The 55608-nt window shown below is 71.3% G+C and carries 57 protein-coding genes (1 of these 57 only partly in view); 35 read left to right on the forward strand and 22 right to left on the reverse strand.

What is annotated here, in order from left to right:
- Nucleotides 1-1778 (forward strand): excinuclease ABC subunit UvrA (uvrA, locus tag ASF38_RS19435; protein WP_235497765.1); only part of this gene is annotated, 1778 nt, incomplete at its 5' end.
- A gap of 100 nt (nucleotides 1779-1878) precedes the next feature.
- On the opposite strand, the gene ASF38_RS17695 is transcribed toward uvrA, so the two are convergent.
- Nucleotides 1879-2388, reverse strand: a complete 510-nt coding sequence (locus tag ASF38_RS17695; protein WP_156366957.1) for a hypothetical protein — start codon at nucleotides 2386-2388, stop codon at nucleotides 1879-1881.
- A gap of 705 nt (nucleotides 2389-3093) precedes the next feature.
- Between ASF38_RS17695 and uvrC the strand changes: the two genes are divergently transcribed.
- From uvrC to ASF38_RS15655, 10 genes are all read left to right on the forward strand, one after another.
- Entirely contained in the window at nucleotides 3094-5034 is a 1941-nt protein-coding gene (gene uvrC / locus ASF38_RS15610; RefSeq protein WP_055967986.1) for an excinuclease ABC subunit UvrC, read from the forward strand.
- Nucleotides 5031-5891, forward strand: coding sequence for an RNase adapter RapZ (gene rapZ / locus ASF38_RS15615; RefSeq protein WP_055967989.1), 861 nt, complete (start codon nucleotides 5031-5033; stop codon nucleotides 5889-5891). The genes uvrC and rapZ overlap by 4 nt, the downstream gene beginning before the upstream one ends.
- Nucleotides 5892-5935: 44 nt before the next feature.
- Nucleotides 5936-6871, forward strand: a complete 936-nt coding sequence (yvcK, locus tag ASF38_RS15620) for a uridine diphosphate-N-acetylglucosamine-binding protein YvcK (protein ID WP_055968590.1) — start codon at nucleotides 5936-5938, stop codon at nucleotides 6869-6871.
- Nucleotides 6872-6908: 37 nt separating this feature from the next.
- Nucleotides 6909-7892, forward strand: a complete 984-nt coding sequence (gene whiA, locus ASF38_RS15625; protein ID WP_055967991.1) for a DNA-binding protein WhiA — start codon at nucleotides 6909-6911, stop codon at nucleotides 7890-7892.
- A 40-nt stretch (nucleotides 7893-7932) separates the two neighbouring features.
- Entirely contained in the window at nucleotides 7933-8673 is a 741-nt protein-coding gene (locus ASF38_RS15630; protein WP_235497769.1) for a putative protein N(5)-glutamine methyltransferase, read from the forward strand.
- A gap of 63 nt (nucleotides 8674-8736) precedes the next feature.
- Nucleotides 8737-9741 carry a type I glyceraldehyde-3-phosphate dehydrogenase gene (gene gap, locus ASF38_RS15635; protein ID WP_056554530.1) on the forward strand — a complete coding sequence of 335 codons (1005 nt, stop codon included), beginning with the start codon at nucleotides 8737-8739 and terminating at the stop codon, nucleotides 9739-9741.
- A 25-nt stretch (nucleotides 9742-9766) separates the two neighbouring features.
- Nucleotides 9767-10960, forward strand: coding sequence for a phosphoglycerate kinase (pgk, locus tag ASF38_RS15640; protein ID WP_156366960.1), 1194 nt, complete (start codon nucleotides 9767-9769; stop codon nucleotides 10958-10960).
- Nucleotides 10960-11754, forward strand: a complete 795-nt coding sequence (gene tpiA / locus ASF38_RS15645) for a triose-phosphate isomerase (protein ID WP_055967999.1) — start codon at nucleotides 10960-10962, stop codon at nucleotides 11752-11754. Before pgk ends, tpiA begins: the two co-directional genes overlap by 1 nt.
- 15 nt (nucleotides 11755-11769) lie before the next feature.
- On the forward strand, nucleotides 11770-12006 hold the full coding sequence (gene secG, locus ASF38_RS15650) for a preprotein translocase subunit SecG (protein WP_055968002.1): 237 nt from the start codon (nucleotides 11770-11772) through the stop codon (nucleotides 12004-12006).
- A gap of 1 nt (nucleotide 12007) precedes the next feature.
- The gene (locus ASF38_RS15655) at nucleotides 12008-12361 is read left to right on the forward strand and encodes an RNA polymerase-binding protein RbpA (protein ID WP_056578594.1); all 354 of its coding nucleotides are present in this window, start codon (nucleotides 12008-12010) and stop codon (nucleotides 12359-12361) included.
- A gap of 74 nt (nucleotides 12362-12435) precedes the next feature.
- On the opposite strand, the gene pgl is transcribed toward ASF38_RS15655, so the two are convergent.
- From pgl to tkt, 6 genes are read right to left on the reverse strand one after another with little or no spacing between them, the layout of a single operon-like run.
- On the reverse strand, nucleotides 12436-13158 hold the full coding sequence (pgl, locus tag ASF38_RS15660) for a 6-phosphogluconolactonase (protein WP_056554536.1): 723 nt from the start codon (nucleotides 13156-13158) through the stop codon (nucleotides 12436-12438).
- Nucleotides 13158-14057, reverse strand: coding sequence for a glucose-6-phosphate dehydrogenase assembly protein OpcA (locus tag ASF38_RS15665; RefSeq protein WP_055968012.1), 900 nt, complete (start codon nucleotides 14055-14057; stop codon nucleotides 13158-13160). The genes pgl and ASF38_RS15665 overlap by 1 nt, the downstream gene beginning before the upstream one ends.
- On the reverse strand, nucleotides 14057-15589 hold the full coding sequence (gene zwf, locus ASF38_RS15670; RefSeq protein ID WP_055968015.1) for a glucose-6-phosphate dehydrogenase: 1533 nt from the start codon (nucleotides 15587-15589) through the stop codon (nucleotides 14057-14059). The genes ASF38_RS15665 and zwf overlap by 1 nt, the downstream gene beginning before the upstream one ends.
- Nucleotides 15586-17190 (reverse strand): glucose-6-phosphate isomerase, encoded by a 1605-nt coding sequence (locus tag ASF38_RS15675; RefSeq protein WP_056577288.1) that lies wholly within the window; start codon nucleotides 17188-17190, stop codon nucleotides 15586-15588. The genes zwf and ASF38_RS15675 overlap by 4 nt, the downstream gene beginning before the upstream one ends.
- A gap of 3 nt (nucleotides 17191-17193) precedes the next feature.
- On the reverse strand, nucleotides 17194-18282 hold the full coding sequence (tal, locus tag ASF38_RS15680) for a transaldolase (protein ID WP_056577291.1): 1089 nt from the start codon (nucleotides 18280-18282) through the stop codon (nucleotides 17194-17196).
- A 38-nt stretch (nucleotides 18283-18320) separates the two neighbouring features.
- Complete coding sequence (tkt, locus tag ASF38_RS15685) at nucleotides 18321-20513, reverse strand: transketolase (RefSeq protein ID WP_056577294.1); 2193 nt, start codon at nucleotides 20511-20513, stop codon at nucleotides 18321-18323.
- 211 nt (nucleotides 20514-20724) lie between these two features.
- Between tkt and ASF38_RS15690 the strand changes: the two genes are divergently transcribed.
- From ASF38_RS15690 to ASF38_RS18150, 3 genes are read left to right on the forward strand one after another with little or no spacing between them, the layout of a single operon-like run.
- Entirely contained in the window at nucleotides 20725-21639 is a 915-nt protein-coding gene (locus tag ASF38_RS15690) for a heme o synthase (RefSeq protein ID WP_055968594.1), read from the forward strand.
- Nucleotides 21636-21992 (forward strand): hypothetical protein, encoded by a 357-nt coding sequence (locus ASF38_RS18145; protein ID WP_056577298.1) that lies wholly within the window; start codon nucleotides 21636-21638, stop codon nucleotides 21990-21992. The genes ASF38_RS15690 and ASF38_RS18145 overlap by 4 nt, the downstream gene beginning before the upstream one ends.
- On the forward strand, nucleotides 21989-22453 hold the full coding sequence (locus ASF38_RS18150) for a GNAT family N-acetyltransferase (protein ID WP_056577301.1): 465 nt from the start codon (nucleotides 21989-21991) through the stop codon (nucleotides 22451-22453). The genes ASF38_RS18145 and ASF38_RS18150 overlap by 4 nt, the downstream gene beginning before the upstream one ends.
- A 25-nt stretch (nucleotides 22454-22478) precedes the next feature.
- Here the strand turns inward: ASF38_RS18150 and ASF38_RS15705 are convergent, their stop codons facing one another.
- The 4 genes from ASF38_RS15705 to ASF38_RS15720 are packed head-to-tail and all read right to left on the reverse strand — an operon-like array spanning nucleotide 22479 to nucleotide 25883.
- Complete coding sequence (locus ASF38_RS15705) at nucleotides 22479-23180, reverse strand: hypothetical protein (protein WP_056577304.1); 702 nt, start codon at nucleotides 23178-23180, stop codon at nucleotides 22479-22481.
- Nucleotides 23181-23239: 59 nt separating this feature from the next.
- Complete coding sequence (locus tag ASF38_RS15710; RefSeq protein ID WP_235497766.1) at nucleotides 23240-24202, reverse strand: heme A synthase; 963 nt, start codon at nucleotides 24200-24202, stop codon at nucleotides 23240-23242.
- On the reverse strand, nucleotides 24193-24966 hold the full coding sequence (locus tag ASF38_RS15715) for an ABC transporter permease (RefSeq protein WP_056577307.1): 774 nt from the start codon (nucleotides 24964-24966) through the stop codon (nucleotides 24193-24195). Before ASF38_RS15715 ends, ASF38_RS15710 begins: the two co-directional genes overlap by 10 nt.
- Entirely contained in the window at nucleotides 24963-25883 is a 921-nt protein-coding gene (locus ASF38_RS15720) for an ABC transporter ATP-binding protein (RefSeq protein WP_200914565.1), read from the reverse strand. Before ASF38_RS15720 ends, ASF38_RS15715 begins: the two co-directional genes overlap by 4 nt.
- 60 nt (nucleotides 25884-25943) lie before the next feature.
- Between ASF38_RS15720 and ASF38_RS15725 the strand changes: the two genes are divergently transcribed.
- Nucleotides 25944-27032, forward strand: a complete 1089-nt coding sequence (locus ASF38_RS15725) for an ATP-dependent DNA ligase (RefSeq protein ID WP_056554559.1) — start codon at nucleotides 25944-25946, stop codon at nucleotides 27030-27032.
- Between the two features lie 42 nt (nucleotides 27033-27074).
- Here ASF38_RS15725 and ASF38_RS15730 read toward each other — a convergent pair whose 3' ends face one another.
- Complete coding sequence (locus ASF38_RS15730) at nucleotides 27075-27857, reverse strand: GTP pyrophosphokinase family protein (RefSeq protein WP_235492961.1); 783 nt, start codon at nucleotides 27855-27857, stop codon at nucleotides 27075-27077.
- Nucleotides 27858-27919: 62 nt separating this feature from the next.
- On the opposite strand from ASF38_RS15730, the gene ASF38_RS15735 reads away from it, so the two are divergent.
- A complete protein-coding gene (locus ASF38_RS15735; RefSeq protein ID WP_235497770.1) occupies nucleotides 27920-28495 on the forward strand; it encodes a YdeI family protein in 576 nt (191 codons plus the stop codon).
- 249 nt (nucleotides 28496-28744) lie between these two features.
- On the opposite strand, the gene ASF38_RS15740 is transcribed toward ASF38_RS15735, so the two are convergent.
- Complete coding sequence (locus tag ASF38_RS15740) at nucleotides 28745-29833, reverse strand: DNA polymerase domain-containing protein (protein WP_056577414.1); 1089 nt, start codon at nucleotides 29831-29833, stop codon at nucleotides 28745-28747.
- Between the two features lie 199 nt (nucleotides 29834-30032).
- Between ASF38_RS15740 and ASF38_RS15745 the strand changes: the two genes are divergently transcribed.
- The 9 genes from ASF38_RS15745 to ASF38_RS15785 all read left to right on the forward strand — a co-directional run bounded on the left by ASF38_RS15745 (nucleotide 30033) and on the right by ASF38_RS15785 (nucleotide 38454).
- Nucleotides 30033-30731: a metalloregulator ArsR/SmtB family transcription factor gene (locus ASF38_RS15745; RefSeq protein ID WP_055968055.1), complete on the forward strand. Its 699-nt coding sequence runs from the start codon at nucleotides 30033-30035 to the stop codon at nucleotides 30729-30731.
- Nucleotides 30728-32152 carry a Fe-S cluster assembly protein SufB gene (gene sufB, locus ASF38_RS15750; protein WP_055968058.1) on the forward strand — a complete coding sequence of 475 codons (1425 nt, stop codon included), beginning with the start codon at nucleotides 30728-30730 and terminating at the stop codon, nucleotides 32150-32152. Before ASF38_RS15745 ends, sufB begins: the two co-directional genes overlap by 4 nt.
- Nucleotides 32149-33369 (forward strand): Fe-S cluster assembly protein SufD, encoded by a 1221-nt coding sequence (gene sufD, locus ASF38_RS15755; RefSeq protein ID WP_056577316.1) that lies wholly within the window; start codon nucleotides 32149-32151, stop codon nucleotides 33367-33369. Before sufB ends, sufD begins: the two co-directional genes overlap by 4 nt.
- 4 nt (nucleotides 33370-33373) lie before the next feature.
- Nucleotides 33374-33727, forward strand: a complete 354-nt coding sequence (locus ASF38_RS15760) for a non-heme iron oxygenase ferredoxin subunit (RefSeq protein ID WP_055968598.1) — start codon at nucleotides 33374-33376, stop codon at nucleotides 33725-33727.
- 5 nt (nucleotides 33728-33732) lie between these two features.
- A complete protein-coding gene (sufC, locus tag ASF38_RS15765; protein WP_055968063.1) occupies nucleotides 33733-34494 on the forward strand; it encodes a Fe-S cluster assembly ATPase SufC in 762 nt (253 codons plus the stop codon).
- A gap of 8 nt (nucleotides 34495-34502) precedes the next feature.
- The gene (locus tag ASF38_RS15770) at nucleotides 34503-35789 is read left to right on the forward strand and encodes a cysteine desulfurase (protein ID WP_304438664.1); all 1287 of its coding nucleotides are present in this window, start codon (nucleotides 34503-34505) and stop codon (nucleotides 35787-35789) included.
- 3 nt (nucleotides 35790-35792) lie between these two features.
- Nucleotides 35793-36254, forward strand: a complete 462-nt coding sequence (gene sufU / locus ASF38_RS15775; RefSeq protein WP_055968068.1) for a Fe-S cluster assembly sulfur transfer protein SufU — start codon at nucleotides 35793-35795, stop codon at nucleotides 36252-36254.
- Nucleotides 36251-36625, forward strand: coding sequence for a metal-sulfur cluster assembly factor (locus ASF38_RS15780; RefSeq protein ID WP_055968071.1), 375 nt, complete (start codon nucleotides 36251-36253; stop codon nucleotides 36623-36625). Before sufU ends, ASF38_RS15780 begins: the two co-directional genes overlap by 4 nt.
- 230 nt (nucleotides 36626-36855) lie before the next feature.
- The gene (locus ASF38_RS15785; protein ID WP_055968076.1) at nucleotides 36856-38454 is read left to right on the forward strand and encodes an ABC-F family ATP-binding cassette domain-containing protein; all 1599 of its coding nucleotides are present in this window, start codon (nucleotides 36856-36858) and stop codon (nucleotides 38452-38454) included.
- Here the strand turns inward: ASF38_RS15785 and ASF38_RS15790 are convergent.
- On the reverse strand, nucleotides 38427-39197 hold the full coding sequence (locus ASF38_RS15790; RefSeq protein WP_056554577.1) for an SURF1 family protein: 771 nt from the start codon (nucleotides 39195-39197) through the stop codon (nucleotides 38427-38429). The two genes, ASF38_RS15785 and ASF38_RS15790, sit on opposite strands and share 28 nt — an antisense overlap.
- A gap of 69 nt (nucleotides 39198-39266) precedes the next feature.
- Between ASF38_RS15790 and moaA the strand changes: the two genes are divergently transcribed.
- Nucleotides 39267-40253 carry a GTP 3',8-cyclase MoaA gene (gene moaA, locus ASF38_RS15795; RefSeq protein WP_055968082.1) on the forward strand — a complete coding sequence of 329 codons (987 nt, stop codon included), beginning with the start codon at nucleotides 39267-39269 and terminating at the stop codon, nucleotides 40251-40253.
- A 30-nt stretch (nucleotides 40254-40283) separates the two neighbouring features.
- Here moaA and ASF38_RS15800 read toward each other — a convergent pair whose 3' ends face one another.
- Genes ASF38_RS15800 through ASF38_RS15810 form a run of 3 tightly spaced genes read right to left on the reverse strand, consistent with a single transcriptional unit; the run spans nucleotide 40284 to nucleotide 41500 of the window.
- Nucleotides 40284-40883, reverse strand: a complete 600-nt coding sequence (locus ASF38_RS15800; protein ID WP_056577319.1) for a hypothetical protein — start codon at nucleotides 40881-40883, stop codon at nucleotides 40284-40286.
- 28 nt (nucleotides 40884-40911) lie between these two features.
- Entirely contained in the window at nucleotides 40912-41121 is a 210-nt protein-coding gene (locus ASF38_RS15805) for a hypothetical protein (RefSeq protein ID WP_055968088.1), read from the reverse strand.
- Nucleotides 41114-41500: a DUF3099 domain-containing protein gene (locus ASF38_RS15810; RefSeq protein WP_055968090.1), complete on the reverse strand. Its 387-nt coding sequence runs from the start codon at nucleotides 41498-41500 to the stop codon at nucleotides 41114-41116. The genes ASF38_RS15805 and ASF38_RS15810 overlap by 8 nt, the downstream gene beginning before the upstream one ends.
- Before the next feature lie 53 nt (nucleotides 41501-41553).
- On the opposite strand from ASF38_RS15810, the gene ASF38_RS15815 reads away from it, so the two are divergent.
- Nucleotides 41554-41769 (forward strand): dodecin, encoded by a 216-nt coding sequence (locus tag ASF38_RS15815; protein ID WP_055968093.1) that lies wholly within the window; start codon nucleotides 41554-41556, stop codon nucleotides 41767-41769.
- A gap of 13 nt (nucleotides 41770-41782) precedes the next feature.
- Here ASF38_RS15815 and serB read toward each other — a convergent pair whose 3' ends face one another.
- Nucleotides 41783-43036 carry a phosphoserine phosphatase SerB gene (gene serB, locus ASF38_RS15820; RefSeq protein WP_055968095.1) on the reverse strand — a complete coding sequence of 418 codons (1254 nt, stop codon included), beginning with the start codon at nucleotides 43034-43036 and terminating at the stop codon, nucleotides 41783-41785.
- A 126-nt stretch (nucleotides 43037-43162) separates the two neighbouring features.
- Here serB and ASF38_RS15825 point away from each other — a divergent pair, with 126 nt between their 5' ends.
- From ASF38_RS15825 to ASF38_RS15835, 3 genes are all read left to right on the forward strand, one after another.
- Entirely contained in the window at nucleotides 43163-43969 is an 807-nt protein-coding gene (locus ASF38_RS15825; RefSeq protein WP_056577322.1) for an ABC transporter ATP-binding protein, read from the forward strand.
- 89 nt (nucleotides 43970-44058) lie between these two features.
- A complete protein-coding gene (locus ASF38_RS15830; RefSeq protein WP_235492963.1) occupies nucleotides 44059-44514 on the forward strand; it encodes an NfeD family protein in 456 nt (151 codons plus the stop codon).
- A complete protein-coding gene (locus tag ASF38_RS15835) occupies nucleotides 44511-45623 on the forward strand; it encodes an SPFH domain-containing protein (RefSeq protein ID WP_055968102.1) in 1113 nt (370 codons plus the stop codon). Before ASF38_RS15830 ends, ASF38_RS15835 begins: the two co-directional genes overlap by 4 nt.
- 60 nt (nucleotides 45624-45683) lie before the next feature.
- On the opposite strand, the gene ASF38_RS15840 is transcribed toward ASF38_RS15835, so the two are convergent.
- Nucleotides 45684-46211 carry a YbhB/YbcL family Raf kinase inhibitor-like protein gene (locus tag ASF38_RS15840; RefSeq protein WP_056554583.1) on the reverse strand — a complete coding sequence of 176 codons (528 nt, stop codon included), beginning with the start codon at nucleotides 46209-46211 and terminating at the stop codon, nucleotides 45684-45686.
- 85 nt (nucleotides 46212-46296) lie between these two features.
- Here ASF38_RS15840 and ASF38_RS15845 point away from each other — a divergent pair, with 85 nt between their 5' ends.
- Nucleotides 46297-47100, forward strand: a complete 804-nt coding sequence (locus tag ASF38_RS15845) for an RNA methyltransferase (RefSeq protein ID WP_055968106.1) — start codon at nucleotides 46297-46299, stop codon at nucleotides 47098-47100.
- A gap of 19 nt (nucleotides 47101-47119) precedes the next feature.
- Here ASF38_RS15845 and def read toward each other — a convergent pair whose 3' ends face one another.
- Nucleotides 47120-47719: a peptide deformylase gene (def, locus tag ASF38_RS15850; RefSeq protein WP_056577325.1), complete on the reverse strand. Its 600-nt coding sequence runs from the start codon at nucleotides 47717-47719 to the stop codon at nucleotides 47120-47122.
- 211 nt (nucleotides 47720-47930) lie between these two features.
- Between def and ASF38_RS15855 the strand changes: the two genes are divergently transcribed.
- The 4 genes from ASF38_RS15855 to ASF38_RS15870 all read left to right on the forward strand — a co-directional run bounded on the left by ASF38_RS15855 (nucleotide 47931) and on the right by ASF38_RS15870 (nucleotide 51455).
- Nucleotides 47931-49238, forward strand: a complete 1308-nt coding sequence (locus ASF38_RS15855) for an acyl-CoA dehydrogenase family protein (RefSeq protein WP_235492964.1) — start codon at nucleotides 47931-47933, stop codon at nucleotides 49236-49238.
- A 14-nt stretch (nucleotides 49239-49252) separates the two neighbouring features.
- Complete coding sequence (locus ASF38_RS15860) at nucleotides 49253-50479, forward strand: acyl-CoA dehydrogenase family protein (RefSeq protein WP_055968117.1); 1227 nt, start codon at nucleotides 49253-49255, stop codon at nucleotides 50477-50479.
- Between the two features lie 98 nt (nucleotides 50480-50577).
- Complete coding sequence (locus tag ASF38_RS15865) at nucleotides 50578-51039, forward strand: MarR family winged helix-turn-helix transcriptional regulator (RefSeq protein WP_055968120.1); 462 nt, start codon at nucleotides 50578-50580, stop codon at nucleotides 51037-51039.
- 53 nt (nucleotides 51040-51092) lie between these two features.
- The gene (locus tag ASF38_RS15870) at nucleotides 51093-51455 is read left to right on the forward strand and encodes an FKBP-type peptidyl-prolyl cis-trans isomerase (RefSeq protein ID WP_055968123.1); all 363 of its coding nucleotides are present in this window, start codon (nucleotides 51093-51095) and stop codon (nucleotides 51453-51455) included.
- A gap of 63 nt (nucleotides 51456-51518) precedes the next feature.
- Here the strand turns inward: ASF38_RS15870 and hrpA are convergent, their stop codons facing one another.
- Both hrpA and ASF38_RS15880 read right to left on the reverse strand, forming a co-directional pair.
- Nucleotides 51519-55124 (reverse strand): ATP-dependent RNA helicase HrpA, encoded by a 3606-nt coding sequence (hrpA, locus tag ASF38_RS15875; protein ID WP_056577328.1) that lies wholly within the window; start codon nucleotides 55122-55124, stop codon nucleotides 51519-51521.
- Between the two features lie 11 nt (nucleotides 55125-55135).
- Nucleotides 55136-55608: the 3' portion of a CPBP family intramembrane glutamic endopeptidase gene (locus ASF38_RS15880; RefSeq protein ID WP_055968129.1), read on the reverse strand. Its footprint extends 286 nt past the window's final position; 473 of the gene's 759 nt are visible here — the last part of the coding sequence; its start codon lies off the right edge, out of view; the stop codon is at nucleotides 55136-55138.

A 55608-nucleotide genomic window follows, 5' to 3' on the forward strand; every position in this document is an offset into this window, starting at 1 on the left:
ACAAGGTGCACGTCACCTACAAGAACCGCTATGGACGTCAGCGGTCCTACTACACGGCCTTCGAGGGCGCGATCGCGTTCATCGAGCGTCGCTACGCCGAGACCGAGTCCGAGACCAACCGCGAGCGGCTCGAGGGCTTCATGCGCGAGGTGGCGTGCGGCGAGTGCGGCGGCAGCCGGCTCAAGCCCGTCATCCGGGCCGTGCTGGTCAACCACCCCGAGCTCGGGCCCAAGAACATCGCCGAGGTCAGCAACCTGTCCATCGCCGAGGCCGCCGAGTACCTCTCCGGCCTCGAGATGAGCGACCGCGAGCGCCAGATCGGCGAACGGGTGCTCAAGGAGATCCACGAGCGCCTTCGCTTCCTGCTCGACGTCGGCCTCGACTACCTCAGCCTCGACCGCGCCGCCGGATCGCTGTCCGGCGGCGAGGCCCAGCGCATCCGCCTCGCCACGCAGATCGGTGCGGGCCTGGTCGGCGTCCTGTACGTCCTCGACGAGCCGTCCATCGGCCTGCACCAGCGCGACAACCACCGGCTCATCGAGACGCTCGTGCGCCTGCGCGACATGGGCAACACGCTCATCGTCGTCGAGCACGACGAGGACACCATCCGGGCCGCCGACTGGGCCGTCGACATCGGACCGGGCGCGGGCGAGCACGGCGGTCAGGTCATCGTGTCCGGGCCCGTCAAGGACCTCTACAAGAGCAAGGACTCGATCACCGGCAAGTACCTCTCCGGACGGGAGAAGATCCCGCTCCCCGAGGTCCGTCGGCCGCGTCAGAAGGATCGCGAGATCACGATCCACGGTGCTCGCGAGCACAACCTCAAGGACATCGACGTCACGTTCCCGCTCGGCCAGCTCGTCGCGGTCACGGGCGTCTCGGGCTCGGGCAAGTCGACGCTCGTCAACGACATCCTCTACACCTCGCTGGCTCGCCAGATCTACGGCGCGCGCACCATCCCGGGCCGTCACCGCTCCATCAGCGGCGCCGAGCAGATCGACAAGATCATCCACGTCGACCAGTCGCCCATCGGTCGCACACCGCGATCGAACCCCGCCACGTACACCGGCGTGTTCGACCACGTGCGCAAGCTGTTCGCGCAGACGCCCGAGGCCAAGATGCGCGGCTACCAGCAGGGTCGCTTCTCGTTCAACATCAAGGGTGGTCGCTGCGAGGCGTGCTCCGGCGACGGCACGATCAAGATCGAGATGAACTTCCTGCCCGACGTCTACGTCCCGTGCGAGGTCTGCCACGGAGCGCGGTACAACCGCGAGACGCTCGAGGTCCGCTACAAGGGCAGCACCATCGCCGAGGTCCTCGACATGCCGATCGAGGTGGCCGTCGAGTTCTTCGAGGCCATCCCTGCGATCGCCCGCCACCTGCGGACGCTCGTCGACGTCGGACTGGGCTACGTGCGACTCGGTCAGAGCGCCCCGACCCTGTCGGGCGGCGAGGCCCAGCGCGTCAAGCTGGCCTCGGAGCTGCAGAAGCGGTCCACCGGCCGCACCATGTACGTCCTCGACGAGCCCACCACCGGCCTGCACTTCGAGGACATCCGCAAGCTGCTCCTGGTCCTCGGCCGCCTCGTCGACGCCGGCAACTCCGTCGTCGTCATCGAGCACAACCTCGACGTCATCAAGACGGCCGACTGGCTCGTCGACATGGGTCCCGAGGGCGGCTCCGGCGGCGGCACCCTCATCGCCGAGGGCACCCCCGAGCACGTCGCCACGGTGAAGGCCAGCCACACCGGCCAGTTCCTCGCCCCCCTCCTGCAGTAACACAGATTCCCAGGTCGACCTGGGATTCTTCCGGTTTGCACGAGAACCGTGCAGGAGCACGGGTTGCTTCCCGTGCTCCTGCAGGGAAATCGGGCATTGCTCACACCAGGTGCCGCCGTGCCCGCTCATGGAGCTGACGCGACCGAGCGAGCTCGTACGACCACCGGAGACCGGTGTCGTGCGACTGGCCTGGTCGCACCTCGTGGGCTGTCGCCCTGGACACTCCGAAGCTCAGTCCGCGGATCCGGTCCTCGCGGTGCTTCTCACGCACCACGACGTCGCTGGCGTCCTCACCCGGTCGCAGGTCGCGCCAGTACTTCCTCTGACCGTCCACTTCTCCGATGTGCCGATGCTCGGGCCAGGCCACGTCGGTCCACGCGAACACCTCGCCGTCCTCGACGATCGGGAACTGCGTGACCGGGACCGGCATGGATGCCTCGAAGCACGTCTGGCGCAGCAACGACTCTGCCGCAGTCTGTGCGCCGGGGTCGGCACGACGCAGCACGAACCGCGCCTGCCGCGACCCGGTCCAACCTCTGAACCTGCCTGAGATGTCCGCCAGCTCCTCGCGCACGGCGAGCTCCCGGTTCAGCGCCGAGTCCAGCACCACGAGGGCGCCTCGGACATCACCGGCACACGCCACCTGGAACGTCGCGTGAGCCGGTTCGACCGCCAACAGGCCTGAGGGCGTCTCGACGAAACCGAGCCCGGCGATGTTCCGGTGGTGGTGAACAGCCGACTCTGCGCGCCCCGACCCTGGATCGAGACGAACGACGTGCACCGTCGTCAGATCGACCGCCCAGGTCGCAAGTCCGTGGGCGATCGCTGCGCTGTGGTGCGACAGAGCGACGCTTCCTTCGGGGAACTTGGCCAGGACCGACCTTGCGAGCAGGAGGTGCCTGTCCTCGGGACTCGACGAGGCCAGGACGGCCGGGGTCGTGTAGGTGCCCACGCGGAGTCGGACGAGCATCTTCGCCCGACGAGCCTGACCGATGGCGCGATCCGTCCACCCCAGGCCCAGCAGGTCGCTTCTGAACACGAAGCCGCCGCGGGCCGCGATTGCCAGCTCCAGATCGTCCATCCCTCCACGGTGATGCGCTCGAGACAGGGGCGGGAGGGGTGCGACACATTCTGTGGACGACGCGACGCGGCCTCCGGAGGCATGTGGACGACGCCGACAGATGCACGGCTTCCCTACGTCTGCACGGGTTGCAACCCGTGCAGACGCAGGGAAACCGTGCAGTCCGGCAGATTCCCCGGTCGACCTGGGAATCTCCGGGACGGGTGTGTCGGTGGGGGCTCGTAGGGTGGGGGCGTGGCGGATCCAGCGACCTACCGGCCGGCGCCGGGGGAGATACCGGTCGAGCCGGGGGTCTACCGCTTCCGCGACGCGCAGGGTCGGGTCATCTACGTCGGCAAGGCCAAGTCGTTGCGGGCGCGGCTCAACAGCTACTTCCAGGACGTCGCGGGGCTGCACGAGCGCACGGCGCGCATGGTCACCACGGCCGCGTCGGTCGACTGGACGGTGGTCACCACCGAGGTCGAGGCGCTCCAGCTCGAGTACACGTGGATCAAGGAGTTCGACCCACGCTTCAACGTCAAGTACCGGGACGACAAGAGCTACCCCTGGCTCGCGGTCACGGTCGGCGAGGAGGTGCCGCGAGTCCAGGTGATGCGCGGTGCACAGCGCAAGGGCGTGCGCTACTTCGGTCCCTACGGCCACGCGTGGGCCATCCGCGACACGGTCGACACGCTGCTGCGGGTCTTCCCCATGCGCTCGTGCTCGGCCGGCGTCTACCGTCGCGCCCAGGGCATCGGTCGGCCGTGCCTGCTCGGCGACATCGGCAAGTGCGCGGCACCGTGCGTCGGGCGGGTCACGCCCGAGGAGCACCGCGGCATCGTCGACGACTTCATGGCGTTCATGGGCGGACAGACCGCTGGGTTCACCCGCTCCATCGAGCAGCGCATGAAGGAGGCTGCGGCCAACCAGGAGTACGAGCTCGCCGCGAAGTTCCGCGACGACCTCGGTGCCCTGAGCCGCGCGCTCGAGAAGCAGACGGTCGTGCTCGGCGACGGCACAGACGCCGACGTCCTCGGCTTCGTCGACGACCCGCTCGAGGTCGCCGTGCAGATCTTCTCGGTCCGCGGCGGGCGCATCCGCGGCCAGCGCGGCTGGGTGGCCGACAAGGCCGACGAGGCGGGCTTCCCCGAGCTCGTCCAGCGTGCCGTCATGACCCTGTACGAGAACACCGCCGCCGAGGCGATCCCGCGCCAGGTGCTCGTGCCGCGGCTGCCGGCCGACGTCGAGGCGGTCACCGAGCTGCTCACCGAGCTGCGTGGGGGACCGGTCCGCATCCGCGTGCCGCAGCGGGGCGACAAGAAGCGGCTGCTCGAGACGGTGGAGCAGAACGCCCAGCAGGTCATGGCGCGCCACAAGCTCAAGCGTGCCGGCGACCTCACGGCCCGGAGCAAGGCGCTCGAGGAGATCCAGGAGTACCTCGAGCTGCCCACGGCTCCGCTGCGCATCGAGTGCTACGACATCTCCAACCTCCAGGGCACCGAGATCGTCGCCTCGATGGTCGTGTTCGAGGACGGCCTTCCCCGCAAGGCCGAGTACCGCCGCTTCACCATCCGCCACGAGGGCCAGAGCGACGTCGCCGCCATGCACGAGGTCATCACCCGACGCTTCCAGCGGCTGCTCAAGGCCCGCAAGGAGGGCGACGAGATCCCGGGCATCGATCCCGAGACCGGTCTGCCGCGCAAGTTCGCGTACGCACCGGGCCTGGTGGTCGTCGACGGCGGTCCGCCGCAGGTGGCGGCCGCCCAGGCCGCGCTCGACGAGCTCGGCATCACCGACGTGGCACTCTGCGGACTCGCCAAGCGGCTCGAGGAGATCTGGGTGCCGCACGACGTCGACCCGGTCATCTTCCCGCGCACGAGCGAGGCGCTGTACCTGCTGCAGCGCGTGCGCGACGAGGCCCACCGCTTCGCCATCGCCCACCACCGACAGCGTCGGGCCAAGGCCATGACGGGCAGCGCCCTCGACGACGTCCCGGGCCTCGGCCCCACGCGGCGCAAGGCGCTGATGGCCGCGTTCGGCTCCGTCCGGAAGATCCGGGCCGCCACGGTCGACGAGGTGGCCGCGGTGCCCGGGTTCGGCCGGGCTACGGCAGAATCCGTCGTGGCGGCGCTCGCCGCCGACGCCCCAGGGCCCGCCGTCGACATGGCGACGGGCGAGATCGTGGAGGACCGATGACGCCGTTGACCACGTTCGTGCTCGTGACCGGCATGACCGGCGCCGGGCGCGGCACGGCCGCCAAGGCGCTCGAGAAGCTCGGCTACTACGTCATCGACAACCTCCCGGCCAGGATGATCGAGGGCGCCGTCGACGCCGCGGAGGGCGCCGACGTCGCCCGGCTGGCCGTGGTCGTGGATTCCCGCTCCGGGGCGTTCTACTCCGGGCTGGTCGACGCGCTCGAGTCGCTGCGCGAGCGTGGCATCCGCGCCCGGGTGCTCTACCTCGAGGCGGCCGACGAGGTCCTCGTCCGACGCCAGGAGGCTGCGCGCCGGCCGCACCCGCTCAGCATGGAGGGCCGCCTGCTCGACGGCTTCGACCGCGAGCGCGAGCTGCTGCGTGCCGTCCGTGGCCGGGCCGACATCGTCGTCGACACCTCGAACCTCAACGTCCACCAGCTCGCCCGCCGGGTGCAGGCCGCCTTCGAGGAGCCGGGGGCCACGGGTCTGCGTGCGTCCGTCATGTCGTTCGGCTTCAAGTACGGCATCCCCATCGACGCCGACATGGTCGCCGACATGCGCTTCCTGCCGAACCCCTACTGGGTCGACGAGCTGCGACCGCTGAGCGGCCTCGACGCGCCGGTGAGCGACTACGTGCTCAGCCAGCCGAAGGCCCCGGAGTTCCTCGCCGCCTACGAGAACCTCGTGGACATGCTGACGGACGGCTTCCTCCACGAGGACAAGCGGTTCCTCACGATCGCGATCGGCTGCACCGGCGGGCGGCACCGCAGCGTGGCCATGTCGGAGGCGTTCGCGGAGCGCTTGAGGTCCCACGGGGTCCGGACCCTCGTGGTGCACCGCGACCTGGGGCGCGAGTGAGCGGGTCGGCCGCACCGACGTCACCGACCGCCCCGAACGGCGGCGTGCGGGTCGTCGCCCTCGGGGGCGGTCACGGGCTGGCGGCCAGCCTGTCGGCCCTCCGGCTGCTGCACACCCGGCTGACCGGCATCGTCACCGTGGCCGACAACGGCGGTTCGTCCGGTCGGCTCCGCGAGGAGCTCGGCGTGCTTCCTCCCGGTGACCTGCGCATGGCCCTGGCGGCCCTCTGCGCCGACGACCAGTGGGGGCGTCAGTGGGCCACGGTGCTGCAGCACCGGTTCCAGAGCGGCGGCGCCCTGAACGAGCACGCCGTCGGCAACCTGCTGATCGCCGCCATCTGGGACATCCTCGACGACCACGTGGCCGGCCTCGACCTGGTCGGAGACCTGCTCGGGGCACGGGGTCGGGTGCTGCCCATGGCGGCCGTCCCCCTCGACATCGAGGCCGACGTGCGCCTGCACGCCTCCCCGGACCACGTCACGGTCGTGCGGGGCCAGACGCAGGTCGCCTCGGTCGACGGGCAGGTCCTGGCAGTGCGGCTCGATCCGCAGGACCCGCCGGCGTGCCCGGAGGCGGTGCGCGCCGTCGAGGACGCCGACTGGGTCGTGGTGGGCCCTGGCTCCTGGTTCACCAGCGTGATGCCGAACCTGCTCGTCCCGCAGCTCCGCGACGCCCTCGAACGCACCTCGGCACGCCGTGCGCTGGTGCTCAACCTGCAGGAGCAGGAGGGCGAGACCGAGGGGCTGTCGCCCACCGACCACCTCGACGTCCTCGCCGCCCACGCGCCCGACCTGCGCATCGACGTGGTGCTCGCCGACCACTCGCTGGTCGACGACGACGGTGTGCTGGAGCGTGCGGCGCGCGCCCTCGGGGCCCGCGTGGTGGCCGCGGAGGTGGCCGCCCGACCCGGCGCCGACCAGCACGACCCGGGCCGGCTGGCGGAGGCCTTCGAAGGGTTCTTGCACCCGGGCATACAGTGAGGGCTGACTGCCCGCGACGACGTTGGAGGACGCCCGGATGGCGATGACGGCCCAGGTGAAGTCGGAGCTCGCGAGCACGACGATCTCGAAGGCGTGCTGCCGCAAGGCCGAGGTGGCCTCGATGCTGCGGTTCGCCGGCGGCCTTCACATCGTCGCAGGACGGATCGTCGTCGAGGCCGAGCTCGACACCGGGGCGGTGGCACGTCGGCTGCGTCGTGACATCCAGGAGGTCTACGGACACGACAGCGAGGTGCTGGTCGTCCAGGGGACCAACCTGCGCAAGGGCACCCACTACGTGGTGCGGGTGGCCAAGGACGGCGAGGCGCTGGCGCGTCAGACCGGTCTGGTCGACGCCAGCGGGCGCCCCGTCCGGGGTCTGCCGCCGCAGGTCGTCTCCGGTGCGTCGTGCGACTCCGTGGCGGCCTGGCGCGGCACGTTCCTCGCCCACGGGTCCCTCACCGAGCCTGGTCGGTCGTCCGCCCTCGAGGTGAGCTGCCCCGGACCCGAGGCCGCCCTCGCCCTGGTGGGTGCAGCCCGACGTCTCGGCATCAGCGCCAAGGCGCGTGAGGTGCGTGGCGGCGACCGGGTCGTCATCCGCGACGGTGAGGCGATCGGCGCCCTGCTCACCCGCCTCGGTGCCCACGAGACGCTGCTCGCGTGGGAGGAGCGCCGCATGCGGCGCGAGGTGCGCGCCACGGCCAACCGGCTCGCCAACTTCGACGACGCCAACCTGCGCCGCTCCGCACGTGCCGCGGTCGCCGCCGGCGCACGCGCCCAGCGCGCGCTCGAGATCCTGGCCGAGGACGTGCCCGACCACCTCAAGATGGCCGGCGACCTGCGCGTGGAGCACCGTCAGGCCAGCCTCGAGGAGCTCGGCCAGCTGCACGTGCCGCCGCTCACGAAGGACGCGATCGCCGGTCGGATCCGCCGCCTCCTCGCCATGGCCGACAAGCGTGCGTCCGACCTCGGCATCCCCGACACCGAGGCCAGCGTCAACGAGGACTCCCTCCCTGAGGCCTGAGTCCGGGACCGGACCCACGGTCGAGGCTCTCGCCGCACGGCTGCGAGCCGCGGGCTGCGTCTTCGCCGAGGACGAGGCACACCTGATCCTGCAGGCCACCGACGACGAGGCCCTGCGCGACGAGATGGTGAGGCGACGCGCTGAGGGCGCCCCGCTCGAGGTGCTGCTGGGCTGGGCCGAGCTCGCCGGGGTGCGCGTGAGCCTCCGGCCGGGCGTGTTCGTGCCACGTCGGCGGTCGTCGCTGCTCGTCGCGCAGGGGCTGGGCGCGCTGGGCCGCGACGGCGCCGTCGTGGTCGACCTCTGCTGCGGGTCCGGAGCCCTGGGACTGGCCCTGGCGCGCGCCCGACCCGACGTCGAGCTCCACGCGGCCGACCTGGACGAGGTGGCGTGCGGGTGTGCGGCCGAGAACCTGCGCGGCATCGGCGAGGTGCATCGCGGCGACCTGTTCGACGCCCTGCCGGTCGGCCTGCGCGGGAAGGTGGACCTCCTGCTCGTGAACGCTCCCTACGTGCCGAGCGCCGAGGTGGCGCACCTGCCGCGTGAGGCGCGCGACCACGAGCCGCGCGCCGCGCTCGACGGAGGAGCCGACGGCGTCGACCTGCACCGCCGCGTGGCCGACCGGGCAGGGGAGTGGGTGGCGCGCGGTGGGACGGTCCTCGTCGAGACCTCCGAGCGCCAGGCCCCGAGCACCGCCGGGGCCTTCGACCCGGACCGGTGGACCGTCGAGGTCGTGACCGACGACGAGATCGGGGCCACCGCCGTGCGGGCGACTCGCCGGTAGCCACGGCGACTCGATAGGCTGCAGACGATCATCACCTCGACCCCAGTAGGAGCAGGTTTCATCGTGACCGTTCGCGTGGGCATCAACGGCTTCGGCCGCATCGGCCGCAACTTCTTCCGGGCGGCTCGTGCCGCCGGCGCCGACATCGAGATCGTCGCCGTCAACGACCTGACCGACAACAGGACGCTCGCGACGCTCCTCAAGTACGACTCGATCCTGGGCCGCCTCGACGCCGACGTGTCCTTCGACGACACCTCGATCACCGTCGGCGACCAGAAGATCGCCGCCTTCGCCGAGCGCGACCCCGCGAAGCTGGACTGGGCCTCCGTGGGCGTCGACGTCGTCGTGGAGTCCACCGGCTTCTTCACCGACGCCACCAAGGCCAAGGCCCACGTCGACGGCGGTGCGAAGAAGGTCATCATCTCGGCGCCCGCGAAGAACGAGGACGCCACGATCGTCATGGGCGTCAACCACGAGACCTACGACGCCGACGCGCACACGGTCATCTCCAACGCCTCCTGCACCACCAACTGCCTCGCGCCCATGGCCAAGGCCCTGAACGACGCGCTCGGCATCGAGCGTGGCCTGATGACCACGATCCACGCGTACACGCAGGACCAGAACCTCCAGGACGCACCGCACAGCGACCTGCGCCGCGCGCGCGCCGCCGCGCTGAACATCGTCCCCACGTCGACGGGTGCCGCCAAGGCAGTGAGCCTCGTGCTCCCCGAGCTCAAGGGCAAGCTCGACGGCTACGCGCTGCGCGTCCCCGTGCCGACCGGCTCGGCCACCGACCTCACGTTCACCGCCTCGCGCGAGACGTCGGTCGAGGAGGTCAACCAGATCCTCAAGGACGCCGCCGAGGGGCCCCTCAAGGGCTTCCTGACGTACACCGAGGACCCGATCGTCTCCACCGACATCGTCACCGACCCCTCGTCGTGCATCTTCGACTCGGGCCTGACGAAGGTCATCGGCGACCAGGTCAAGGTCGTCGGCTGGTACGACAACGAGTGGGGCTACTCCAACCGTCTCGTCGACCTCGTCAAGCACGTCGGCGCCTCTCTCTGACGTGGCGGCCCAGACGATCGACGGCCTGCTCGACGAGCGCGGCGGGGACCTCTCCGGCACGCGGGTGCTGGTGCGCAGCGACCTGAACGTCCCGCTCGACGGCAGCACCATCACCGACGACGGCCGGGTGCGCGCCAGCGTGCCCACCATCCGCCGTCTGGCCGAGGCCGGCGCGCGCGTGCTCGTGATGGCCCACCTGGGTCGTCCCAAGGGTGCGCCGGACCCGGCGTACTCCCTGGCCCCGGTGGCCGAGCGGCTGGCCGAGCTGCTCGGCAGCCCAGTGCTGTTCGCCAACGACACCGTCGACGTCGAGGCGCAGCGGATCTCCGCGGCGCTGCAGGACGGTCAGGTCGCCGTGCTCGAGAACGTCCGGTTCAACGAGGGCGAGACGAGCAAGGACGACGCGGTTCGTGGCGCCTTCGCGGACCAGCTCGCGGCGCTGGCCGACGTGTTCGTCTCCGACGGCTTCGGTGTCGTGCACCGCAAGCAGGCCAGCGTCTACGACGTCGCCACGCGGCTCCCCGCCGTGGTGGGCGGGCTGGTGCAGGCCGAGGTCGAAGTCCTGCAGCGGCTGACCGAGACCCCCGAGCGGCCCTACGTGGTCGTGCTCGGCGGGTCCAAGGTGTCCGACAAGCTGGGTGTGATCGACAACCTCATCGACAAGGCCGACAGCCTGCTCATCGGTGGTGGCATGGTCTTCACGTTCCTCAAGGCCGCCGGCCACGACGTCGGCTCCTCGCTGCTCGAGGCCGACCAGCTCGACGTCGCCCGTGAGTACGTGGAGCGCGCCGAGGCGAAGGGTGTCGAGCTCGTGCTGCCGACCGACGTGGTCGTGGCGCCGGAGTTCTCCGCCGACGCGCCGGCCACCGTCGTCGCCGCCGACGCGATCCCCTCCGACCAGATGGGTCTCGACATCGGTCCCGACAGCGCGGCCCGCTTCGCCGAGGTCGTGCGGGGTGCGCACACGGTGTTCTGGAACGGCCCGATGGGAGTGTTCGAGTTCGACGCGTTCGCCGCCGGCACGAAGGCCGTCGCGCAGGCCCTCACCGAGGTGGACGGCCTGTCGGTCGTCGGCGGTGGCGACTCCGCCGCCGCCGTGCGCCGCCTCGGCTTCTCCGACGACCAGTTCGGTCACATCTCCACCGGGGGTGGAGCGAGCCTGGAGTACCTGGAGGGCAAGACGCTCCCCGGCCTGCAGATCCTGGAAGGCGACAGCTGATGGCACGCACACCGCTCATGGCGGGCAACTGGAAGTCCAACCTCAACCACCAGGAGGCCGTCGTCCTGGTGCAGAAGCTGGCGTGGACCCTGCAGGACAAGAAGCACGACGGCACGCGCTCCGAGGTCGTGGTGATCCCGCCGTTCACCGACATCCGCAGCGTCCAGACACTCGTCGACGGGGACCGGCTGTCCCTGCGCTACGGGGCGCAGGACGTCTCCGAGCACGACGGCGGTGCGTACACCGGTGAGATCACGGCGGCCATGCTGGCGAAGCTCGGCTGCTCCTACGTGGTCGTCGGGCACTCCGAGCGTCGCGAGTACCACCACGAGACCGACGCCGTCGTGAACGCCAAGGCCAAGCGCGCGCTCGCCGCCGACATCACCCCGATCGTCTGCGTCGGCGAGGGACTCGAGGTCCGGCAGGCCGGTGAGCACGTCGCCCACACGCTCGCGCAGGTCGACGGCTCGCTGGCGGGCCTCACCCCGGAGCAGGTCGCCGGGCTGGTCGTCGCGTACGAGCCCGTGTGGGCCATCGGCACCGGCGAGGTCGCCACGCCCGAGGACGCCCAGGAGGTGTGCGCGGCCATCCGTGCCCGCGTGGCGGAGACCTGCTCGTCGGAGGCTGCTGACGCAGTGCGTATCCTGTACGGCGGATCGGTCAAGGCGGCCAACATCGCCGCGATCATGGCGAAGTCCGACGTGGACGGCGCCCTGGTCGGCGGTGCAAGCCTCCAGGCGGAGGAGTTCGCCGCCGTCGCCCGGTTCTACGACATGCCGGCCCTGCCCTCCTGACGGAAGACCCACACTGTGATCATCCTGTTCTCGTCCGTGCTGACGATCGCGAGCCTGCTCATGATCGTGCTGATCCTCATGCACAAGGGGCGCGGCGGCGGCTTGTCCGACATGTTCGGCGGCGGCATCTCGAGCTCGCTCGGAGGCTCCTCGGTCGCCGAGCGCAACCTCGACCGCATCACCGTCGGCATCGCCGTCATCTGGGCGATCTCGATCATCGCCCTCGGGCTGCTGCTGAAGGTGAGCAACTGACATGGCGGCAGGAGCCATCCGCGGCAGCCGCATCGGTTCGGGGCCCATGGGGGAGGCGGAGCGTGGTGAGGCCGCGCCTCGCAAGGCCGTCACGTACTTCTGCATCAACGACCACCAGACGCTGCTGCACTTCGCCCTCGAGGCCGAGCCGCCGGAGTCCTGGGACTGCCCGCGGTGCGGCATGCCGGCGAGCGCCGACTCCGACAACCGTCCGACGGCGCCCAAGACGGAGCCCTACAAGACGCACCTGGCCTACGTGAAGGAACGTCGCAGCGAGGACGAGGCCCAGGTGATCCTCACCGAGGCCCTCGACTCCCTGCGCGCACGCCGCAAGTCCGGCGACGTCATCTTCTGACCTGCCTCCCGCACGGTCCGGCCTCGACGCCCTCGTCCCACCGGACGGGGGCGTCGTCGCGTTCCGGGCTCGAGCTATCGCAGAGCGCTCGCCGCAGCCTCGTCGAGGAACCAGAGCGTCTCGTCCTGCCCGTGGGCCCCGCGTGCGGGAGTCTCGTCGATCGATCCCTCGCCGGCCCGGGCGCGGGCCACGGCATCGGCCTTGCCCTCGCCGGAGACGAGGAACCACGTGGCCCGGGTGTGGTTGAGAGCGCCGAAGGTGAGGCTGATGCGCTCCGGGGGCGGCTTCGGTGACCCGAACACCTCGACGCACCGGCGCTCCCGCTCGTGCAGCTGCGTGAACCCCGGGAACAGCGAGGCCACGTGCCCGTCCGGTCCGAGACCGAGGAGCACGACGTCGAACGGCTCGTCGGGCAGCGTGGCGCCGTAGGCGTCGGCCGCCTCGGCCATGGACGTGGAGCAGCCGTGCGCCGGCATCGACCGCACGTTCTCGGCCGGGACGCCGCACCGGTCGAGGAAGCTGTCGCGCGCCTGCCGGTCGTTGCGGTCCTCGTGCCCCTGCGGGACGAACCGCTCGTCACCGAACCAGTAGACGACGTCGGCCCAGCGTGCGGCATCGACGTCGAGCCGCTCGTAGATCTCGATGGCGATGGTGCCCCCGGTGAGCACCACGTGCGGGACCCGTCCCTCCGCCTGGGCCGCGGCCACCCGCTCGGCCAGCCGGGTCGCCACCGCCTCGGCGAGGGTCGCGGCGTCGGGGTGGACGTGGGTGACGGGCTCGGGTGCCGTGGGGCTCATCAGGACTCCAGCAGGTGGGTGATCGTCTCGTGGTACACGTCGTCGGCGTCGAGCCGCCGCAGGTCCTCGGCGAGGAGCTCGGCGAGCGAGCGGGCACCGAGAGGCACGTGACGGGGTGCCGATCCCGGGATGGAGAACAGGCAGGACTCTGCGTCGATCCGCTCGATGGTCACGTCGCCCGTGGCCGTCTCGAGCACGACCCGCGCGATCTGCTCGGTGTCGCTGCGTCGCTGCGTGATCGGGACGCCGAGCCTGCTCTGCAGCCAGGCGGTGAGCAGCGTGGCGGCAGGATTGCCGGACCCGGCCTCGACGACACCACGCTCCACGGTGCCGGTGGCCTGGTCGAGGGCGGCGGCCAGCAGGGCGCGCCAGGGCGTGAGTCGCGTCCAGCTCAGGTCGGTGTCGCCCGGGGCGTAGTTCCGGGCGGTGCTCTTGAGCGTGCGCACCGGGGAGTCGGTTGCCTCGGCATCGGTCAGTCGGCGCTGGGCCAGCTGACCGATCGGGTCCTGCGACGGGCAGGCCGGCGGCTTGCCCGGCCACCACACCACGACGGGGGAGTCGGGGAGCAGCAGCGGCAGCACCACGGACTCGGCGTGCCGGGTGAGCGGCCCCGACAGGCGCAGCAGGATCGACTCGCCGGCGGCGTTCTCGCCCACCCGGACGGTGGCGTCGACCCGCGGGTGTCCGCGCCCGTCGCCCAGGACGATGCCGATGACGCGTGACGGGTGCTCGCGCGAGAGCACCGCGGCCGTGCGCAGCGCGTCGCCCACGGTCTCGTCGTCGGTCACGACCAGGGCCGTGAGCACCATGTCCATGGCCGGGCTGCCGGAGTCGACTCGCGCGCGCACCATGGCACGCGCGATCTCCGGTGAGGTCGTGTCGTCGAGGTTGATCTGCATCAGGGTCGCCTCCAGACGCGGCCGTCACGTTCCATCATGGCGTCGGCGGTCGGTGGTCCCCACGTCCCCGACGTGTAGGTGTCGATGGAGCGCTGCCGCGTCCAGTGCTCGATGACGGGGTCGAGGATCTTCCAGGACAGCTCGACCTCCTCCTGCTGCGGGAACAGCGGCGGATCACCGAGCAGCACGTCGAGGATGAGGCGCTCGTAGGCCTCCGGGCTGCTCTCGACGAACGCGCCGCCGTAGGCGAAGTCCATGAGCACGTCACGGATCTCCATCGTGGTGCCGGGCACCTTCGCACCGAAGCGCAGCGTGACGCCCTCGTCGGGCTGAATGCGCATGACGAGGGCGTTCTTGCCGAGCTCCTCGATGTCGTTCTTGCTGAACGGCTGGTGCGGTGCCGCCTTGAACACCACGGCCACCTCGGTGACCCGACGACCGAGCCGCTTGCCCGTGCGCAGGTAGAACGGGACTCCGGCCCAGCGGCGGGTGGCCACGTCGACGCGCACGGCCGCGTAGGTCTCCGTGCGGGACTCCTGCGGGATGCCCTGCTCCTCGAGGTAGCCGACGACGTGCTCGCCGCCGGCCCAGCCGGCGGTGTACTGGGCCTGGGCCGTGTGGTCGGCCATCGGCGTGGCCGGGCGGGCGTTGGCCAGGATCTTCTGCTTCTCGATCCGCAGGCTCTCGGCGTTGAAGGAGACGGGCTCCTCCATCGCGATGAGGGCCATGAGCTGGAGCAGGTGGTTCTGGATCACGTCACGCGCGGCGCCGATGCCGTCGTAGTAGCCCGCGCGCGTGCCGATGCCGATGTCCTCGGCCATCGTGATCTGCACGTGGTCGACGTAGTGGCTGTTCCACAGCGGCTCGAACATCCCGTTCGCGAAGCGCAGCGCCAGGATGTTCTGCACCGTCTCCTTGCCGAGGTAGTGGTCGATGCGGAACACGCTCTCGCGGGGGAACACCTCGGAGACGAGGGAGTTGAGCGTCCGCGCCGACTCGAGGTCGTGGCCGAACGGCTTCTCGATGACGACCCGACGCCACCCACCCGACTGGTCGGCCAGACCGTGCTGCTTGATCTTGCCGACGACCACCGGGAAGAGGCCCGGGGGGATCGAGAGGTAGAAGGCGTGGTTCCCGCCGGTGCCCTGCTGCTCGTCGAGCTCGGCCATGGTGGCGGCCAGCTGGAGCCAGGCGGCGTCGTCGTCGAACTCACCGGGCACGAAGCGGATGCCCGCCTCCAGCTGCGCCCAGACCGTGTCGCGCCAGGGCGTGCGGGCGCCCGCCTTCGCCGAGTCCTTGAGCATGTCGGCGAACTGCTGGGTGCCGAAGTCGTGGCGGGCGAAGCCGACGAGCGCGAACCCCGGCGGCAGGAGACCGCGGTTCGCGAGGTCGTAGATCGCCGGGATCAGCTTCTTGCGGGCGAGGTCGCCCGTGACGCCGAACATGACGACGCTGCAGGGCCCGGCGATCCTCGGGAGCCGACGGTCGCGCGGGTCCCGCAGCGGGTTGGAACCGGTGCTCGTGTCGGTCATGCGAGCAGGTCGCGCACGGTGGCGGCGGCAGCCTCGGGGTCGGCCAGGTGGAGCCGGAGCACAGGTCTGCCGTGGTCCTGGAGCACCTGCGCGTCGCCGGCGGCCTGGGACGCGATGAACTCACCGAAGGTGAAGTCGCGACCGGGCACGGCGAGGTCCTGCGCGGCGTCGCTCGTGAGCTGCAGGTAGACCCCGGTGGCCGGGCCACCCTTGTGGTACTGCCCGGTGGAGTGCAGGAACCGCGGCCCCCAGCCGAACGTGACGGGGCGTCCCGTGCGGCGGGCCAGCAGCTCGCGCAGACCTGCGTACGCGCTCAGCTCCCAGCGGTCGAGGTAGGCGTGCACGGCGACGTAGCCGTGATCGGGGTCCAGCTGGTCGAGGAGTCCCTGGACCGCGTCGGTCAGGGAGTCGGCACTCGTGCCGAAGGCGCTGACCGGTCCGTCCGTGACGTCGGCCGCGACCTCGTCGTCCGAGCCGCCGCTGAGCTTGTCGCGCGCGGCCTGCTTGGCGCTCTCGACGTCGGGCTGGTCGAAGGGGTTGATGCCGATGAGGGCACCGGCCACGCTGACCGCGACCTCCCAGAGCAGCATCTGGCCGCCGAGGCCACCGGTCACGCCGGCGGACCAGCCCGAGGTGCTCCTGGGGGGCTGGGCGGAGCCCGTGACGACCAGGAACGAGTCGGGCGTGCTGGGGTCGACGTTGACGGCGTGCGTGCTGGGCACGACGACGGGCAGGATCCCGCGACCCTGCTTGCCCGTCGACTCGGCCACCAGCTGCTCGATCCAGTCGCCCACGCCCCACGCCCCGGAGGTGCCGGCGTCGTGGTCGAGCAGGACGAGCTTGTCGACCGCGGCCCGGTTGGCGACGCCCAGTGCCGCACCGAGGCGCAGCGCGGGGTTGGCGGCGTCGTCGGCGAACAGCTCCGGTCCGGCCGACTCGGCCTCGTCGAGCAGGGCGCCGACGTCGGCGCCGGCGAGGCCGCTGGGCACCAGCCCGAACGCAGTGAGCGCCGAGTAGCGGCCGCCGACCTCGGGGTCGGCGTGGAAGACGCGGTACCCCGCGGCGGTGGCCTGCTCGTCGAGCGGCGAGCCCGGGTCGGTGACCACCACGAGATGGTCGGCGGGGGAGAGACCCGCGTCGTCGAAGGCCTGCTCGTAGGCACGACGCTGGCTGTCGGTCTCCACGGTCCCGCCGGACTTGCTGGAGACGACCACGACCGTGCGCTCCAGACGGTCCGCGAGCGCGGACCGCACCATGTCGGGCTGGGAGGAGTCGAGCACGGTCAGCTCCACGCCTGCGGCGGCGCAGATGACCTCGGGCGCCAGCGACGACCCACCCATGCCACAGAGCACGACGTGGTCGAGCCCGCGCGCGTGCAGCTCGGAGCGCAGGGCCTCGATCTGCCCGACAAGGGGCCGCGACGTCTGGGCCAGCGACGTCCACGACAGTCGCTTCGAGGCCTCGGACTCGGCGTCCGGGCCCCACAGGGTGGCATCGCCGGCGAGCAGGCGGGAGGCGAAGCGATCGGTGACCAGGTCGCCGAGCGCAGCCTCGAGGTCCCCCTCGTCGCCGACCGTCAGGGTGACGTCGGGTCGGGACACGGCTCAGGCCTTCTCGAGCTCGGCGGTGACGGTCTCGAGCAGCTCGGCCCAGGACGCGTCGAACTTCTCCAGACCCTCGTCCTCGAGGACCTTGACCACCTGGTCGTAGGAGACGCCCGCCTCCTCGAGCGCGGCAATGACCGCCCGCGAGTCGTCGTAGGTTCCGTGCACCGTGTCGCCGGAGACCTCGCCGTGGTCGCCGAACGCCTGGAGCGTCTTCTCCGGCATGGTGTTCACCGTGCCGTCGACGACCAGCTCGCTCACGTAGAGCGTGTCGGGCAGGGCGGGGTCCTTGACTCCGGTGGAGGCCCACAGCGGCCGCTGCGGGTTGGCGCCCTTGGCGCGCAGTGCCGCGAAGCGCTCGCCGCCGAAGACCTCCTCGTACGCCTCGAACGCCAGACGCGCGTTGGCCAGGGCGGCCTTGCCGCGCAGCTCGTGTCCCTCGCCGAGCTGCTTGTCGACCTCGGAGTCGACGCGGCTGATGAAGAACGACGCGACGGAGTGGATGGCCGACAGGTCGCGGCCCTCGGCCGCTGCCGTCTCGAGACCCTCGAGGTAGGCGTCCATGACCCCGCGGTACCGCTCGAGCGAGAAGATCAGCGTGACGTTGACGCTGATGCCCTGGCCGATGGTCTTGGCGATGGCCGGCAGGCCCTCGAGCGTGGCGGGGATCTTGATCAGCGTGTTGGGGCGGTCGACGCGGTCCCAGAGCTTGCGCGCCATGGCGGCCGTCGCGTCGCTGTCACGGGCCAGACCCGGCTCGACCTCGATCGAGACCCGTCCGTCGACGCCGCCCGTCGCGTCGTAGACGCCCGTGAAGATGTCGCACGCCTGCTGCACGTCGGCGGTGGTGATCTCGAAGACCGCCTCGTCGACGTCGGCACCGGCGGCCTTCAGCTCCTTGACCTGCTCGGCGTACTTCTCGCCCTTGGACAACGCCGACGCGAAGATCGTCGGGTTGGTGGTGACGCCGACGACGTTCTGGTCACGGATCAGCTCGGCGAGGTTGCCGCTCTCGATCCGCTCACGGGACAGGTCGTCCAGCCAGATGGACACTCCGGCGTCGCTGAGGTTCTGCAGTCGCTCGTTCATGGTCGTCTCCCGATCGGGGTTGAGGTCTCGTGACGTGCTCAGGACTGGCGGTGGCTCCCGCCACCGGCCGCGTCCTGGTTGTCGCCCGGTCCCACCGGTCCGGAGGGGCGGGCGAAGAACGGGACGCCGCCGGTGTGCTGCGACGCCTCGATGGACTCCTTGGCCGAGGCCACGACGGCCTCGGCGGTGATGCCGAACTTCTCGTACAGGGTCCCGGCGTCGGCCGAGGCACCGAAGTGCTCGATGCCGACGAACCGGCCGGCGTCGCCGAGGACGTCGCGCCAGCCGAAGGACACGCCGGCCTCGACGGCGACACGGGCACGCAGGTGCGGGGGGAGCACGCTGTCGCGGTACCCCGAGTCCTGCTGCTCGAACCACTCGCGCGACGGCATCGAGACCACGCGCGCCTGGATGCCCTCGGCGGCCAGGAGGTCGCGGGCCCGAACGGCGAGCTGGACCTCAGAGCCGGTACCGACGAGGACGACGTCGGGCTCACCGTCGGTGTCGAGCAGCACGTAGGCGCCACGGGCGGCCCCGTCGGCGGCTGCGTACCCCTCGGTGCCGCGGGGGAAGGTCGGCACGTTCTGGCGGCTGAGCGCGAGGGCGACCGGTCGGTTGGTGATGCCCATGAGCGTGCGCCACGCCACCGCGACCTCGTTGGCGTCGGCGGGTCGCACGACGTCGAGGCCGGGGATGGCGCGCAGGGCGGCCAGGTGCTCGATCGGCTGGTGGGTGGGACCGTCCTCGCCGAGGCCGATCGAGTCGTGCGTCCAGACGTAGGTGACCGGGAGCTCCTGCAGCGCCGCCAGGCGGACCGCGGGACGCATGTAGTCGCTGAACACGAGGAACGTGCCGCCGTACGGGCGGGTGAGCCCGTGCTGGACCATCCCGTTCATGATGGCGCCCATCGCGTGCTCACGGATGCCGAAGTGCAGCACGCGGCCGTACCAGCCGCCCTGGAACTTCTCGGTGGACCACTCCGGAGGCAGGAACGACGGCTCGCCCTTGGGGGTGGTGTTGTTCGAGCCGGCGAGGTCGGCCGAACCGCCCCAGAGCTCGGGGAGCTCGGGCGCGATGGCCGTGAGCACGTCGCCGGACGCCGCGCGGGTGGCCACGCCCTTCTCGCTGGCCTCGAAGGTCGGCAGGGCCGACTCCCAGCCGTCGGGCAGGACCCGGTCGGTGAGGCGCTGCAGCAGCGCGGCGCCGTCGGGGTTGGACGTGGCCCAGGCGTCGAAGGACTTCTGCCACTGCTCGCGTGCCGTGGCCCCGCGGTCGCGCGCGGACTGCGTGTGGGCGATGACGTCGTCGGCGACCGCGAAGGCCTGCTCGGGATCGAAGCCCAGCAGCTCCTTCGTGGCCTTGATCTCGTCGGCGCCGAGGGCGGACCCGTGCGAGGCGCCGGTGTTCTGCGCCGACGGGGCCGGCCACGCGATGATCGTGTGCAGCTGGATGAAGGACGGCTTGTCGGTGACCGCCTCGGCGGCCTGGTACGCGTCCCAGAGCGCCTGTAGGTCCTCCTCGTAGCCCGTGCCGCCGTTGGTCCAGTCGACCGTCTGCACGTGCCAGCCGTAGGCGGCGTAGCGCGCGGCGACGTCCTCGGTGAACGCCACGTCCGTGTCGTCCTCGATCGAGATCTTGTTCGCGTCGTAGAGCACGGTCAGGTTGCCGAGCTTCTGGTGCCCGGCGAGGGAGGAGGCCTCGGCGGAGACACCCTCCTGCACGTCGCCGTCGGACGCGATCACGTAGACCTGGTGGTCGAAGGGGCTCTCGCCGGCGGCGGTGTCGGGGTCGAGCAGCCCACGCTCGCGGCGGGCGGCCATGGCCATGCCCACGGCGTTGGCGATGCCCTGGCCCAGCGGGCCGGTCGTGACCTCGATGCCCGGGGTGTGGCGGTACTCCGGGTGGCCCGGTGTCTGGCTTCCCCACGTGCGCAGGCTCTTGAGGTCGTCGAGCGTCATCGAGTAGCCGGCGAGGTAGAGCTGGATGTACTGCGTCAGGCTCGAGTGGCCGCACGAGAGCACGAACCGGTCGCGACCGACCCACTGCGGGTCCGTGGGGTCGTGGCGCATCAGCTTCTGGTACAGCAGGTAGGCCGCCGGGGCCAGGCTCATGGCGGTGCCGGGGTGGCCGTTGCCGACCTTCTCGACGGCGTCCGCCGCGAGGAGTCGGGCGGTGTCCACCGCCTTGGCGTCGAGCTCGGTCCAGTCCAGGGTGGTGGAGGTGCTGGTCACGGTGTCTGGCGCTCCTGCGATCGGGTTCGGATCAGGCTGTCGGGGCCCTGTGGAGCCCTCGGTTCGACCCTACTCGCGTGCGACTAGACTCTGCTACGTGAGTGCCCCGAGGTTGAGACGACGCGACATGTCCTCGGCCACCCCTCCCTCTGGAGCTCCCTCCGACGACGGTCCGGCCGACGCCGGACCCGATCTCGGCCAGGGCCCCCGGATGGTGACGTCGGCCCAGGTGACCCGGTCCGGTCCGGTCGACGTGGTCAACGCGTACGTCGCGCTCATGAAGCCGCGGATCATCGAGCTGCTGCTGCTCACGACCGTCCCGGTGATGTTCCTCGCCGCACGCGACGTCCCCTCCTTCTGGCTGATCGTGGCCACCGTGGTGGGTGGCACGCTCTCGGCCGGGAGCGCCAACGCGCTCAACAACGTCTTCGACGCCGACATCGACCAGAAGATGCGCCGCACCGCGCGACGTCCGCTCCCGCGGCACGGCGTGTCGACCGCCGGGGCGCTGTGGTTCGGTCTCGCGCTCGCCGTGGTCTCCACGCTGGGCCTCGGCCTGCTGGTGAACTGGCTGTCGGCCTGGCTGGCACTGGCCGCGAACGTGTTCTACGTCGTGGGCTACACCATGATCCTCAAGCGCCGCACGCCGCAGAACATCGTGTGGGGCGGGGCGGCCGGGTGCTTCCCGGCCCTGATCGGCTGGACCGCCGTCACGAACGAGCTCGCGTGGCCCCCGGTCGTGCTGTTCCTGGTGGTCTTCTTCTGGACGCCGCCGCACTTCTGGTCGCTCGGGCTGCGCTACCGCGACGACTACGCCGCCGCAGGCGTGCCGATGCTGCCGTCGGTCGCCAGCGCCGCCGTGGTCTCCCGCCAGATCGTCGCCTACTCGTGGGTGATGGTCGCGACCTCGCTGGCCCTGTGGCCGGTCGCCGGCATGGGCTGGTTCTACCCGGGTGCGGCGATCGTGCTCGGCATCGTCTTCCTCGTCGAGGCCTATGACCTCCGCTCGCGTGCCAAGGAGTCCGAGGAGCTCTCGGTGATCAAGCCCATGCGGCTCTTCCACTTCTCCAACGCGTACCTCGCCCTGCTGTTCGTCGCCGCCGCGGCCGACCCGTTCCTGCGATGATCCCGGCGGCCTGGGAGCCGTACCACCGCCCGGACGACGGCGAGCACGTCGGCTACCTGCGTCCCGACGGCGACCTGGTGGTGCCCACCACCCTGCTCGGGACCGACCTGGCGGGACCGCTCGAGCGCGACGACGCCGAGACGGTCCTCCGGGACGTCGGGCTGTCCTACCTCGCCGAGACCTGGTTGCTGCTCGACGACGACGGCACGCAGCGACGGGTGGTGCTCGTGGAGGTCGACGCGGCCCGGGCCGTGGTGGCCGATGCCGGCTCGGCGCTCGTGGTCGGTGCGTCGGCCGACGAGCGTGGCCGCAGGGAGGTCGCGCTCCCGACCGACCGGCTGCGACTCCGGTGACCACGACCGTCGAGCGGCTCGGTCCCGACGACTGGGCACGGTTCCGGACCGTGCGGCAGGCCTCGCTGCGCGGCGACCCCTCCGCGTTCGCGGCCTCCGCGCACCGCTGGCTCGACGAGCTCGACGTCGAGCAGCACTGGCGGGCGCGCCTCGCCGACGTCGTGACGCTCGTGGCCACGCGGTCCGGGGTGGACGTCGGCACCGCAGGGCTCGACCGGTCCGGGCAGCTGATCGGCATGTGGGTGGACCCCGCCGTGCGGGGCACGGGGGTCGGGTGGTCGCTGGTGGAGGTCGTGCTGGCGATCGCGCCGCCGGACGTGCCGGTGCACCTGCGGGTGATGGCCGACAACGGTCCCGGCGTGCGGTTCTACGAGCGCTGTGGCTTCCGCCTGGTGACGGTCGACGCCGACGCCGAGGGCTGCCTGGCGATGACGTGCGCGCCGCAGCCCGGCCGCGCCTGAGCTGCGGAGCTCGGCGCGACCATGGTCAGGCCGTCAGCCGCCAGCCCGCGACGTCGATCAGGAAGTGGGCGAGCACGAGCGCCCCGAGGTAGAAGGTCGAGACCGCCAGGGCGCCCGCGACCCGGTGCGCGAGAGGGCGTCCGCGGGTGAGCAGGAAGGCCGTGGCGGTGGCCCAGCCGAGCGCCGCCTCGGCGGGCAGGACGTAGAGCGCAACGCCGAGGACGCGCGTGGTCGCACCCGTCGGTTCCCACAGGCCGACCACCGGAGCGAGAAGCTCGGCGCCGGCGAACACCGCGAGCGCCGCCAGTGCCGACCTGCCGGGCCTCAGGCCTGCCAGGACCACGGCGAGGAACAACGGGGCGATCCACATCGCCGCCATCGCGAGCGGGATGACGTCGTCGACCCGCGGGCCACCGCGATCGGGGAACGCGAGCGTCCCCACGAGGTCCGCGAGCACCCAGTCGGGCAGGACCTGGAAGACGGAGACCGGCACCAGGAAGATCGCCAGCGCCGCCCAGTCGCCCCGGCCGACCGCCCGGCAGACCAGCGGGAGAGCCACCGCGTACGCCACGCCGACGACCAGGATGCCCCACCCCTGCGCGGGGACGGGGAGCGAGAGGGCCACGCCGCCCCCGACGAGCAGGGCTGCGTGGACGAGCAGGAGGCCACGCAGGGCCGCGGCGTCCGGGGCCATGACGTCGTCGGTCGGAGCGGGGGTGGGGGACACGCGGTCAACCTAGGGTCGACGCACCGCACCGTCAACGCTCCCGTCGGGACCTGCGTCCCTCAGGCCGAGCGGCCGACGACCGCCTCGTGGTCGAGCGGCCGCGCCGAGGAGGGGGACGGGTGGACGGTCACGACGAGCCGTGTGGCCACGGCCACCAGCACCGCCGCACCGACGAGGTGCACCGCCACCAGGGCGACCGGCAGGTCGGTGAAGTACTGCACGAACCCGATCACACCCTGCCCGAGCTCGGCGACGAGCAGCCAGACGGCGGCCTGCAGCGCCGGCGTCCGGGACGTCGTGTCTCGGTCTCGACGCACGAGGACGATCGTCGCCACCGTCAGCCCGACGAGCAGGTAGACGGCCCAGGCGTGCACGTGGCTCCACAGCTGGGGGTCGAGGCCGTTGCGCGGCACGTCGAGGTCACCGGCGTGCGGGCCGCTGCCGGTGACGACGGTGCCGAGGTAGACCACCACCCAGAGCGTCGCGTAGACCGCCAGCACCAGCCGCCGGACCAGCACCGAGGAGGTGGAGGCGGCCTCGGCACGCACGCGCAGGAGCAGCCAGGTGGACCCCGCGACGAGGAACAGCGAGAGCACGAGGTGCAGCGCGACGATCCACGGGTTGAGGTCGGTGAGCACGGTGATGCCACCGATGACGCCCTGGAACGGGACACCGGCGGCCAGCACGACCGCGTGCCTGCGGAGGCGGCGACCCTCGCTCCAGCGCCAGACGGCCACGAGGGTCCCGATCGCGATCGCGATGAGCACGTACGTCAGCAGCCGGTTGCCGAACTCGATGAGACCGTGCAGGCCCAGCTCGCTGTGCGGCACGAAGGACTCCTCGGTGCACCGCGGCCAGGTCGGGCAGCCGAGCCCCGACGCGGTGAGCCGGACGAGGCCCCCCGTCAGGATGATGACCGTGTTCGCGACGAGGCTCGCCCAGGCCCACCGCTGCACGACGGCACGGTCGGGATGGCGCAGGCCCAGGGTCGGGTAGCCGGACGGCGTGGAGGTCATTCCCATCGGAAGGTCCTAGCAGTGAGGGCGGTGCCCACGGCGGCCCACGCCGCGAGCACCGCGAGGGGGAGCAGGTCGACCGTGCCGCCCTCGAAGGCCGAGCGCATGCCCTCGCCGAGGGCGCCCGAGGGAAGCAGGGCGAGCAGGCCCTGCGCGCCGTCGGGGTAGCGGGACAGGGGGACCAGCAGGCCCCCGCCGACGAGGAGGAGCACGTACACCAGGTTGGCCACGGCGAGCGTGGCCTCGGCGCGCAGCGTTCCCGCGATGAGGAGACCGAGCGAGCCGAAGGCGGCGGTGCCCAGCACCGCCAGCAGGACGAGCCAAGCCCACGGGGCGACGCCACCGGCCGGGTCCCACCCGAGCAGCAGGGCGACGCACGCGAGCACGAGCAGCTGGACGAGCTCGACGACCACGACGGCCGCCGACTTGCCGGCGAGCAGTCCCCACCGGGGCAGCGGGGAGGCGCCGAGCCGCTTGAGCACGCCGTAGCGGCGTTCGAAGCCCGTGGCGATCGCGACGGAGGTGAACGACGTCGAGAGCACCGCGAGGCCGAGGACGCCGGGGGTGACGATGTCGATGGGGCGTCCTGCGCCGAGGTCGACCACGCGCCCCGACCGGGTGCCGGCGACGAGCAGTAGCAGCGGGATGACCAGCGTGATCAGCAGCTGCTCGCCGTTGCGGGCCAGCAGGCGCAGCTCCATCCGGGTCTGCGCGGCCACCATGGCCGAGGTCGAGGCCGCGCCGGGACGCGGGGAGAGGTCGAGGCTCATCGCAGGGCCCGTCCCGTCAGGTCGAGGAACCGGTCCTCGAGCGTCTGGCGCTCGACGAGCACGGACTCCGCGAGGACGCCCTGCCCGGCGAACCAGGCGGTGAGCGTGGCGAGCAGCGCCGGGTCGACGGCGCCGACGACGACGTACTGGCCCGGAGCCTGCTCGTGCACCTTGCTCTCCGGCGGAAGGGCCGACATGAGGGCGTCGACGTCGAGCGCCGGCCGCGCGGTGAACCGCACCGTGTTCTCCGCCCCGGACCGTGACAGGTCGGCGGGGGAGCCGCTCGCGATGACCCGGCCGGCGTCGACGATGTGGACGACGTCGCTCAAGGCCTCGGCCTCGTCCATGAAGTGGGTGGTGAGCACCGTCGTGACACCTCCGGACCGCAGCTCGTCGATCAGGTCCCACGTCGCGCGCCGGGCCTGCGGGTCCAGGCCGGCGGTGGGCTCGTCGAGGAACACCAGCTCAGGGCGTCCGACCACGGCCATGGCCAGCCCGAGCCGCTGCTGCTGCCCACCCGACAACCGGCGGTAGGCGGTGCGACCGCACGAGCCCAGGCCGAGCCGCTCGCTGAGGGCGTCGACGTCGAGGGGGTGGGCGTGCAGCGACGCCATGTGGCGCAGCATCTCGTCGGCCCGCACGCCCGACCAGGCGCCACCGGCCTGGAGCATGACGCCGACGCGCGGGCGCAGGCGGACGGCGTCGCGCACCGGGTCCAGGCCGAGCACGCTGACGCGCCCCGAGGTGGGTCGTCGGAAGCCCTCGCAGGTCTCGACGGTGCTGGTCTTGCCGGCGCCGTTGGGACCGAGGATCGACGTGACCGTCCCGGCCTCGACCTCGAGCGAGAGGCCGTCGACCGCGGTGACGTCGCCGTAGCGGACCACCAGGTCGGTGACGGCGACGGCGGGCTGGTTCACCAGGACAGTCTAGTGATCGCGTGCCACGCAGGCGGCCCCGACCCGGCCTAGGGTGGGCCCGTGGACCTGCCCGTCATGCCGCCGCTGCGACCGATGCTCGCCAAGTCCGTGGCGGCCGTGCCGTCGGCGGTCGGGGACTACCTCTTCGAGCCCAAGTGGGACGGCTTCCGGGCCATCGTCTTCCGCGACGGCGACGAGGTCGAGATCGCGAGCCGTTCGACCAAGTCGCTGACGCGCTACTTCCCCGACGTCGTGGCGGCCGTCCTGGAGCAGCTTCCCGACCGGTGCGTCGTCGACGGCGAGATCGTCACGGCCGTCGGTGACCGGCTCGACTTCGACACGCTGTCGCAGCGCATCCACCCCGCGGCGTCGCGGGTCGACATGCTCGCCCGCGAGACGCCGGCCAGCCTGGTGGTCTTCGACCTGCTGGCCCTGGACGACACGTCGTTCGTCGACACGCCGCTCGGCGAGCGTCGGGCGGCCCTGGAACGCGCACTCTCCGACGTCTCCGCTCCCGTCCACCTCACCCGCACCACGGGGGAGACGGCCGAGGCCACCCGCTGGTTCCACCAGTTCGAGGGGGCGGGCCTCGACGGGGTCATGGCCAAGCGCCTCGACGGCCCGTACGTGCCCAACGGCCGATCGATGCTGAAGATCAAGCACGCCCGGACGGCCGACGTGGTCGTCGCGGGATACCGGTTGCACAAGACCTCCACGCCCGAGCAGCCGCTGCTCGGCTCGATGCTGCTGGGCCTGTTCACCGAGGACGGCCGCCTTCAGCACGTGGGTGTCTGCGCCTCCTTCTCGGCCGCCCGCCGGGCCGAGCTCGTGGACGAGCTGGACCCGTTGCGTGCGGACCTCGACCAGCACCCCTGGGGTGCCTGGCAGAGCGAGGAGGCGCACGCCGACGGACGGCTGCCCGGTGGCCAGAGCCGCTGGACGGGCACCAAGGACCTGTCGTTCGTGCCGTTGCGGCCCGAGCGGGTCGTCGAGGTCGGGTACGAGCACATGGAGGGTCGGGGCGAGCAGGGTCGCTTCCGGCACACCGCGCAGTTCAAGCGGTGGCGCCCCGACCGCGAGCCCGGCTCGTGCACCTACGAGCAGCTCGAGGAGGTCGTGGCCTACGACCTCGGTGACGTCCTGACGTAGCCGCGGTCGTCTGCTGTCGTCCCGGTGTCGAGCCCGACCGGATCAGTCCGCGGCCAGACGGCGCAGCTGCTCGAGCAGCGCCTCCGACGGGACGAGCTCGTCGCCGGTCAGCAGGTCCTCGCGCACCTGACGAGGGAGCGTCTCCACCCCGTCCTCGCCCAGGTGGCGCACCTCGTCGTGGAGTGCCTCCATGCGTGCGTCGAGCGCGTGCGCGGAGTCGGCGGCGTCGCACAGTCGCTCGGCCAGGTCGTCGGGCACGGCGCCGCGGTACTTGTAGTGGATCTTGTGCTCGAGGCTGGCCCAGAAGTCCATCGCGATGGTGCGCAGCTGCACCTCCACCGTCACCGGCACCGGGCCGTCGGACAGGTAGACCGGGACCTCCAGGAGCGTGTGCAGGCTTCGGTAGCCGTTCTTCTTCGGGGCGGCGATGTAGTCGCGGACGTCGAGCACCGTGAGGTCGTCCTGGGAGGTGAGCAGGTCGTGGACGCGGTACACGTCGGAGACGAAGCTGCAGGTGACGCGGACGCCGGCGATGTCGGTGATGGTCTCGCGGATCGAGGCGTAGGTGGGGCGGGTGCCCTTCCGCCGCATCTTCTCGGCCAGGCTGTCGGGCGACTTCAGCCGCGAGGCGATGTGCTCGATCGGGTTCGTGTCGTGCATCAGGTCGAACTCGTCGCGCAGGATCGTCAGCTTGGTGACGACCTCCTCCATGCCGAAGCGGTGGCGGAGCATGAAGCGGCTGAAGTCCTGGCGGAGGAGCTTCGGGTCGCCGACGTGCAGGACGTCGTCGTCCAGGGGCAGGGTGGCTCGGCTGCTCAGCTCCACCCGGTCAGCGTACGTCCACGACCTCGTCGGGCTCCGTGGCTAACCTGTGAGTCGTGGGAGTCATGGACGACGCCGAGCGTCTCGCACCGGGGTCGAGGTCGCGCTGGGGTGCCTGGCTGGCCGACCACCACGCCGACACGCGCGGGGTCTGGCTCGCGGTGCCGGACCGGCTCGCCGACGGTGACGACGCCCTGTCCTACGAGAACGCGGTCTGCGAGGCGCTGTGCTGGGGCTGGATCGACGGCCAGGCCCGTTCCGGCGGTGGCGTCGGCGGCTCGGTCATCTGGTTCTCGCCGCGTCGGCCGGGCAGTCCGTGGGCGGCGTCGAACCGGGCGCGCGTGGAGCGGCTCGAGGCGGAGGGCCGGATGAGACCCCCGGGGCGGGCGCTGGTCGACGGAGCACGGGGCGACGGCTCGTGGACGCTCCTCGTCGGTCCGGAGAACGGTGTGGAGCCCGACGCCCTGCGTCGGGGTCTGGACGCCGACCCCGCGGCCCGGACCTTCTGGGACGCCTTGCCCCGCAGCGCGAGGCTCTACGCCCTCACGCAGGTGGCCACCGCCAAGCGCGAGGAGACACGGCTCTCGCGCATCGAGAAGCTGGTGGCGCAGTGCGTCGCGGGGGAGCGGCCGGACCGCTGAGGCGGCGGGATCGTGGGTGGGCTTCGTGCTGCTCTCGCTTCCGTGATCCCTTGATGCCACGTGGGCTCGCTGCTGCGCTGCCTCGGCCCGCCCATCGGTGGAATCTCAACCGCAGGCCGGCTCCTGACGTTGACGATCCACCGATGCCGGCAGCGTGGCTCACTCGCGGCGCGTCCGACCCGTCGAGGCCCCACCCGGGCCGCCTCCAGCACCAGCCGGAGCAGCGCAGCGGTGGCTGCAGGGGAGTCGTCAGCCCTGCTTGTTCCGCGTGTCCTTGCTCGGCTGCACGCGCTTGGGCTCGCCCGGCATCTTGGGGTACTCCGGCGGGTAGGGCATGTCGCCGAGCCCGCGCTCGAGGTCGGCGCGCCAGAGGTCGAGCAGGGGCTCGAGGGAGTGCGGCTGGGTGTCGATGTCGGCCCAGGCGTCGCCGCCCTGGGACGCCAGCAGGTCGGGGACGGTCCGGAGCGTGAAGGCCATCGGGTCGTCCACCGCGGCGAGTCCGTCCCACGAGAGGGGGAAGGAGACGGGTGCGCCCTGCTTCGGGCGCAGGCTGTACGCCGAGGCGATCGTGCGATCGCGGGCGTTCTGGTTGACGTCGACGAAGATGCGGTCGCCGCGCTCCTCCTTCCACCAGGCGGTGGTGAGCCGATCGCTGCGGCGCTCGAGCTCGCGGCCCAGCGCGATCGCCGCGTGGCGCACGTCGGTGAAGGTCCAGCGCGGCTCGATGCGCAGGTACACGTGCACGCCGTTCTTCCCGCTGGTCTTGGGGAATCCGCGCAGGCCCAGCTCCTCCAGCAGGGCCCGCACCTGCTCGGCCTCGCGGACGGCGTCGGCGAAACCGGTGGCGCCGTGCGGGTCGAGGTCGATGCGCAGCTCGTCGGGCCGGTCGACGTCGGCACGACGCACGGGCCAGGGGTGGAACGTGACCGTGCCCATCTGTGCGGCCCAGGCGACCACCGCGACGTGGTCCGGGCACAGCTCGTCGGCGACCCGGCCGGACGGGAAGTGCACCCGGACCGAGCGGGCCCACTCGGGCATGCCGCGCATGAGGCGCTTCTGGTAGAACGCATCACCCTGCGGCCCACGACCGTGGGTGGCGTCGCGCGCGGTGAGCGTCATGCCGGGCAGCACGCCCTTGGGCCAGCGCTCGAGCGCCGTCGGACGGTCCCGCAGTGCTCGCACGATGCCGTCGGCGACCGCGACGTAGTACTCGACGACCTCGCGCTTGGTGATCTCCGGGCCGTGGTCGGAGGCGGGGAAGATCACGCGCTCCGCGCTCGAGACGCGTACCTCTCGTCCGTCCGCGTCGACCAGCACCGCGGGTGCCTTGGCAGCCATGTCGGTCAGCGTAGGCCCGTCGACGGACATGGGCGCCGTGGCCGGCCCGACCGCGGCCCCAGTCCCCTCGACGGGCTCGGCGGGCGTGGCCGGGTTCCCGTGCCCGGGTCGCGCGCTCCGCGGTGGTCCGGAGCCGGAGTGAGGCTCACCTTCGTTGAACGCCGGGAATCATTAACGGCACACTGGTGTTGTGAAATACATGCGTGCGGAGGAGATGTCGGCAGTCGTCGATGACGCCCCCACGCGCGAACGCGTGGCGACGTCGATCCTGGAGCACGGTCCGTCGACCGCTGCGGACCTCGCACGGCGCCTCGGGCTCACGCCCGCAGCCGTGCGTCGCCACCTCGACCTCCTCCTGGCCGACGGGGTCGTCGCCCAGCGCCAGCCCCGTGCCACCACGGGCCGTGGGCGGGGTCGTCCGGCCAAGGTCTTCATGATCACCGATGCCGGCCGCGACACGTTCGCGCACGCCTACGACGACCTCGCGGTCGACGCCCTCGGCTTCCTCGCCGAGACCGCCGGTGACGGCGCGGTCGTCGAGTTCGCCGCACGACGTCTGCGTGGTCTCACCGAGAAGTACCGCCCCCTCGTCGACGCCGCGCCGGTCGACGAGCGCCCCCGCGTGCTGGCCGAGGCGCTCAGCGCCGACGGCTTCGCCGCGTCGGCCGGCACCACGCCCGCCGGCGCCCAGATCTGCCAGCACCACTGCCCGGTCGCGCACGTGGCGGCGGAGTTCCCCCAGCTGTGCGAGGCCGAGACGGCGATGTTCGCCGAGCTGCTCGGCTCGCACGTGCAGCGGCTCGCCACCATCGCCCACGGCGACGGCGTGTGCACGACCCACCTGCCCCATCCCCCTTCCCAAGCCACTGGTCCCACCACAGAGAGGGTGTCGTCATGACGACCAACTCGATCGAAGAGCTCAACCCCGGGCTCAAGGACGTCGGACGCTACGAGTTCGGCTGGTCCGACGCCGACGACAAGGGCGCGAACGTCCAGCGCGGTCTGTCCGAGGAGGTCGTGCGCAACATCTCCGGCCTCAAGGACGAGCCCGAGTGGATGCTCGCGCAGCGACTCAAGGGCCTGCGCCTGTTCGGCCGCAAGCCCATGCCCGTCTGGGGCGCCGAGCTCGACGGCATCGACTTCGACAACATCAAGTACTTCGTGCGGTCCACGGAGAAGCAGGCCGCCACCTGGGACGACCTGCCCGAGGACATCAAGAACACGTACGACCGGCTCGGCATCCCCGAGGCCGAGAAGCAGCGTCTCGTCTCCGGCGTCGCCGCGCAGTACGAGTCCGAGGTCGTCTACCACTCGATCCGCGAGGACCTCGAGGAGAAGGGCGTCCTCTTCCTCGACACCGACACCGCGCTGAAGGAGCACCCCGAGCTCTTCGAGGAGTACTTCGGCACCGTCATCCCCGTCGGTGACAACAAGTTCTCGGCGCTCAACACGGCCGTGTGGTCCGGCGGCTCGTTCATCTACGTGCCCAAGGGCGTCCACGTCGACATCCCGCTGCAGGCCTACTTCCGGATCAACACCGAGAACATGGGCCAGTTCGAGCGGACGCTGATCATCGCCGACGAGGACTCCTACGTCCACTACGTCGAGGGCTGCACCGCGCCGATCTACTCCAGCGACTCGCTGCACTCGGCCGTCGTGGAGATCGTCGTCAAGAAGGGCGCCCGCGTCCGGTACACGACGATCCAGAACTGGTCGAACAACGTGTACAACCTGGTCACCAAGCGCGCGGTCTGCGAGGCCGGCGCCACGATGGAATGGGTCGACGGCAACATCGGCTCCAAGGTCACCATGAAGTACCCGGCCGTCTACCTGATGGGCGAGCACGCCCGCGGCGAGACGCTGTCCATCGCCTTCGCCGGCGAGGGTCAGCACCAGGACGCCGGCGCCAAGATGGTGCACGCCGCGCCGCACACGTCGAGCTCGATCCTGAGCAAGTCGGTGGCACGCGGTGGCGGTCGCACCTCCTACCGCGGCCTGCTGCAGGTCATGGAGGGCGCGCACGGCTCGGCCAGCACCGTCAAGTGCGACGCGCTGCTGGTCGACCAGATCAGCCGTTCCGACACCTACCCGTACGTCGACGTCCGCGAGGACGACGTGACGCTCGGGCACGAGGCCACCGTCTCGAAGGTCAGCGACGACCAGCTCTTCTACTTCATGCAGCGTGGCATGGAGGAGGACGAGGCCATGGCGATGATCGTCCGCGGCTTCGTCGAGCCCATCGCGCGCGAGCTCCCCATGGAGTACGCGCTCGAGCTGAACCGTCTCATCGAGCTGCAGATGGAGGGAGCCGTCGGATGACCCTCACCGACACCGACCGCACGGTCGAGAACATCGAGCAGGCGCTGGAGCTCGACCACGTCCAGTCTCACCTGCACCCTGTCCCGTCCTACGACGTCGCCACGCACCCGGTGCCGACGGGTCTCGAGGAGATCTGGCGCTTCACGCCGCTCAAGCGGCTGCGCGGTCTGCTCGAGGGCTCGCCGTCCGACGCGTCGCTCACGTGGGACGAGCAGCTGCCCGAGGGCGTCAGGCTCACCCGCATCAGCACGCAGGAGGCGCAGGCGCTCGCCGTGAACGCCCCGTTCGACCGTCTGGGTGCGCTGGCCGTGGCCAACGCCGGGGGAGCGGTGCTGCTCGACGTCCCCGCCGACACCGAGCTCAGCGAGCCGGTGCGTCTGCGGCTCACCGGTGACTCGGTCGAGTCCACGGTGTGGGGCCACGTCGTGGTCCGGGTCGGCGCGCACGCCAGGGCCACGGTCGTCATGGACCACGCCGGCAGCGCCACGTACGACGCGTTCACGCAGGTCGTGGTCGCCGACGGCGGGTCGCTCGACCTCGTCACGGTCAACGACTGGGCCGACGACGCCGTCCACGCCGGCCAGTACAACGTGCGGGTCGGGCGCGACGCCTCGGTGCGCGCCTTCGAGATCTCCCTCGGCGGAGACCTCGTGCGCACCAACGTCAACGTCGACTACGCCGGTCCCGGCGGCAGCGCCGAGCTGCTCGGCGTGTACTTCGCCGACGCCGGCCAGCACATCGAGCACCGCCAGTTCATCGACCACACGGCGCCCCGCACGCGCAGCAACGTCGAGTACAAGGGCGCGCTGCAGGGCCAGGACGCCCACACGGTGTGGGTCGGCAACGTGCTGATCCGCAAGGTCGCCGAGGGCATCGACACCTTCGAGCAGAACGACAACCTCGTCCTGACCGACGGCGCCAAGGCCGACTCCGTGCCGAACCTGGAGATCGAGACCGGTGACATCGCCGGTGCCGGTCACGCCAGCACCACGGGTCGCTTCGACGACAACCACCTGTTCTACCTGCAGAGCCGGGGGATCGAGGAGTCCGAGGCCCGTCGTCTCGTCGTCCACGGGTTCTTCAACGACATCATCCGTCGGATCGGTGTGCCCGAGCTGCAGGAGCGGCTCGTCGCGGCCATCGAGGACGAGCTGTCCGGTGCGGACCTGTCGAAGCTGGACCGCCGCCCGGAGGCCCCGACCGAGGCCGGTGCCTGAGCCGATGAGCGAGCAGCAGACCGACCAGCAGGTCGGCGGACCGCGGTTCGCCGCACCCCTCGACGTCCTCGTCGAGGGGACGGCGACCCCGGTGACCGTCGACGGCGTCGACATCGCCCTCGTGCGCGACGGCGACGACGTCTACGCCATCCGCGACGAGTGCTCGCACGCCGCCATCCCTCTCTCCGAGGGGGAGGTGGAGGGCTGTGAGATCGAGTGCTGGCTGCACGGGTCGCGGTTCGACGTGCGCACCGGCTCGCCCCTGAACCTGCCGGCCACCGAGGCCGTGCCCACCTACCCCACGACCATCACCGACGGACGCGTCCTCGTCGACGTCTCCGCCCCCACCAGGAGCTGAACCACATGAGCACCCTCGAGATCAAGAACCTGCACGTCACCGTCAAGACCGAGGAGGGCGACAAGGAGATCCTCCGCGGCGTCGACCTCACGATCAACAGCGGCGAGGTCCACGCGATCATGGGCCCGAACGGCTCGGGCAAGTCCACGCTGGCCTACTCGATCGCCGGTCACCCCAAGTACACCGTCACCGAGGGCGAGGTGCTGCTCGACGGCGAGAACATCCTCGAGCTCAGCGTCGACGAGCGTGCGCGGGCCGGGCTGTTCCTGGCCATGCAGTACCCCGTGGAGGTCCCGGGCGTGTCGGTCGCGAACTTCCTGCGTACCGCCAAGACCGCCATCGACGGCGAGGCTCCCAAGCTGCGCACGTGGGTCAAGGACGTCAACGCCGCCCTGGAGCGCGTCACGCTCGACCCGACGTTCGCGCAGCGCAGCGTCAACGAGGGCTTCTCCGGTGGTGAGAAGAAGCGCCACGAGATCGCCCAGCTGGAGCTGCTCAACCCGAAGTTCGCCGTGCTCGACGAGACCGACTCCGGACTCGACATCGACGCCCTGCGGGTCGTCTCCGACGGCGTCAACCGGTACACCGGCCAGGGCGACCGCGGGCTGCTGCTCATCACGCACTACACGCGCATCCTGCAGTACATCAAGCCCGACCACGTGCACGTCTTCGTCGCCGGCCGCCTGGCCGAGTCCGGCGGCCGCGAGCTGGCCGACCAGCTCGAGGCCGAGGGCTACGACAAGTACGTGAAGGCCGCGGCGGTCTGAGCATGACGGTGAGCACTGCCGTGTCCTCGGTGGCGAACGGTGCGGGCTACGACGTCGAGGCGGTCCGCAAGGACTTCCCGATCCTCGAGCGCACACTCGCCGGCGGTCTTCCGCTGGTGTACCTCGACAGCGCCAACACGTCGCAGAAGCCGCGCCAGGTCGTCGACGCCATCGAGCAGCACTACCTGCAGCACAACGCCAACGTCGCCCGCGCCATGCACCAGCTGGGTGCCGAGGCGAGCGAGGCGTTCGAGCTCGGTCGCACGAAGGTGGCCGACTTCATCGGAGCGCCCCGTCGCGAGGAGGTCGTGTTCACCAAGAACGCGTCCGAGGCCCTCAACCTGGTGGCGCGCGTGCTCGGCGACGCCGGTCCGGGGCACGAGCACGGTGTCGGGGAGGGCGACGAGGTCGTCATCACCGAGATGGAGCACCACTCCAACATCGTTCCGTGGCAGCAGCTCACCCAGCGCACCGGCGCCACGCTGCGCTGGTTCGGCGTCACCGACGAGGGTCGCCTCGACCTCGACGACCTCGAGTCGCTCGTCACCGAGCGCACCAAGGTCGTCTCGCTCACGTGGGTCTCGAACATGCTCGGCACCATCAACCCCGTCGAGCGCGTCGTCGCCCGCGCCCACGAGGTGGGTGCCCTCGTCGTGGTCGACGCCTCGCAGGCGGTGCCGCAGATGCCGGTCGACGTCGCCGCGCTCGGGGCCGACCTCGTGGTCTTCACCGGCCACAAGATGGTCGGGCCCACCGGCATCGGCGTCCTGTGGGGCCGCTACGACCTGCTCGCCTCGCTTCCCCCGTTCCTCGGCGGCGGCGAGATGATCGAGACGGTCACGATGGCCGGCTCGACGTTCGCCGCTCCGCCGCACCGCTTCGAGGCCGGCACGCCGCCGATCGCCCAGGCGGTCGGCCTCGGTGCCGCGGTCGACTACCTGTCGTCCCTCGGCATGGAGAACGTGGCTGCGCACGAGCAGGCGATCACGGCGTACGCGCTGCAGCGGCTGCAGGAGGTCGACGGCCTCACCGTCGTCGGTCCCACCGAGGCGGTGCAGCGTGGGGGAGCGATCAGCTTCACCCTCGACGACGTGCACCCCCACGACGTCGCCCAGCTGCTCGACTCCCGTGGCGTTGCGGTCCGCGCCGGGCACCACTGCGCCAAGCCGGCGCACCAGAGGTTCGGTGTCCAGTCGACGACCCGCGCGTCGTTCTACCTGTACACGACCGAGGCCGAGGTCGACGCGCTCGTCGACGCGGTCCGGCACACCCAGCGCTACTTCGGAGGGCGGTGACCCATGAGCGACGCCACACAGGTCGACTCGCTGTACCAGGAGATCATCCTCGACCACTACAAGCAGAAGCACGGCGCAGGACTTCGTGACCCGTTCGAGTCCCAGGTGCACCACGTCAACCCCACCTGCGGTGACGAGGTCACGCTGCGGGTCCACCTCGACGGCAGCACCGTCACCGACGTGTCCTACGACGCCGTCGGCTGCTCCATCAGCCAGGCCTCGGCCTCGGTGATGAACGACCTCGTGGTCGGCAAGCCCGTCGACGACGCCCTCGCCGTGCTCGACGCGTTCCAGGCCCTCATGCAGGGCAAGGGTGCCGTCGAGCCCGACGAGGACGTGCTCGAGGACGGCATCGCCTTCGCCGGTGTCGCCCAGTTCCCGGCACGCGTCAAGTGCGCGCTGCTCTCGTGGATGGCGTTCAAGGACGCCACCAGCCAAGCTCTCATCACGCAGGAGGACGCATGAGCGACCCCGTCACCACCCCTGACCACTCCGACCTGCCCGACGTGTCCGCGCCGGCCGGTGCCACCACGGCCGAGGACGTGCTGGAGGCCATGAAGGACGTCGTCGACCCCGAGCTCGGGATCAACGTGGTCGACCTCGGCCTCGTCTACGGCGCCGACGTCGACGAGCACAGCAACACCGTGCTCTCCATGACGCTCACCTCGGCCGCCTGCCCGCTGACCGACGTGATCGAGGACCAGACGCGCGCCGCCCTCGACGGGATCGTCAACGACTTCCGCATCGAGTGGGTCTGGATGCCGCCGTGGGGTCCGGACAAGATCACCGACGACGGCCGCGAGATGCTCCGCGCGCTCGGCTTCAACGTCGGCTGAGGCGCACCGCTCGTTCCTCGCGGCACCGGCGGTTCGTTCCTCACCGCGCCCGGGCGCCAGCCTCGCTTCGCTCGGCCCGTGGTCGGGGTCGGGGTCATGCATGTCACGTCCTCACCATGCCGCAGTGCCGGACCGACGCCGTAGACTCCTCGGGTGAGCTACTACCAGCGGGAGTGACGACCGGACCACGTCCGGCGTTCTCGCACTCCCTCTGACCTGTAAGGCTCCCCATGATCACCGTCCACGACGTGACGCTGCGCTTCGGCGCCCGCGTCCTCATGCAGAACGTCTCCTTCCGCGTCGACAAGGGCGACAAGGTCGGTCTGGTCGGGCGCAACGGCGCCGGCAAGACCACCCTCACGCGGATGCTCTCGGGTGACGGCCAGCCCGCCGAGGGCTCCATCACCAGCTCCGGCAAGATCGGATACCTGCCGCAGGACCCGAAGTCCGGCGACCTGTCGATCACCGCACGTGACCGCATCCTGGGTGCCCGTGGTCTCGACGAGGCGCTCTCCACGATGCGCAAGGCCGAGCTGGACATGGGTTCGGCCGATCCCGACGTCGCCGAGCGCGCCATGAAGCTCTACGGCCGTGCGCAGGACGTGTTCTCCGCCGGAGGCGGCTACGCGGCCGAGGCGGAGGCTGCGACCATCTCGAACGCGCTCGGCCTTCCCGACCGCGTCCTGGACCAGCAGCTCCAGACCTTGTCGGGCGGTCAGCGTCGACGCATCGAGCTCGCGCGGATCCTGTTCAGCGACGCCGACACCCTGCTGCTGGACGAGCCGACCAACCACCTCGACGCGGACTCCGTCACGTGGCTGCGCGGCTTCCTCAAGACGTTCTCCGGCGGGCTGGTCATCATCAGCCACGACGTCGAGCTGGTCGAGGAGACCGTGAACAAGGTGTTCTACCTCGACGCGAACCGCGCCACGATCGACATCTACAACACCGGGTGGAAGCACTACCTGCGCCAGCGCGAGGCCGACGAGGCCCGTCGCAAGCGGGAGCGCGAGATCACCACCAAGACCGCCGAGCGACTCGTCGCCCAGGGCAACCGGATGCGGGCCAAGGCCAGCAAGGCCACCGCGGCCCAGCAGATGCTGCGCCGCGCCGAGCAGATGATGTCGGGCCTCGACGACGTGCGCCAGGCCGACAAGGTCGCCAAGATCGACTTCCCGAAGCCGGCCGCGTGCGGCAAGACCCCGCTCATGGCCGAGGGGCTCAGCAAGTCCTACGGCGCGCTCGAGATCTTCGCCGGCGTCGACCTGGCGATCGACAAGGGCAGCCGCGTCGTCGTGCTCGGCCTCAACGGTGCCGGCAAGACCACGCTGCTGCGCATGCTCGCCGGGACCCTGGAGTCCGACACCGGCAAGATCCTGCCGGGCCACGGACTGAAGATCGGGTACTTCGCGCAGGAGCACGAGACGCTCGACATGGACCGCACGGTCCTCGAGAACATGCAGCGGACGGCTCCGGAGCTGACCGACACCCAGGCACGCAGCGTGCTGGGCGCCTTCCTGTTCTCCGGCGACGACACCGCGAAGCCCGCCCGGGTCCTGTCCGGTGGCGAGCGGACGCGACTGGCCCTCGCCGGCCTCATCGTCTCGAGCGCCAACGTGCTGCTGCTGGACGAGCCGACGAACAACCTCGACCCCGCGTCCCGCGAGGAGGTGCTCGACGCGATCCGCCGCTACGAGGGCGCGATCGTCCTCGTGTCGCACGACGAGGGTGCCGTCCGCGCGCTCGACCCCGACCGGGTGCTGCTGCTGCCCGACGGCGACGAGGACCTCTGGAACGACGGCTACGCCGAGCTCGTGTCCCTGGCCTGATCGTCGGTCCTGGCATCGGGCCGGCGCCGTTCGAGCCACTCGGCGCGGGCGAACCAGCCGAAGCCGCCGATCGCCAGTGCGGCGAAGAACCACCACTGCAGGCCGTAGAAGAAGTGCGGCCCGCCGCCGAGATCGGGCTCCGGCTCCAGCTCCAGGCCCCCGGTCCCACCGGTCTGGCCGCGCAGGTTCAGGTAGCCCGAGCGGACCGGGTACGGCAGCGTGCTGCCCACGCCGACGCTCGAGATCGACCGGACCTGTCCGTCCACGGGCACCACGGCCTCGTCGCCGGCGCCGTTGTCCGGACGCAGCCAGCCCTCGACCTCCACCCGGCCCGTGGGGGGCGCAGGGACGTCCTCGGGGGCGGCCGAGGTGTTCGCGGTCGGCACCCAGCCGCGGTCGACCAGGACGGCCGTCCCGTCGTCGAGCAGGAGCGGCGTGACGACCTCGGCACCGGGCCGGCCGTCACGGGTGCGGAACTTCACCGTGACCTGGGACGTCGGGTCGTACCGGCCCTCCACGAGGACCCGGGTCCACTCCTGGTCCTTCGCGACCTTCCCACCGGCCGGGACCACCTCGTCGAGCGGGACGGGGTCGATCGCGAGGTGCTTCTCGACGAGCTCGTTGGAGGCGTGGCGCACCTCGCGCTTGTGCCACTGCCAGTCGCCCATGAGCACGCAGACGACCGCGAGAGCCAGCACGGCGAGGAAGAACCCGATCCATCGGGGTGTGAGCAGGAACCGCACGACCCGAACCTAGCCGGGCGGACCGAACGCCCACCGGCAGGGCTGGGCTGCGAACCCTAGGATGGAGCGATGGACCTCGGTGATCGGCACGGACGTGTGGCCACGGACCTGCGCGTCTCGCTCACCGACCGGTGCAACCTGCGCTGCCAGTACTGCATGCCGGCCGAGGGGCTCGACTGGATGCCCACCGCGGAGGTGCTCACCGACGACGAGGTCGTGCGCCTCATCCACGTCGCGGTGACCAGGCTCGGCGTCACCGACGTGCGCTTCACCGGCGGCGAGCCGCTGCTGCGACGCGGCCTCGCCTCGATCATCGCCGCCACCAAGGCCATGCCCGGCTCGCCGCGCACCGCGATCACGACGAACGCCCTCGGCCTGACCCGCACGGCGAAGGCCCTTGCCGCCGCCGGGCTCGACCGGGTCAACGTCAGCCTCGACACCACCGACCCCGAGATGTTCTCGAAGATCACCCTGCGCGACCGGTTCCGCGACGTGGTGGCCGGCCTGGAGGCCGCGGCCGAGGCCGGTCTCGCACCGGTCAAGATCAACGCCGTGCTGCTGCGGGGCCTCAACGAGGACGAGGGTCCCGAGCTGCTCCGCTGGGCCATGGAGCGGGACTACCACCTGCGCTTCATCGAGCAGATGCCGCTGGACGCCCAGCACGGCTGGGACCGCAGCCGGATGATCACGGCCGACGAGATCCTCACACGACTGTCCGAGCACGTCACGCTCACGCCGCTCGACGGACGCGGGAGCGCTCCGGCGGAGCGCTTCCTCGTCGACGGCGGCCCTCACACGGTCGGCATCATCGGCTCGGTCACCCGCCCGTTCTGCTCGGAGTGCAACCGCGTGCGGCTCACGGCCGACGGCCAGGTGCGCACCTGTCTGTTCGCCCGCGAGGAGTCGGACCTGCGGGGCCCGCTGCGCGACGGCGCCGACGACGAGGAGCTGGCGCGGCGGTGGTCGGAGGCCATGTGGGGCAAGCGGCCCGGGCACGGGATCGACGACCCGACCTTCCTGCAGCCGACGCGACCGATGTCGTCGATCGGCGGCTGAAGCAGCACGAGCGACCAGGGATCGGACGACTCAGTCGAAGCCGCGGCCCTTCGTCCAGGTGATCGTGCCGCCCGACCCGTCGAAGTCGACGCGGCTGCCGTCGCCGGCCACCGTCACCGACTCGAAGTCGTCGACGTCGTCGATCGTGCGCACGTCCCACACGTCGGTGACGCCCGCGAGCGCCGCGGCCACGACCTGCTGCGGGGGCTCGCCGTCGTAGCAGTAGAGGCCGAACCCGGCGGTCAGGGCCACCGTGCCGCCGGCCTGCTGCAGCTCGACGCCCTGGCACGGGTCCTCGGACGACTCGACGAGCGTGGCCGGTGCGCTCCAGTCGTCCTGGCCGGCGGGCCGCACCTGGACCACCAGACCGGTCCCGGCGACCAGGTAGGCGGCCACCCGCGCGCCGTCGTCCAGTGCGACCTCGGCGCGGAAGTCCTGCGGGTCCTGCCCCTCGGGAACGACCGGGGAGCCGAGCGGCTCTCCCGCTCCGGGGCTCGAGGTCTGCGACGGAGCGGCGGACGACGTGCCGGGCGACGTCGGCGCGGCTGCGGGATCGTCGTCGCCGCCGCACCCGGCGGCGAGGGCGGCGATCAGCAGCAGGGCCGCGGCACGGTGGGGGAGCGGACGCATGCTCCGACCCTAGGCGACGTGCAGCGGGTCACCCGGGGGTGACGTCGTCCTGCAGCGGCAGCGTGTCGCGGTAGAAGTCGCGCGCCGACAGGAACGACCTCAGCGTCGGCTCGTGCTCGTCGCACGCCAACCAGGTCTTGCGCCGGTCCGGCGTGTGGATCTTCGGGTTGTTCCACTCGATCCGGTGCACCGCTGCGGCCGTGCATCCCTTGGACGAGCAGATCAGCTCCTCACTCACGCGGGGCGCCGTCGCCGATCTCGCCGAACGGGGACGGCTTCATCAGGTCGCTCCCGTCGGCCTTGCTGCGCACGCCGGCGTTGGCGAGGATGACCGAGGTGTACGGCAGGAAGACCGCACCGACGAACAATAGGACGCCGAGCCACAGCACGTGGTTCCAGACCAGGACGCCGCCGATGAAGCACAGCGTGCGGAAGCCCATGCTCAGCGCGTACCGCAGCTCGCGTGCGCCGAGCTCGTCGCTGTGGCCCGTGCTCGCCGACGTGATGGAGTAGACCTGCTCACCGCGGCGCTCGGCCGCCTCGTCGCGGCGCTGGGCAGCATCACCGCGGCGCTGTCCTGGGCCTGCTGACGAGGAGTCCGACGGTGTCTGGTTCACTCCTCCAGCGTACGTCGGTCCCGGTCGTCCCGCCGGGCAGGCATGATGTCCCCATGAGCAACCGCACCTACCGCGTGACCGAGATCGTCGGCACCTCCCCGGACGGCGTCACCGAGGCCATCGAGAACGGCATCGAGCGGGCCGGAAGGACGCTGCGCCACCTCGACTGGTTCGAGGTCGAGGGCATCCGCGGCCAGATCACCGACACGTCCGTCTCCCACTACCAGGTGACGATGAAGATCGGGTTCCGGCTCGAGGACGACGAGTAAGGTCCGAGACCCTTCAGGAGCCGTCGGCGTGGTCCTCGTCCGCGTCGGCGGCCTCGACCTCCTCGCGCGTGATGCCGAGCAGGTAGACGATGGAGTCGAGGTACGGCGAGTTGACCGACGTGCGTGCCTGGTCACGCACGACGGGCTTGGCGTTGAACGCGATGCCGAGGCCCGCGGCCGCCAGCATGTCGAGGTCGTTGGCGCCGTCGCCCACGGCGACGGTGTTCTTGATGCCGATCCGCGCCTCCGCGGCGAAGCGTCGCAGTGCCTCGGCCTTCCCGGCGCGGTCGACCACCCGGCCGACGACCCGGCCGGTGAGGCGCCCGTCGACGATCTCGAGCTCGTTGGCCGCCACGTAGTCGATGCCGAGGTCCGCGGCGATCCACTCGATGATCTGCGTGAAGCCGCCGCTCACGAGGGCGAAGCGGTAGCCCAGTCGCTTGAGGCTCCGGATCATCGTGCGCGCGCCCGGCGTGTAGGTGAGCGCGGCGTGGACCTCCTCGAGAGCCGAGGCGGGCACGCCCTCCAGACGCGCGACGCGCTGACGCAGCGACTCCTCGAAGTCGATCTCGCCGCGCATGGCCGACTCGGTGACGGCGGCGACCTCGTCGGCGCACCCCGCGTGCTCGGCCAGCATCTCGATGACCTCGCCCTGGATCAGCGTGGAGTCCACGTCCATGACGACCAGCCGTTGGGCATGGCGCAGGATCCCGCGCTCCTCGACCGCGATGTCGACGCCGTGCTCGTACGCAGCGGCCGCCAGGTCGGCCTGCAGCACGTCGGGGTCGGCGCCCGAGACCTCGAGCCGCAGGGCGGTCACCGGGTAGCGGGCGAGGCGCAGGATGCGGTCGATGTTCCCGTCGGCGGCCTTGATCCGGCTGGTCAGGGCCGTCATGGCAGCCGGCCGCAGCGGGTGGCCGAGCACCGTCACCTGGCTTCGCCCGACGCGGCGCGGGCGGTTGTCACCCACCCCGTGCTCGAGCTCGACGTCCATGCCGAGCTCGGCGGCCACCTCACGCAAGGACCGCTCCATGGGTGCGGGGTCCTGTTCCACTGGCTCGTTCCCTGCCGCCTCGCTCGCCAACGAGACGAGGACGCTCAGCACCAGGCGTCCTCGCACGACCAGCTGCTCGACGTCGACGACCTCGACGTCGAACGGCTCCAGGCACGCGAAGAGCCGGGTCGAGACGCCGCTGCGGTCGGGGCCGGTGAGCGTCACGAGCAAGGTCGGCGAGGTCAGGTGCACGGCTGGCACATGGGGCGTCATCGAGCACGAGGCTATCGTCCGGCCGCCGCCTCGGCGCATGGGACGTCGCGATAGGTTGGACGCATCGCGGCCGAGGACGAACGGCCGCGGCCGACCGCCGGCGAGAACAGTGCAGGAGACCCACTCATGGCCACCGCGTTCCAGCTCGACTCGGTGAGCGTGGTGAGGCCTGGCAAGGTCCTGCTCGACGACGTGTCCTGGACGGTGGGCGAGGACGAGCGCTGGGTCGTCCTGGGCCCCAACGGGGCGGGCAAGAGCACGCTCCTGCAGGTCGTCGGCGCCCACCTGCACCCCACCTCCGGCACCGCGGAGATCCTCGGGCAGCGTCTCGGCCAGACCGACGTGTTCGACCTGCGGACCCGCATCGGGCACAGCGCCACGGCGATCGCCGACCGCATTCCTCCCGCCGAGCGCGTCGAGGACGTCGTGGTGTCCGCCGCGCACGCGGTCACCGGCCGGGGGAACGAGTCCTACGACGAGGACGACCTGACCCGCGCGCACCAGATCATGGGCGAGCTCGGCATCACCCGGCTCGCCGACCGCACCTTCGGCACGTTGTCGGAGGGTGAGCGCAAGCGCACGTTGATCGCCCGCGCGCTCATGACCGACCCCGAGCTGCTCCTGCTCGACGAGCCGGGCGCGGGCCTGGACCTCGGAGCGCGCGAGGACCTGCTGGCGAGCCTGGACCTGCTCTCCTCGACCGAGGGCGCGCCCGTGCTCGTCATGGTGTCCCACCACGTGGAGGAGATCCCGCAGGGCTTCACGCACGTGCTGCTGCTGCGCGACGGCAGGATCGTCGACGCCGGCCCGCTCGAGCAGGTCCTCACCGCCGAGTCCCTCGGACACACCTTCGGCATGCGCCTCGAGCTCGACCACGTCGACGGCCGGTACGCCGCGCGTCGCGCCCAGTACGGGCGCCGTGCGTTGCGGTGATTGCACGGCGATCCGACTGGTAGCGTGACGCACCCGGTGGGGGGCCAGGTCCAGGATCGACGGGCCGCCCCGACGACAGGAGGGCACCGATGATCGAGTGGATGACGGACAACGCCTGGGTGACCTGGGTCGGGATCGCGGTGCTGCTCGCCGTGGCCGAGCTGCTCAGCCTCGACCTCGTCCTGCTGATGTTCGCCCTCGGCGCGCTGGCCGCAGCCGTCGCCGCAGCGGTGGGGGCGCCCTTCTGGGTGGCCATGCTGCTGTTCGGTGTCGTGTCCGTCGGGCTGCTCTTCCTGGCCCGGCCGCCGATCGTCGCACGTCTGCACGCCGGGCCCACCCTGACCACGGGCCATCACGCCCTCGTGGGCCGCACCGGCGTCGTGCTCGAGCCGGTCGGCCCGTTCGGCGGTCGCATCACCCTCGCCAGCGAGGTGTGGTCGGCCCGCACCACCGACGACCGGGAGCTCGAGCCGGGCGCCGAGGTCGTCGTGACCAGCATCGACGGTGCCACCGCCGTCATCACCTCGAAGGAGCCCACCGCATGACCGCCTTGACCATCTTCCTGGTCCTGCTGGCGATCCTCGCCGTCGTCGTCGTGTCGATGACGGTCAAGATCGTCCCGCAGGCCCGAGCCGGCATCGTGGAGCGGTTCGGCAAGTACCGCACCACCCTGACGGCCGGCCTCAACATCGTCATGCCCTTCATCGACAAGGTGCGCTACATGATCGACCTGCGTGAGCAGGTCGTGTCGTTCCCGCCGCAGCCGGTCATCACCGAGGACAACCTGACGGTCTCGATCGACACCGTCATCTACTTCCAGGTCACCGACCCGGTGGCCGCGACCTACGAGATCGCCCACTACATCCAGGCCATCGAGCAGCTGACCATGACCACGCTGCGCAACATCATCGGTGGCATGAGCCTGGAGCACGCCCTGACGAGCCGCGACCAGATCAACTCCGGCCTGCGCGGCGAGCTCGACGGCGCCACCGGCAAGTGGGGCATCCGCGTGAACCGCGTGGAGCTCAAGGGCATCGACCCGCCGCCGTCGATCATCGACGCCATGGAGAAGCAGATGCGAGCCGAGCGTGACAAGCGCGCCGCGATCCTGACCGCCGAGGGTGACCGCCAGAGCCGGATCCTGTCGGCCGAGGGCCAGAAGCAGGCCGCCATCCTCACGGCCGAGGGCCAGAAGCAGGCCTCGATCCTCTCGGCCGAGGGCGAGAAGCAGGCGGCCATCCTCACCGCGCAGGGCGAGGGCCGGGCCATCGAGACCGTCTTCCAGGCGATCCACGACGGCAACCCCGACCAGAAGCTGCTCTCGTACCAGTACCTGCAGACCCTGCCGAAGATCGCGAGTGGCGAGAACGCCTCCACCTGGATCATCCCGGCCGAGCTCACCAAGGCGCTCGGCACCCTCGGCGGGACGGTCGGCACCGTGCCCGTCGACGGCGGCGGCAGCAAGAAGCGGGTCGACCTCGACGAGCCGATCGAGACGGGGACCTCGTCCTCGGGCACCGAGGCGGCCGTCCAGGCGGCACTCGAGGCCGCACGGGCCGCCGAGAAGCCCGGCGTCAGCCCGTCCAAGGAGCCCGACGTCCCGACGTTCGGTGGCGACGAGCCCCCGGCGGATCCCCCCACCCCGACGTCCTGACGGACACGCAGCACGACGACGGCCCCGGAGCACCTCGCTCCGGGGCCGTCGTCGTCGGTGTCAGTGCTGGTACGTGCCGTGCAGGATGGCGCGACCAAGCGTCTTGAAGGCCAGGTTGAAGCCGACGACGGCGGGGGAGGCGTCGCCGTCGACGCCCAGAGTCGGCTCACCGACCGCGTGCACCACGAAGTAGTAGCGGTGCGGCTGGTCACCCTCGGGCGGGGCCGCACCCATGAAGGCCTTGGTCCCGCCGTCGTTGCGCACGTGGAAGGCGCCCTCCGGGAGCGAGGCGTCGTCGGCGCCGGCGCCGGCAGGCAGCGACGTGACGTCGGCGGGGACGTCGACGACCGTCCAGTGCCAGAAGCCCGAGACGATAGGCGCGTCGGGGTCGAAGCACGTGACGACGAACGACTGCGTGCCCTCGGGCGCACCGCTCCACGAGAGCTGGGGCGAGGTGTCGCCGTGCGCGTTGACCTGGTCGTCCTTCAGCGGGGCGCCGTCGGTCACGTCGTCGCTGGTGACGGTGAAGGGCGCGGCGGCCGGGAGCAGCGGGTAGGGGTCGGGGGTGACGGGGCGTTCGAGGCTCATGCCTCCACGCTAGCGACGACCCCCCGGTCGTGCAGGGCGGTCGTGCGGGGCGATCGGGGCGGGGCGCACGGCCTAGGGTGGTGCGGTGGCCAGGATCGAGCACGTCGAGGACCTCGACGACCCCCGTCTCGGCGACTACCTGGACCTGCGGGACGTGCAGATGCGGCTGGCGCACGAGAGCGAGCACGGCATCTACCTCGCGGAGGGGGAGAAGGTCGTGCGCCGAGCCCACGAGGCCGGGCACGAGGCCGCGTCGTTCCTCATGGCACCACGCTGGCTCGACGGTCTCGCCGACGTGCTCGACGCGAGTGACGCGCCGTGCTTCGTCATGGACGAGAAGCGGATCGAGCAGGTCACGGGATTCCACGTGCACCGCGGGGCCCTGGCCGCGATCCGTCGACCCGCACCCCTCTCGCCCGAGGTCGTGCTGGCCGCCGCCCACCGCGTCGTGGTGCTGGAGGACCTCGTCGACCACACCAACGTCGGAGCGGTCTTCCGGGTCGCGGCCGCTCTCGGCTTCGACGCCGTGCTGCTCTCGCCGCGGTGCGCGGACCCGTTCTACCGACGCGCCGTGAAGGTGGCCATGGGTGCGGTGTTCTCGGTGCCCCACGCCCGTGCGGACGACTGGTACGCCACGCCGGCCCTGCTCGCCGAGCACGGCTTCACGACCTACGCCATGACGCTCGCCGACGACGCGGTCTCGCTCGAGGACGTGCACGAGGTGCCCGAACGGCTCGCGCTCGTCGTGGGCTCCGAGGGCCCGGGGCTGACGGCGCACTGGCAACGCAGCAGCGACGTGCGCGTGACGATCCCGATGGCGGCCGGCATCGACAGCCTGAACGTGGCGACGTCCGTGGCCGTGGCGTGCTGGCACCTGCGCGGTCGGTGACGGACCGACGGGGGAGCGGTCAGTCCTCCTCGATCGACGCCGGGGTGACCGGCCAGTCGTCGGGGTAGGCCTCGGCGAGCTCGTCGTGCCGCTTGTGGAGCCTCTTGCGCGCCTTGGCCGGCACACGGTCGCCGAAGACCGTGCCGAACAGGTGGTCGGTCTCGTGCTGCAGGCAGCGGGCGAGCAGCCCGGTGCCGTGGAACTCCACCGGCCGGCCGGTCTCGTCGAACCCGGTCACGCTCGCGACGTCGGGACGCGAGCACTCCGTGAAGGCTCCCGGGAGCGAGAGACACCCCTCGTCCGCGGTGTCGAGGTTGCGGTCCGCCGTGGCGGGCAGCGTGAGCACCGGGTTCACCACGACGCCCGTGACGCGCACGTCGTCGTCGTCCGGACAGTCGAAGACGAACACCTTGAGGTCGACGCCCACCTGGTTGGCGGCGAGACCGACGCCGTTCGCGGCGTGCATGGTCGCGGTCATGTCACGCACGAGCGTGGCGAGGGCGTCGTCGAACTCGGTGACGTCCTTCAGCTCGTGGTGCATGACCGGCGTGCCCCACCGGGTGATCGGCAGGACGGTGCCGCCGTCGGGCAGTGGACGGGAAGAGGGGTGCGATGCCACGCGTCACAACGTATCGCGGACCCACTGGCGCCGATGCGTGGACTCCGACCTGTGACGTCGGATACGATCACTACGTCGTACTGCAACTCACAGTTACAGTACGGTCGGACGCAGCACCACCGGCACGACCCCCACCAGCACCATCCCCAGCCGTCCTGGGCGGGAAACCCTCTCGACCCGATCCACCCTTCGTCCCTGTCAAGGAGACCCCGTGGCGAACCGACCAGACCCCATGGGCATCGGTCTTGCGGTGCTCAACCGCATCGCGAGCTCACCGGCCATCGACAAGCTCGGCCTGCGCAAGGCCACCGAGCGCGCCGTCTACCAGGGCGCCAAGTCCGGCTTCCAGGTCGCGGCCAACGCCAACCGCACGTTCAAGCGGGTCAAGGGCTCGGGCAAGCCGAAGCGCCTCGACGCCACGAGCGACAGCGGTCTGTTCGACCTGACGCCCACCGAGGACCAGCAGATGATGGTCGACGTCATCGGCGAGTTCGCGTCCGAGGTCCTGCGCCCCGGTGCCGAGGCCGCCGAGAACGCCGACGACACCCCGAAGGAGGTGCTCGACCAGACCACCGAGTTCGGCCTCACGCTGCTGAACGTCCCCGAGTCCCTCGGCGGGCTCTCCGAAGAGCGCTCGGCCGTCACGGGCGTGCTCGTCAACGAGGCGCTCGCCTACGGCGACATGGGCCAGGCCGTCGCGTGCCTCGCGCCCGCCTCCGTCGCCACGGCCATCTCCCTGTGGGGCACGGACGAGCAGCAGCAGACGTACCTGCCGGCCTTCACCGGCGACGACGTCCCGGCGGCCGCCCTCGCGATCGCCGAGGCGCGCACGCTGTTCGACCCGTTCGAGCTGCAGACGACGGCGACCGCGACCGACGGCGGCTACCGCCTCGACGGCATCAAGTCCGGCGTGGTGCGCGGCACCGAGGCCGAGCTGTTCGTCGTGGGGGCCGTCCTCGACGGCAGTCCGCGGCTGTTCGTCGTGGAGTCCGGCACCAGCGGGATCTCGCTGGCCGCGGACCCCTCCATGGGTCTGCGTGCGGCCGGGCTCACCCGCCTGCGCCTCGACGGCGTCGTCGTCCCCGAGACGGCGCTGCTCGGCTCGACCGACGACTACCGCGAGTGCGTCCGGCTCTCCCGCCTCGCGTGGGCGGCCCTGGCCGTCGGCACCGGACGCGCGGTGCTCGACTACGTCAAGGAGTACGTGAAGACCCGCGAGGCGTTCGGCGAGCCGATCGCCCACCGTCAGGCCGTCGCCTTCATGGTGGCGAACATCGCGATCGAGCTCGAGGGCATGCGCCTCGTGACGCTGAAGGCCGCCTCGCGCGCCGAGCAGGGTCGCGACGCCTCCCGCGAGATCGCCCTCGCCCGCCGCCTGGCGAGCGAGTACGGCATGAAGATCGGCACCGACGGCGTCCAGCTGCTCGGTGGGCACGGCTTCGTCAAGGAGCACCCGGTGGAGCGGTGGTACCGCGACCTGCGGGCCGTCGCAGTCCTGGAAGGAGCAGTCCTCGTCTGAGGGCGGACCACATCATGATCAATCTCGACACCCCCAAGAAGTTCCGCGGGTTCGTCCAGCAGGCCCACGAGGTCGCCGACAACTTCCTGCGCGCCAACTCCCGCAAGTACGACCTCGCCGAGCACTCCTACCCCAAGGAGCTCGACCTGCTCGCCTCGCTGATCGACGGCATGGGCGACTCCGGCCAGGGCCAGGGCGCCGGTGCGGCCGGCGTCCGCCGCACCGAGGACGAGGAGATCAAGGGCAAGGGCAAGAACGCCGTCAAGAACGGCACCAACCTCTCGTCGGTCCTCTCCGTCATCGAGATGTGCTGGGGCGACGTCGGACTCCTGCTGTCGATGCCGCGCCAGGGCCTGGGCAACTCCGCCATCGCCTCCGTCGCGACCGACGAGCAGCTCGAGAAGTTCAAGGGCACGTGGGCGGCCATGGCGATCACCGAGCCGGGCTGCGGATCGGACTCCGCGGCCATCCGCACCACGGCGATCAAGGACGGCGACGAGTACGTCCTCAACGGCGAGAAGATCTACGTGACCTCCGGCGAACGGGCCGACTCCGTGGTCGTGTGGGCCACGCTCGACCCCAAGCTCGGTCGCGCGGCGATCAAGAGCTTCGTGGTGCCGAAGACCCTGCCCGGCATCCGGGTCGAGCGTCTCGAGCACAAGCTCGGCATCCGGGCGTCCGACACGGCCGTCATCGTGCTCGACAACTGCCGTGTGCCGGCCGCGAACATCCTCGGCAACGAGGAGATCGACACCAAGCAGGGCTTCGCCGGTGCGATGGCGACCTTCGACAACACCCGGCCGCTCGTGGCCGGGATGGCCGTCGGCGTCACGCGGGCCGCGCTGGAGCTCACCCGCGAGCTCCTCGAGGATGCGGGCGTGGTCGTCGACTACGACCGTCCCGCGACGTCGCAGTCCTACGCGGCGGCGACCTTCCTGCAGATGGAGGCCGACTACGAGGCGGCGCTGCTCCTGACCCTCGAGGCGGCCTGGCTGGCGGACAACCGCAAGCCGAACTCCATGGAGGCCTCCATGTCCAAGGCCAAGGCCGGTCGGGTCGGCAACGAGATCACGCTGCGCTGCGTCGAGCTCGCCGGCACCCTGGGCTACGGCGAGACCGAGCTGCTCGAGAAGTGGTCGCGCGACTCCAAGATCCTCGACATCTTCGAGGGCACGCAGCAGATCCAGCAGCTCATCGTCGCTCGACGACTGCTGAACCTCACGTCGTCCCAGCTGCGCTGAGACCCGACGTCCCCGGGTCCGAGGCCCCGTCACCGCGGTGACGGGGCCTCGGCGTGTGCGGGGGAGGCCGCGGTAGGACCCCCACCTAGGATGTGCGCATGGATCGGGAGCTGCCGCCGGACTTCGACGTCGACTACCAGCTGACACGGCTGGTACGGCAGGTCCGTGCGCGCTCGCTGCGCAACCTGGCCTCGATCCACGAGGAGCTCGACTACAGCACCTTCGTGCTGCTGCTCGCCGTCGTCGACGCCGGCACGGGCGAGGGCGAGGGGGTGCGAGCCTCCGAGCTCGCGGACTCGCTGCACGTGCACAAGTCGACGGTGAGCCGCGCGGTCCGACTGCTGGAGACGATGCAGCTGGTCGACCGCACGCCGCACCCCGAGGACGGGCGCGCCCACGTGCTGAAGGCGACGCCGGAGGCCACGCGCCGCGTCGACGCCTACCGCGAGAACAGCCACGCCCGCCTCGCGGCCGCTTTGGAGCACTGGGAGCCCACCGAGCTGCGCACCTTCGCACAGCTCCTGGGCCGGCTCAACGACGCCCTCGGCGTGGAGGACTGACCGTCCCACGGGACCGCGCAGCGGCGCTGGCACGGTGTGCGAGGATCGACGGCATGACCTCCAAGCCTGAAGTGGACTTCATCGAGGGCCCCGCGCCCACAGAGCTGCAGATCAAGGACATCGTCGTCGGCGACGGCGCGGAGGCGACGCCCGGCGGCGTCGTCGACGTGCACTACGTCGGCGTCGAGTTCGACACCGGTGAGCAGTTCGACGCCTCCTGGGACCGCGGCCAGTCCGCGCGCTTCCCGCTCACGAGCCTCATCGGCGCCTGGCAGCAGGGCATCCCCGGCATGAAGGTCGGCGGACGCCGCCAGCTCGTGTGCCCGCCCGAGCTCGCCTACGGTCCCGCCGGTGGCGGCCACCGCCTGTCGGGCAAGACCCTCGTGTTCGTCATCGACCTGATGGGCGTCGGCTGACCGCCCGTCCCCACCCGATCCACCACGACGCCCCGCGACCACCTCGGTCGCGGGGCGTCGTCGTCAGACGGCGAGGTCGTCGAGCATGCGCCGCAGCCGCTTGACCGAGACCGGCCGGGACGTCCCGAGGTTCTGCGCCACGACGCTCACGCGCAGCTCCTCGAGCGCCCAGCGCACCTCCTCGACGTCGGCAGCGTGCCGACGCAGGTCGCCGAGCCCGTCGGTCCGGTCGTGGAACTCGGCCTCGAGCTCCTGCACGCGCAGCAGCTGCTCGTTCGCAGGAGTGGCCAGCCGACGCCGTGCCGCCTCGAGGTAGACGTGCAGACGCCGCACCTGGCCGACCCCGAGCTCGCGGACGAACCCCGGGTGGACGAGCCAGCTGAGCTGCACCCGCACGTCCTCCGCGGCCTCGCCCGGACCCTGGGGCTGCACCTGGGCGAGCTTCTCGAGGGCGCGCAGCACGTCGCGGAGCACCGCGGCGGTCGCGTCGTGCACCTCGGACCGGGCCTTCTCGCGCAGCGCCGCGAACGCGGCCTCGTCCCACACCGGGCCACCGTGCCGGGTCACCAGGTCGTCGAGTGCCGCGAGGCGGCAGTCGTCGAGCACGGCCGCGGCGTCCCGGTACGGGGAGGAGGCGAGCAACAGCTTCTGGCGAAGGTCGAGGGTGCGACCGAGCGACGGCGTGGTCGTGGGTGTGCCCAGGGCCAGCAGCCGTGCCTGGGCGCGCACCATGGCCACGTGCTGCTCTGCCTCGGTGTCGAGCACCGTGAGCGTCACCGAGGCACCGGCGTCGACCAGCGCGGGGTAGCCAGTCACCTGGCCCGCGGGAACGGTGCGCTCGATCGTGCCGACGTCCCACGACGTGATGCCCGTGCGCTCGGCCGCGGCGGCCACCTGCTCGAGGTCGCGACGCACGACGTCGCTCAGCTCGGCCCGCAGCGCCTCCAGGTCACGACCCCGCGCGATCTCGGCGCCGTCGTCGACCACGCGGAACGTGACCAGCAGGTGCTCGGGGACGGCTGAGAGGTCGAAGTCGTCGGGCGTGACGAGGGTGCCCGTGCGCTGCCGGATGCCGCGCACCAGCTGCTCCAGGAGCGGGCCACCCGAGGGGTCCAGCACCTCGACCAGCGCAGCGGCGTGGTCCGGGACCGGCACGAGCTCGCGGCGCAGACGCTTCGGCAACGAGCGGACGAGCGCGACCACCAGCTCGTCGCGGTGTCCGGGCACGTTCCACAGGAACTCGGCCGGGTCCACCGACAGCAGCGCGTCGACCGGGACGTCGACGATCACGCCGTCGGTGTCGCTGCCGGGCTCGAAGGCGTAGGACACCTGGTACTCGGCCGACTGCGACGTCCACGTGGTGGGGAAGTCCCGCTCCAGGTCGCCGACGTCGGCCAGGAGCGAGTCCGGGTCGAGGTCGAGCAGGTCCGGGGTCTCGCGCGAGGTCTTCTTCCACCACGCGTCGAAGTGCCGCACCGAGACGACGTCGGCCGGGACCCGTTCGTCGTAGAACGCGAAGAGGGTCTCGTCGTCGACCCGCAGCCCACGTCGCCGCACGCGGTCCTCGACGGCCTCCGCGGCCTCGATGCGCTCGGCGTTGCGCTTCACGAACCCGTGATGCGTGCGCCACTCGCCCTGCACCAGCGCGTGCCGGACGAACAGCTCGCGCGCCAGGACCGGGTCGTGGCGACCGAGGGGGACCAGCCGATCGACGACGAGCGGGATCCCGTAGAGAGTGACCCGCTCCTTGGCCATGGCCGCACCGCGGCGTGCCGACCAGTGCGGCTCCGCGTACTGGCGCTTGACCAGGTGCGGTGCGGCCTTCTCCACCCACTCCGGCTCGACGCGGGCCACGGTGCGCCCCCACAGACGTCCGGTCTCGACCAACTCGCCGGCCACCACCCAGCGCGGAGGCTTGCGCGCGAGCGCGGAGCCTGGGAACACCATGAAGCGTGCGCCGCGTGCGCCGAGGAACTCCTTGGAGTCCTCCTGACGCACGCCCACGTGGGACAGCAGGCCGGTGAGCAGGGCACGGTGCACGTCGGCGGGGTCGGCGCCCACCTTCCCGGGCTTCATCCCGAGGTCGCGGACGGTGCGGCGCAGCTGGGCGTGCACGTCCTGCCACTCGCGGATCCGCAGGTAGTGCAGCAGCTCGTCGCGGCACAGGCGCCGGAACGCGCTGCTGCTGAGCTCGTCACGTCGCTCGCGCACGTACTCCCAGAGCACGAGCCAGGACAGGAAGTCCGAGTCGGGGCTGCGGAAGCGGGCGTGCAGCTGGTCGGCCCGTGCCTGGTGCTCGGCCGGTCGCTCGCGCGGGTCCTGGATGGACAGTCCGGCGACGATCACCAGCACGTCGGCGAGGCAGCCCTGGCGGTCCGCGGCCAGGAGCATGCGTGCCATGCGAGGGTCGGTCGGCAGGCGCGACATCGTCCGCCCGAGCCGTGACAGGCGCGGGCGTCCGTCCCGGCCCTCCTGCAGCGCGCCGAGCTCGGCCAGCAGCGCGCGTCCGTCCCCGACGGCACGGCGGTCCGGCGGGTCGAGGAACGGGAAGTCCTCGACGTCGCCGAGGTCGAGGGCGGCCATCTGCAGCAGGACGGATGCGAGGTTGGTGCGCAGGATCTCCGGGTCGGTGTACTCGGGCCGCCCGTCGTGGTCGTCCTCGGCGTAGAGCCGGATGCAGATGCCGTCCGCCACACGACCGCACCGTCCGGCGCGCTGGGCCGCGCTGGCCCGCGAGACCGGCTCGATCGGCAGCCGCTGGACCTTCAGCCGCTGGCTGTAGCGGGAGATGCGGGCGTAGCCGGTGTCGACCACGTAGCGGATGCCCGGCACCGTCAGCGACGTCTCCGCCACGTTCGTCGCCAGCACGATGCGACGCCCCGGGTGCGAGGCGAAGATCTTGGCCTGGTCCTGGGCCGCCAGCCGCCCGTAGAGCGGCAGGATCTCCGTCTGGCGCCAGCGCAGACCCTCGAGGTGCGCCGCGGCGTCGCGGATCTCGCGCTCCCCGGACAGGAAGACCAGCACGTCGCCCTCGCGGGGGAGCTCGGAGATGGCCGCGGTGATCCCGTCGAGCATGCCGTCGTCGGGATCGGTGAGGGGGCGGTACCGCACCTCCACCGGGTACGTGCGGCCACTGACCTCGACGACCGGTGCGTCGTCGAACATCGCCGAGAACCGACCGACGTCGATCGTCGCCGAGGTGACCACGACCTTCAGGTCGGGACGACGGGGGAGCAGCTGCTTGAGGTACCCCAGCAGGAAGTCGATGGCGAGGCTGCGCTCGTGGGCCTCGTCGACGATGACGGTGTCGTAGCGGCGCAGGTCACGGTCGTGGTGGATCTCGCTCAGCAGCAGGCCGTCCGTGACCAGCCGGATCTGCGTCTCGCCGCTCGTGCGGTCGTCGAACCGGACGGCGTAGCCCACCTCCTGGCCCAGCTCGACCTCGCACTCCTGCGCGATGCGGGCCGCCACCGAGCGGGCCGCGATCCGTCGGGGCTGCGTGTGCACGATGCGTTCGCGGCCGAGGAGCCGCGCGATCTTCGGCAGCTGCGTGGTCTTGCCCGACCCGGTCTCCCCGGCGACGACCACGACCTGGTGGTCACGCAGGGCCTGGGCGATGTCGTCGGCCCGGTCCGCGATCGGCAGGCCGGGAGCGACCTCGATCTTCATCCCCCCGCCCATCAACGGAGTCCCAGCCGGTCGCCGAGCAGCAGGACACCGACGAAGGCGAACACGTCGAGCAGCGTGTGGGCGACCACGAGGGGCGCGAGGCGGCGGGTCCGGTGGTACCAGTAGCCGAACACCAGTCCCATGACGAGGTTGCCGAGGCCCTGGCCGAAGCCCTGGTAGAGGTGGTAGCTGCCGCGGATCACGGCGCTCGTCCAGATGACGGCCCAGGGGCCCCAGCCGAGCTGGCGGAGCCGGGTGAAGAGGTAGCCGACCATGACGACCTCCTCCAGCACGCCGTTCTGGAAGGCGGCCAGGACGAGCACGATCGCCGTCCACCAGTACACGTTCTCGGGGACGGTGAGCACCTCGGCGGTCACGCCCAGCGCACGTCCTGCCAGGTAGAGCCCGATGCCGGGGAGCCCGATGACGGCCGTCAGGCCGATGCCCTCGGCCACCACGCGACGTCGGCTGCTGCCGGTGAGCC

Origin of the sequence: Aeromicrobium sp. Leaf272 (assembly GCF_001422865.1) — a bacterium.
Classification (GTDB): domain Bacteria; phylum Actinomycetota; class Actinomycetes; order Propionibacteriales; family Nocardioidaceae; genus Aeromicrobium.

Excerpts from the sequence above, each read along its gene's own strand:
- ASF38_RS15655 (WP_056578594.1), top strand. The coding sequence starts at position 12,008 with ATGGCGGCAGGAGCCATCCGCGGCAGCCGCATCGGTTCGGGGCCCATG.
- ASF38_RS15745 (WP_055968055.1), top strand. The coding sequence starts at position 30,033 with ATGCGTGCGGAGGAGATGTCGGCAGTCGTCGATGACGCCCCCACGCGC.
- tpiA (WP_055967999.1), top strand. The coding sequence starts at position 10,960 with ATGGCACGCACACCGCTCATGGCGGGCAACTGGAAGTCCAACCTCAAC.
- ASF38_RS15690 (WP_055968594.1), top strand. The coding sequence starts at position 20,725 with ATGGTGACGTCGGCCCAGGTGACCCGGTCCGGTCCGGTCGACGTGGTC.
- ASF38_RS15840 (WP_056554583.1), bottom strand. The coding sequence starts at position 46,211 with ATGAGCCTCGAACGCCCCGTCACCCCCGACCCCTACCCGCTGCTCCCG.
- ASF38_RS15780 (WP_055968071.1), top strand. The coding sequence starts at position 36,251 with ATGAGCGACCCCGTCACCACCCCTGACCACTCCGACCTGCCCGACGTG.
- ASF38_RS15785 (WP_055968076.1), top strand. The coding sequence starts at position 36,856 with ATGATCACCGTCCACGACGTGACGCTGCGCTTCGGCGCCCGCGTCCTC.
- pgl (WP_056554536.1), bottom strand. The coding sequence starts at position 13,158 with ATGAGCCCCACGGCACCCGAGCCCGTCACCCACGTCCACCCCGACGCC.
- zwf (WP_055968015.1), bottom strand. The coding sequence starts at position 15,589 with ATGACCGACACGAGCACCGGTTCCAACCCGCTGCGGGACCCGCGCGAC.
- hrpA (WP_056577328.1), bottom strand. The coding sequence starts at position 55,124 with ATGAAGATCGAGGTCGCTCCCGGCCTGCCGATCGCGGACCGGGCCGAC.
- sufU (WP_055968068.1), top strand. The coding sequence starts at position 35,793 with ATGAGCGACGCCACACAGGTCGACTCGCTGTACCAGGAGATCATCCTC.
- ASF38_RS15865 (WP_055968120.1), top strand. The coding sequence starts at position 50,578 with ATGGATCGGGAGCTGCCGCCGGACTTCGACGTCGACTACCAGCTGACA.
- ASF38_RS15740 (WP_056577414.1), bottom strand. The coding sequence starts at position 29,833 with ATGGCTGCCAAGGCACCCGCGGTGCTGGTCGACGCGGACGGACGAGAG.
- ASF38_RS15715 (WP_056577307.1), bottom strand. The coding sequence starts at position 24,966 with ATGAGCCTCGACCTCTCCCCGCGTCCCGGCGCGGCCTCGACCTCGGCC.
- whiA (WP_055967991.1), top strand. The coding sequence starts at position 6,909 with ATGGCGATGACGGCCCAGGTGAAGTCGGAGCTCGCGAGCACGACGATC.
- ASF38_RS15760 (WP_055968598.1), top strand. The coding sequence starts at position 33,374 with ATGAGCGAGCAGCAGACCGACCAGCAGGTCGGCGGACCGCGGTTCGCC.
- tal (WP_056577291.1), bottom strand. The coding sequence starts at position 18,282 with ATGAACGAGCGACTGCAGAACCTCAGCGACGCCGGAGTGTCCATCTGG.
- ASF38_RS15710 (WP_235497766.1), bottom strand. The coding sequence starts at position 24,202 with ATGGGAATGACCTCCACGCCGTCCGGCTACCCGACCCTGGGCCTGCGC.
- ASF38_RS15825 (WP_056577322.1), top strand. The coding sequence starts at position 43,163 with ATGGCCACCGCGTTCCAGCTCGACTCGGTGAGCGTGGTGAGGCCTGGC.
- sufC (WP_055968063.1), top strand. The coding sequence starts at position 33,733 with ATGAGCACCCTCGAGATCAAGAACCTGCACGTCACCGTCAAGACCGAG.
- ASF38_RS15835 (WP_055968102.1), top strand. The coding sequence starts at position 44,511 with ATGACCGCCTTGACCATCTTCCTGGTCCTGCTGGCGATCCTCGCCGTC.
- ASF38_RS15860 (WP_055968117.1), top strand. The coding sequence starts at position 49,253 with ATGATCAATCTCGACACCCCCAAGAAGTTCCGCGGGTTCGTCCAGCAG.
- ASF38_RS15870 (WP_055968123.1), top strand. The coding sequence starts at position 51,093 with ATGACCTCCAAGCCTGAAGTGGACTTCATCGAGGGCCCCGCGCCCACA.
- rapZ (WP_055967989.1), top strand. The coding sequence starts at position 5,031 with ATGACGCCGTTGACCACGTTCGTGCTCGTGACCGGCATGACCGGCGCC.
- ASF38_RS15830 (WP_235492963.1), top strand. The coding sequence starts at position 44,059 with ATGATCGAGTGGATGACGGACAACGCCTGGGTGACCTGGGTCGGGATC.
- sufB (WP_055968058.1), top strand. The coding sequence starts at position 30,728 with ATGACGACCAACTCGATCGAAGAGCTCAACCCCGGGCTCAAGGACGTC.
- ASF38_RS15735 (WP_235497770.1), top strand. The coding sequence starts at position 27,920 with ATGGACGACGCCGAGCGTCTCGCACCGGGGTCGAGGTCGCGCTGGGGT.
- ASF38_RS15815 (WP_055968093.1), top strand. The coding sequence starts at position 41,554 with ATGAGCAACCGCACCTACCGCGTGACCGAGATCGTCGGCACCTCCCCG.
- ASF38_RS15800 (WP_056577319.1), bottom strand. The coding sequence starts at position 40,883 with ATGCGTCCGCTCCCCCACCGTGCCGCGGCCCTGCTGCTGATCGCCGCC.
- ASF38_RS15665 (WP_055968012.1), bottom strand. The coding sequence starts at position 14,057 with ATGCAGATCAACCTCGACGACACGACCTCACCGGAGATCGCGCGTGCC.
- sufD (WP_056577316.1), top strand. The coding sequence starts at position 32,149 with ATGACCCTCACCGACACCGACCGCACGGTCGAGAACATCGAGCAGGCG.
- serB (WP_055968095.1), bottom strand. The coding sequence starts at position 43,036 with ATGACGCCCCATGTGCCAGCCGTGCACCTGACCTCGCCGACCTTGCTC.
- moaA (WP_055968082.1), top strand. The coding sequence starts at position 39,267 with ATGGACCTCGGTGATCGGCACGGACGTGTGGCCACGGACCTGCGCGTC.
- ASF38_RS18145 (WP_056577298.1), top strand. The coding sequence starts at position 21,636 with ATGATCCCGGCGGCCTGGGAGCCGTACCACCGCCCGGACGACGGCGAG.